The organism is Rhizobium sp. rho-13.1, assembly GCF_007000305.1.
In the GTDB taxonomy this organism is placed as follows: Bacteria; Pseudomonadota; Alphaproteobacteria; order Rhizobiales; family Rhizobiaceae; genus Rhizobium; species Rhizobium rhododendri.
Map to the genome: position 1 here is coordinate 1 of NZ_SCFL01000018.1, position 56104 is coordinate 56104.

Below are 56104 nucleotides of genomic sequence, written 5' to 3' on the forward strand. Positions count from 1 at the left end.
CCTTTCGCTCGACCCGTTCAAGCATTCACTCAACTCCCGACAGATCAGCACGACTAAGGTCGCAACATCCAAAGAAGACGTATAAGTCATAGTGCATAGTGACCCCGATTGCGAGTCCTGGCGTCGTCTCATAGTCGACGCCCCAACGAAAGCTGCCCCGACAGCGTGGGGCGACCGGAGTTGTCACCGCAGGGCACCGCAAAGCGGACCCCGCCGTCGAAAGCCTAATCCATAGCCGGCTGTCATCTGCGAACACCACTTAGGTTTGACGAAAGAACAGATTCGATCTGTCGGCTAACAGCCGACGTCGTCAAGCAGTCATCCGCATCCCCCTGCGTGTAAAGATGCCGGATGCAGCTTTGACAGGAAGCTATTTCCCAACTCATCTTGAATTTTAGTATATTTGAACTGTGAAAGCTCAAAGCCCCTGCTTAGCCTATAGTCGCCGGCGTCACGAAAGGCGACGGCTCAAGAAACGGCGACGTGCGCCACATGGGTAGGGACGGGACAATGAAACTCCACAAGGGACTGCTTGCCAGCTTGTTCGGCGCAATGACACTGGTTGCTGCCTTCGGAGCCAGTGCGGCCGACAAAAAAGTCGTCGTTGGCTATCAGACGGATGCCTTGCCGTCGTCGGTCGGCATCGCTAACGGCGCCTTTGCCAAGGCGACCGGCTATGACATCGATTTCCGTAAATTCAATTCTGGCGCCGATATCTTTGCCGCCATCGCCTCCGGTGACGTGCAGGTCGGCTATGTCGGTTCCAGCCCCTTTGCAGCGGCGACTTCGCGCGGCCTGGCCGTCAAGGCCTTCTACCTCTCGTCGATTTCGGGCATCGACGAAGCGCTTGTCGTGCGCAATGGCTCTGGGATCAATACGCTAGCGGATCTGAAAGGCAAGAAGCTGGCGGCCGCTCCGGTCTCGACTGACCACTACCAGCTTCTCGCTCTCATCAAGAGCCTCGGCCTGACCGAAAAGGACGTTCAGGTCTTCGCCATTCCCCAGCCGCAGATCGTTGCGGGTTTCGCGCGCGGTGATATCGATGGCGGCTTCGTTTGGGATCCAGCGCTGACTGAACTGAAAAAGAACGGCAAGGTGCTTATCACCTCCAAGGAGGTTGCCGACAAAGGAGCGCCGACCTTCTCCGCCTGGGTCGCCGCTACCGACTTCGCCGACAAGAACCCCGGTTTCCTGAAAAACTTTGCCGGCGTTATCAACGCCTCCTATGCTTCCTTCGCCAACGACAAGCCCGCTTGGGGGCCGGACAGCGACAACGCCAAGCTGCTGGCCAAGCAGCTCGGCGGCACGGCGGAACAGCAATCTGCCGCACTGAAGAACCTGACATTACTGACACCTGAAGTTCAGGCTTCCGATGCCTGGCTCGGCGGTGGTGAGAAGTCCGGTGCGGCCAAAATCCTCAAGGATACAGCAACGTTCCTTAAGGACCAGGGCAAGGTCTCGGACGTCCTGCCAAGCTACGCCGCCTTCGTCACGCCGGACGCCGTCGTCGCGCCGAGTAACTGATAGCAGCTGTCCCGCGCTGTCGTTATTCGCAGCGCGGGAAACGAATTGGATTTCACATATGCTGAAAGTCGAACGCGCCTCCGTCTATTTCAAAGCGCGGGATGGCCGCACTGTGCATGCTCTGGACCGGGTGTCTCTCGACATCCCCGACCAGGGTTTCGTCGTTGCACTGGGTGCTTCCGGCTGTGGCAAGTCGACCTTGCTGCATGCCATCGCCGGATTTCTGCCGCTGTCGGAAGGCAAGATAACGCTGGACGGCCGGCCGATCGAAAAGCCCGGTGCCGACCGTGGCGTCGTGTTTCAGAAAGATACGCTCCTGCCCTGGAAGTCGGTCCTCGACAATGTTGGCCTGGGGCTGAAATTTGCGGGCGCCGGAAAATTCGAGCGCCGCGAGAAATCGCAGGAGCTGCTGCAGCTGGTTGGTCTCGGCGAGTTCGGCAACGCCCTGCCTCATGAGCTCTCCGGTGGAATGCGCCAGCGCGTCGGCATCGCCCGGGCACTGGCGACGGAGCCGGATATCCTGCTCATGGACGAGCCGTTCGGCGCGCTCGACAGTCTGACGCGCGAGCAAATGCAGGAGCTTCTGGTGTCGATCTGGCACCGGACGCGAAAGCGCATCTTCTTCATCACCCATTCGATCGAGGAGGCGCTGTTCCTTGGCACAGAACTGATCGTCATGTCGCCGCGCCCAGGCCGGGTCGTCGCTAGATTCAGCCTCGATTTCGTCAAGGATCTTGCCAAAAGTGGCGATGCGCGGGCGATCAAGACATCGTCCAAATTTGCCGATCTGCGCGAAGAGATCCGCACCATCATCCACAGCACCGACGACGTCAGGAGCGCTGCCGAATGACCGAACTGACAGAAGCAGCGAGCATTCTCCATCCCGAGGCGGAGGCGACCCATCGCCTCGTCAAGATGCGCACCTTCGGCATAGGCGAGCGATCGACTGCACCGATCAGCATCATCACCGGTATTTTGCTCTTGGCCGCCTGGTGGGGCGTGGCGAAATCTGGGCTCGTCGCCCATCTCTTTCTGCCGACGCCGGAAGAAGTCGTGAAGCAGGCAGTCGCCGTCTACAATGACGGCTATGCTGGCGCATCACTCTGGGAGCATGTCTCGGCCAGCCTGTTTCGAATTCTCTCTGCCGCGTTCGTTGCCTGTCTTTTCGGCGTGCCCGTCGGGCTGGCCATGGGATTGAACCGCTGGGCCAAGGGCGTACTCGACACGCCCATCGAATTCTACTGGCCGCTGCCGCCACTCGCCTACCTGCCGCTGATGATCATCTGGCTCGGCATTGGCGAGACGTCTAAGATCACCCTGCTGGTTCTGGCGATGTTCGCGCCAATCTGCCTGTCTGCCCAGGCCGGTGTGCGGTCCCTACCGATCGAGCGGGTCAACGCTGCGCTGTCGCTGGGCGCCAGCCGCTGGAACCTGTTTTTCGACATCGTTTTGCCCTCGGCATTGCCGGAAATCCTGACGGGCATCCGCATCGCGCTCGGCGTCGGCTGGGGAACGCTTGTGGCGGCCGAATTGATCGCGGCAACCCGCGGAATTGGGTTCATGATCATGTCGGCCTCGCAATTTCTGGCAACGGATGTGGTATTCGTCGGCATCGGCATCATCGCCGCTTGCGCGTTTGCCTTTACGCTGGTGATGCGTGCCTTGGAGGCATGGCTCGTGCCCTGGAAAGGCAAGAGCTGACGCTCCTGTCAGTCGAAACCTCCGCGGAACAAAAGAGAGTAGGTCACCATCAGGAAGCTGGCTCAAGATGCGCGAGTTTCGCCCACTTGACGATCTCGTGCGGCTTTGCAATTCATTGGCAGAGGTCGCCGAAGAGGGCTATTTTTCCTGCATTGGGTGCCAGGATCGAAGTAGCGAGATACTGTTGCAATGAGGTCATTGCTGCTGCTCGATGAGCCGACCTCGGCGCTGAATGCGTCCGTCCAGGCCGGCATTCTCGACCTGCTCAACGATCTCGCGGTATCGCATGACATGACGCTGGTCAGCCATGATCCCGGCGTCATCGGACATATGACCAGGCCATAACGATGGAGAAGGGGCGCATCATCGGCGACGCCGACCACGCTGCGCTCGTCGCGCAGGCATCGGCCGTGCGTTAACGACGCCGCCGATAGCGCAGAGAAGACAAGCTGCCGTCCAGTTCGGAAATCTGCGCTAGCAGCTCGTCGGTGGTGCCGTCCTCGCAATCGTCACTTCCAAAGCAGCGGCGCGCCTCGTGCAGATTCAGCCTGTCTTCCAGACTGTCGCGGCAAGACCGAAGGCGACCGAAATAGCGCAGGACGCTCATAGCGTTCTCCATGTCAGACGTGGATGTCTCCGCGGAAACGGTTCTGTCAAATTAGTCTATCCAGCGAGTAGACTAAAGAAATGCAGCCCCGCTCCTGTCGCAATTCTTGAAAAAGATGACCACCGGGTGCCAACCCTCGGCTCTAGATCATCCGGCAACGACCCGCCGCTAAGGACGGATGCGCAGGACGGCGCGATGTGAGCGGCCGATGTCGAGATCCGCGGCGACGCCCCCATGCAGATCGATTGAGGAGACGCCCTCGCCACGCGTTTGCAGACGGCCCTGCTCCGCGCCATGGTCTGGCCCGACGAGTTCGATAATCGACGTGCCGATGGCGATGCGGATATCCTCGCCGGATCGCGTGACGGCATCGTCGCCCAACAGCGCGCGATAACGGCCGGCGCTCGCCGCAATGTCAGCGACATCGACACGAACGACGGCGATGCCCTCAGCGCGGTTGGCGTGCTTGCGGTGCTCGCCTAGAGGCACGCGCAAATCCCGCGCGGTGACATCGCCGCACCAGAAGGGCAGGTCGCGCGTTTCCGGCCGAACGATCTGCCAATCTAGCCTTACGCCATCCGGCCGCACGCGTCCGCCGGAGGCGGGCTCTGTTAAGCTGAGGCCCCGCGCCCGGGCGGCGGCGATACCCGCCTGCGTGTCGTCGGGAGCAAGGGCGAAGTCGACAAAGCCCTCGCCGGCCTCAGCAAGCAGCGTCCACCACGGATTGCCGGGATCGGGCCGATGATAGGCGATGACCTCGAAATAGGCGCCATCGGCAAACACCACCAGCGCATTATGCGATACGCCGCCATGATGCACGCCGCCGGGATAAACCGTGAAGCCGAGTAGCCGGTAATCCGCAACGGCCCGCGCCAGATCGTTGACGGCGATGACGATATGGTCGAGGGCAAAAGCCATGGCTTGGTTTCCTTTGCGGCAGGATCGTGGGAGAGGTCGGACGCGCAAGCCCCTTCAGGCCGCAGGCGTTGGCTCTCCGAGCGACAGCATCAAGCGGTTGGCCCAGTTGAAGAATGCTGCGCCATGGATGACGTCGGAAATTTCCAGATTGTCCAGCCCCTCGGTCCGCAAGCGCTCAATTTCGGCAGCTCCAAAAACGGAGGGCGTGGCCGTCAGCGCCACGGAGGCGGCGACGATGGCATTCCAGCGGCTGCCGAGATCGGCATCGGTGCCCTCATCGAGAAGCCGCTGCACATCCTCCGTTCGCCTGGAAAAATGCGAGGCAAAACGGGCATGCACCGAGGCGCAGAAGATGCAGCCATTGGAGCGCGATGCGGCGGCGGCGGATAGTTCGCGCTCGGCGCGCGGCAAGCCGGACCTGGTGTTGTAGAAAATGTCTTTGTCCGCCTTGGTGCGGGCGCCCAAGATGTCGGGATCACGGGCAAGCAGCATGAAATAACTTGATTTCGCGCGGGCCGCATCGACGAGGCCGGCCCAATGCCGTTCGGTCAGGTCGGCCTCTTCCAATGGCTGAAGCCAGGGTGTCCAGCCGATCTCGGCCTGGGTAAAGGCGTTCGGGCGATTGTCGATATCGGTGTGGATGATCGTCTCGGTCAAAGTTGTCTCCTACGTGTTCACGGTTGCCGTCGTGTTTGGAGCAGCCAGTCGCTTGGTGCCGGCAGCGGCCAAGGCGGTCAGACCGCCAACCACGCGGATCTGGAAGGCCAGGAAGGCGACGATCTGCGACAGTGTGACGATGGCCGTCGTGCTCCAGCCGGCATCCAGCAGCCTCTGCAACGCCGCGGGGCCGGCCTCGCGCGGCCGGAACACCAGCAGATGGCTGTGCTGCAGCGCTGCCGTCAGCGTCTTGCCAAGCGTCACGGCGTTGAATTCTGAGATGGCGAAGGCCGGCCCCGGCTTGTCCTCCGCCGAAAGCGGCCCGCTCGGGAAGCGTCCGTAAGGCCCTTGCGTCCGTCCCTTTTCAACCTCGGCCTTGATGGCGCCGAGAAGCGACGCGCCGCCAGGAATCTCGGCCAGGCCCGAGGCATAGAAGTCCGCCACCGCATCGGCTCGATGCAGCCCCGCGACGAAGGCGGCCACCGTCAGGCGCTCAGTCCGACTGACATCGCCCGGCTCGGTTGGCTCGAACAGCTCTAGATAGCTCTTCTGGGCATTGGCGCGTGTTTCAGGTCGCTCGCTGCGAATGCGATCAATCTTGGACCCGGAGCTTATTCTGGTCAGGAGGTCGATGACGTCAGGTGTTGACGATGTCATGGGAATACCTTTCTGTTGAAAACGCGATCACATGGTTGCCACACTGAGGCGCCCAAGCGGTCGAATCGACTGCCCGCTCCAGCCTAGCGCCGGCGCGACTTCGCTGGCGATCAGCTCGAGCGAGCGCAGGATATAGGCGTGTGGTGGATCGACGGAGTGCACCTGGAAGACAAGATCGGTGACGCGCGACAGCGCCGTGTCGGCCTTTAACGAGGCAATGACATCATCCGGCGTCCCGACATGCACGTCGAAGGCCTTGATCAGGCCGGCGGTCGTCCGGTCGGCGATGACATGGCCGCTAGCGACAAAGCGCTCGACGCTGCGCTGAAGGCCGATTTCCGCCAGATGCAACGCCTCTTGCCGGTCGTCGGCGACAAACAGGCTGCGAGAGCCGAGAATGCGGGGTGCACGCCCGGTCGGCAACGCCGCAAGATAGGCGTCGATGATCGGGTTCTGCAGGTCCCAGAGGGTTGCAGACGGTGCCTCCTCCGGTCGCGGTTGGGTGCGCGACAGCATCAGGCCGTCGCCATCGCGGCCGGCCCTCTCGCCGCCGCCGACAGAGAAGGTCGCCTGCCAGACGCGATCCCCGAGGGTCGGCGCCCCCGGATAGAGCCTGTTGCCCCCCGGCAACTCGCCGCCGCTCCAGGCATTGCGGATGGTGGCGAGGTGGCTTGCATAGACGGGTCCGCGTTCGGCGCTTTCAAGGCCAAAGGGCAAGAAAGCTTGCGGCGTGCCACCGGTGCCAAAGCCGACCTCCAGCCGACCACCTGACAAGAGATCGAGCACGGCGGTGTCTTCGGCCACCCGCACGGGATTTTCCATCGGCAGGGTGATGACGCCGGTGCCGAGCCGGATGCGCGAGGTCCGGGCGGCAATATCGGCGAGCAGAATGAGCGGCGCCGGCAGGCCGCCTTCCTCCCCGTTAAAGTGGTGTTGCGCCAACCAGGCGCTGTCGAAGCCGAATTTCTCGGCATGGATGATCTGTTCGCCGACAAGGCGATAGCGGGTTTGTGCGTCCGTCTGGTCGAGTACGCGGCTGAAGAAGCCAAGGCGCTTTGGCTGAGAGCAAGCGGTCATGGGATTATCCTGCACTGGTAAGGGCGGCGCGCGTCAACAGCTGGTAGCGCTTGCCCGGAATGGCTTCGAGCAGCTCGCGGGTGTAGGCGTTTTGCGGATTGCCGAAAACGTCTTCCACCGCGCCATCCTCGACCAGCCTGCCGTTGTTGAGCACGGAGACGGTGTCGGCGATTTGTCGGACGACAGAAAGATCGTGTGAGACGAACAGATAGGTGAGGCCGAGATTTTGCTGCAACTTTTCCAGCAGCGTCAGGATCTGTGCCTGGACGGTAACATCGAGGGCGGACACAGCTTCGTCGAGCACAAGAATCTGCGGATCGAGGACCAGCGCCCGGGCAATGGCAACGCGCTGCCGCTGGCCGCCGGACAAAGCCCGCGGCTGGCGCTGCAGCACATCGGCCGGCAGGCCGACCTCTTCCACCATCGCCGCAACTCTGTCGAGCCGCTCTGCCGGCGCGATCCGCTCGAAATTCAAAAGTGGCTCCTCGACGATCCGGCGGATCGTCTGGTGCGGATCGAGCGAGCCGAACGGGTTTTGATAGACGAGCTGGATTTTCTTGCGAAAAAGCCGCAGCGTCTCGCCCTTCAGCGAAGCGAGCTCCAACCCATCGATGACGATCCTACCCGTCGTCGGGCGCTGGAAGCCGGCGACGGCGCGGATGGTCGTGGTCTTGCCGGAGCCGGATTCGCCGACAATGGCATGGGTGGTGCCGCGCCGGACGCGGAACGAAATGTCGTTGACAGCCCGAAAACCCGCACCCCTGCCCTGTCCAAACTCCTGGACGAGGTTTTCGACGACGATGATGTCCTTCGAGAGATCGTTCGCCGGCTGCGTATCGTCTGTCTGCTGCGCGGCAATGGCCGCAAAGAGCCTTCGTCTGATGTTAAGAGACGGCGCATCCGCCAAGAGCTGACGGGTATAGCTGCTTTTCGGCTGCCGCAGAATTTGGGCGGTGCGGCCCTGCTCCTGGATGACGCCGTGCTGCAGGACGACCAGCCGGTCGGCGCGGTCGACGGCGACCCCGAGGTCATGGGTGACAAGCAGCACCGCCGTCCCCGATTCCTGCCGCAGCCTGTCGATCAGCTCGAGGATGTGCCGCTGCACTGTGACATCCAGCGCGCTGGTCGGCTCATCGGCAATGATCAGCGATGGCTTGAGAGCGATGGCGATGGCGATCAGCACCCGCTGCTTCATGCCGCCGGACAGTTCGTGGGGATATTGCCCGGCGCGAAGTTCGGGCTGATTGAGGCCGACCCGATGCAGCAGTTCGATGGCGAGCTTATAGGCCTGCGCACCCGAGGCCTTGCCGTGGATGGTGAGGATTTCTGCCACCTGTCGGCCTATTGTCTTGACCGGGTTGAGCGCATTGCCCGGGTCCTGAGGGATAAGGCTGACGACCGAACCGCGAATACCGTTCAATCGCTTCTGCGGCCATCGTGCAATGTCCTGGCCATTAAGGCGGACGCTGCCGCCTTCAAGCCGGCCGTTAGAGGGCAGCAGCCCGATGATAGCCTGCGCCGTGGAACTCTTGCCGGAACCGGACCCACCGACCAGCGCCACAACCTCGCCGGCGGCGACGGTAAAATCGATGCCATGAACAGCGGTGCGCCATCCGTTCCGGTCCTCGTAGCCGACCGTTAGGCCGGAGACGTCGAGGGCATGCAAGGCGGCGTTGTTAACTGTCTGAACGATGGTCATATCCGCGCCCTCCCAATGGCTTGGCTGACACGATTGACAGAGAGTACGACCAATACGACGACGATGCCGGGTGCGGCCGTCAGCCACCAGGCGGTCGCGATATAATTTCGCCCCTCGGCGATCAATAGCCCCCATTCGGGTGTCGGCGGCGGTGCGCCGAAACCGAGGAAGCCAAGCGTTGCCAGCTGCAGGATGGCCCAGCCGATCTGCAATGCCGTAAACCCGATGACGGATGTCAGGGAGTTCGGCAGGATATGGCGCCAGAGCACCTGTAGGAAAGTGCCGCCACTGCCGAAGGCGGCCTCGACATAGTCGCTGCGGCGGACGGTGACGACCTCCGAGCGCACCAGCCGGGCAAAGCTGGCGATTGAGGTGACGCCGACGGCGATGGCGGCGTTGGTCGTACCGAAGCCAAGTAGCGCGATGACGCTCAGCGAAAGCAGCAGCGCCGGGATCGACAGCAGCACATCGACGAAGCGCATGATGGTGGCATCAACCCAGCCGCTGAGCGAGCCGGCGAAAATACCCATCGTCGTGCCGACGACAAGCCCAATGGAGACGGCCGCAAGCGCGCCTGACAGCGAATTGATCGACCCATAGACGATGCGACCGTAGACGTCGCGGCCGAGCGAATCTGTGCCGAGCAGATGCAGCGCGCTCGGTGCCTTGAGCTGCTGGCCCGGCTGGCCGGCAAAGGGGTCGTAGATCGTGAACAGACCCGGCACAATGGCCCACAAAGTGACGACGGCAAGAACGATGATGCCAAGGATCAGGCCCGGTTGGAGACGACGGATCAACCCGCGAGAGCGTCGATGTTCGGGCAGCAGGACTGGTGCTGGCGCAGCTGCGCCAACGCCGGTTTCCGCTGTTTCGACGGTATGTCCGGCTACATCGAGAAGGCTCATCGGATCCCTCCAAAAGCAACTCTCAGCCTCGGGTCGAAGACTGGATACAAGAGGTCAACGACGAGGTTGATGACCACGAAGGCGGTGGCGGAGATAACGACGATCGCCTGCAGCACAGCGACATCCTGACTATTGACCGCCTGTTCCGTCAGGCTGCCGATGCCATTCAGCCCGAAGACGGTCTCGGTAACGACGGCGCCGGCCAAAAGTTCGCCGAACAGTACGCCAGCGACGGTCATGACGGGAAGCGCCGCGTTTTTGGCGACATGCCGCCAAAGCACCCAGGCATGCGACGCACCCTTGGCACGGGCCACCGAGACAAAGGGCCGCGTCAAGACCTCATCGATGTTTCGCAACAGGATTTGCGCCATCGGCGCCGAGATCGGCACGGCAAGTGTCAGCACCGGCAGGATCAGACCCTGCCAGGGGCCGGGGTTGATTACCGGGACGAGGTGGAAGCGAAACGAAAACAGGTGAATGAGCATGATCCCAAGCCAGAAGGCCGGTACAGAGATGAAAAGCGCCGGGATCGACTGGATGAGGGTGCGCAATCGTCCGAAGCCGGCGATGTTGGCGAGCACGGCGATGACCATGGCAAACAGCGTTGCGGTCGCAAAGCCGAGGCCGGCAAGCCACAGGGTGGCCGGTAGATTGGTGGCAAGCTCGGAGCTGACCGGAACGCCGGCCTTGAACGAATAGCCGAAATCGCCCGTCAGAAACTTGCTTATGGCGCGAAAATATTGCTGCAATATCGAGCCATCAGCAGCGTAGGCGGTACGGAGCTCCGCCAGCTGGTCGGGGCTGAGGCCATAGTCCGGATTCTGAAATTTGATCAGCACCGCATCTCCAGGCATCGCCTGCAGCAGCAAGAAGGAAACCGTGAAGCTTACCCAGAGTACCAGCACCGCCTGCCCTACTCTCAACATGATATATCTTGGCATGACAGACCTCATCAACTGCATTGGCCCGGACGTCTGGCCGGGCCAGATATGTTTCAGTGTTCGGCAAGCCAGGTGTCGTAGAAGCTTGGACGGCCGACGGATTCAAAGGCAATGCCGCGGACATAAGGCGCGCTGGCAAAGACTTGCGGCTCTTCGAAGATCGGGATGACATAGGCCTGGTCGAGCAGATATGCCTGCGCCGCCTTGGAGGCGGCAAAGCGTTGGGCGCTGTCGGTTCCCGACGCAACGCTTTCCAGGAGTCCGTTCAGCTTGGCATCGACGAAGGTCGCCTTGGCGTTGAGACCGCCCTTCTGCAGCAATGCATCGCGGTTGAGCAGGTAGAACTGGCTTTTGATCACATCGGGATCGGCGCGGCCGACTTCGGCAACCACCAGCGGCGTTTTATCGGGATTGACGGTGTCGACGACGACATTGCCCGAGGTGCCGGCCAGCACTTGCAGCTTGACACCGACCTTTGCCCACTGCTGCGCCACGAGCTGCAGCACAGCCTTGTTCTGCGGCTGCGGCAGGGATTCGTAGACGGCCAGCGTTAGTGGCTTGCTGTCCTTCTGGCGAACGCCGTCTCCCCCCTTCGCCCAACCAGCCTCATCGAGAAGTTTTTCCGACAGCGCCGGGTCGTAGGATAGCTTATCGGACAGATCCTCATAGGCCGCGGCGGATGACGAAATCACGGATTTGGCAGCCGGGTAGTTGGCAGAAAACAGGGTCTCGACGATCTCCTTGTTGTTGGTCGCATGCAGAAGCGCCTGGCGCACCCGCACGTCGGCCACCAGCGGGTTCTCCGGTCGCAAGGCAATGCTGTCGTTGACGCCGCGGGTCGGCGCGGCATAGATCGGGAAGCTCTGGTCGCTGACCTTCTTTTCGTCATAGGCTTGCAATTGGCGGATGAAATCCGCTTGCCCTGACAGCAGCGCGCCGATGCGAACGCTGTCTTCGCCGGTAATTATGTATTTGAGGCTATCGAGATAGGCGCGCCCCTGATGCACGAGCTTCTGAGGACCCCAGTTGTAATCGCCGCGTGCCGTCAGCGTCAGATCCTTGCCGATGGTCTCGGCTGCGACCGTGAAGGGGCCGGAACCGATGATTTTCGTGGCGTCGCCGAGTTGCTCGAAGGGCAGGCCTAGCGTCTTCAACGACACCAACCCGGAGCCGATCACAGAGGTCCCCTGCAGGAAGCCGGGCGCCGGTTTCTTGAAGACAAATTTTACCGTTTGCGGATCGATAACTTCGCTGTGGTCATAATTGTTGATGACTTCGGAAACCGGCTGCTTCAGTGCCTTGTTGCCATGTCCAAAAGTATCGAAGTTCCTGGCCACCGCGTCGGCATCGAGCGGCGTGCCGTCGGAGAAGGTCACGCCCTTGCGCAGCTTGAAGACATATTCGGTGGCATCGGTGTTTACAGTCCAGGAATCGGCTATCCACGGCTCGATCTCCAGCGTCTTTGGGTTCTGGTAGGTCAGCTTGTCAGTGATCTGGTTGAGGATGCCGCCGTTCGGGTAGAAGCCGCCGGCCGGCGGATAGAGATTGGTGTGGGCCTGCTGCTCGAGATAGACCAGCGTGCCACCTGGTACCGGTTTCGCGACATCCGCCGTAAAGGCAGTCGATGACAGCAGCGATGCGATGCCGGCGAATGTTGCGGCCATGAAGGTAGTCTTGTTGCGCATGGGAGAGCCCTTGATGTGAATTCCTCTCAAGGGTACGGCATGCGGCTGCAGGCGCAATATTCTCTATTAAATTAGTGTGCTATTTTTGTCGGTATATGCAAAACAACCGACGCGTAAGATCATCTTTCCTTGCAACTTGTCTCCGATCCCATCCGCAGACCCTGTCTCGCGGCTCGTTCGGTATACAACTGCGACATCGGCCAGCACTTGCCCGTGGCATTGTCGCCGTGAATGCGGCACGCGGCCTAGACATCAGTTGGCCTATCCCCACCGCTCGGGATGTCCACTGCCGTCGGCACAGCTATTCTCGAAAAATTATTCCTGTTGAGGCAGCCGAATGAGAGAAATCTGCGTCCCGCATCGGGGTGCCTTCTCTTACGATTGCGATAAGACAATTTTTTCGTCAAATCAAAAACAAGAGGCAGCCCCAGATGATGTCGACGATCAGAGCTACATTCTTGGGAGTTGCAGTCGCCGTCGGCATGGTCGCCGGGTCTGCAGGGGCGGCCCAGCTTTCAGAGATCCGCATCGACTGGGCTACCTACAATCCGGTAAGCCTGCTTCTCAAGAAGGAGGGCTTGCTGGAAAAGGAGTTCAAGAATGACGGCATCAAGATCACCTGGGTGCAGTCGGCCGGATCCAACAAGGCGTTGGAATTCCTTAATGCGAGCTCGATCGATTTCGGCTCGACAGCCGGCGCCGCGGCGCTGATTGCCCGTGTCAACGGCAATCCGGTCAAATCGATATATGTTTTTTCGCGGCCTGAGTGGACGGCTCTAGTCACCCGTGCAGACAGCCCGATCAAGTCTGTAGCCGACCTCAGGGGCAAATCCATCGCAGTCACGCGTGGCACCGATCCACACATATTCCTCGTGCGCGCGCTGGCAGATGCCGGGTTGACAGAAAAGGATGTCAAGCTTGTGCTGCTGCAACATGCCGACGGTAAGCTCGCCCTATTGCGTGGCGATGTTGACGCCTGGGCGGGCCTCGACCCCCTGATGGCATCGGCCGAGGTCGAAGAGGGCGCGAAGCTCTTTTTCCGCAAGCCCGAGAACAATACCTGGGGCGTGCTGAACACCACGGAGACGTTCGCTGCAGAGCATCCAGACATCGTGAAGCGCGTGATTGCGGTATACGAGCGGGCACGCCAAGATGCCCTAAAGCACCCTGAAGCGCTCAAGGCGGCGCTGGTCGAGGCAGCGAAGCTACCGGAAAACGTGATCGACAAGCAACTCGAGCGCACCGACCTCACCAAGCCGACCATCGGTACAGCCCAGAGGGAAACCGTTGTCGCGGCTGGAAAGGCATTACAGAAGGCCGGAGTCATACAGGCAGGGGCGGATGTCGAGAAGGTGGCAGGTGAACTAATCGATACGGACTTTGCCGTCACAGATACTCGGTAGGGTTACGGTTCACTCCATGACGGATGCAGCCGAAGTCAGGCAGACTATCGATAAGCAAGCCGCGAGCGCCCGCAAACGACGGGCGCTCGCGGCTTTTTCCGTGCGCATTGCCAAGGCAATTATCATTCCCGCTGGTCTACTCATTTTCTGGGAAGTGGCTGTCGATCTCGGCTGGATGGGTGGACGGTTGATGCCGCCGCCGTCGATGGTGATGAAGACAATCTGGGCACTGTTGCAGAGTGGCGAGTTGCTGACACATGTGTGGATCACGACGCTTCGCGTCCTGCTGGGATTCTGTATCGGAACCGTGGCTGGCACCATTGCCGGCGCGCTGACGGGCTATTTTCCGCTGGCTCGCCAGTTGCTCGATCCGACCCTGCAGGCGTTAAGGGCCATCCCCTCAGTCGCCTGGGTGCCCTTGTTCATCCTTTGGCTCGGTATCTTCGAGACATCAAAAATCGCGCTGATTGCCGTCGGCGTGTTCTTTCCTGTCTATCTTGGCTTTTCCGGCGCGCTGCAGTCGGTCGATCGCAAGATCGTTGAGGTCGGTCGCATCTTTCGGCTGTCAGGTTTTGCGATGGTCGGGCGCATTTTGCTGCCAGCGGTGTTTCCTGCCTACGTGATTGCATTGCGGGCTGGTCTTGGACTTGGCTGGATGTTCGTTGTCGCCGCAGAGTTCATGGGCGCTTCCGAAGGACTTGGCTACCTGCTCGTCGACGGCCAGCAATTGGGGAAACCGGCGCAGATCATGGCGGCTATTGTCTGTTTTGCAATTATCGGCAAGGCAACCGACAGCTTGCTGGTCTTGGCCACCGCCCCTTTGCTTCGCTGGCAGGACACTTTCAACCGGGGGCAGAGCTGATGTTGTCGTTGCAGGGTCTTTCAAAAACATTCGCCGGCGGCATGCACGCTCTTGAGGGAGTTTCACTGCGGGTGAGACCCGGCGAGATCGTCGCCGTGATCGGCGGCTCCGGCTGCGGCAAGAGCACGCTGCTGCGTCTAGTTAGCGGCCTTGATCACCCAAGCCGTGGCCGTGTGATGCTGGGCGCAGAAACGATTTTGGAACCGCACCCTCGCATCAATCTGATTTTCCAGGAGCCGAGGCTGCTGCCGTGGTTGACGGTGGCGGGCAATGTGGGCTTTGGATTGCCGAAACAAACCGCTATCAACCGGGTTGGCCTTGTAAATGAGGCGCTGGAGAAGGTCGGCCTCTCATCCTATGCGGCGCGGTGGTCGAAGGAGCTTTCGGGTGGTCAAGCGCAACGTGTGGCGATTGCGCGTGCCTTGGTGACCCGCCCAAAAGTCCTGCTTCTCGATGAGCCGTTTTCGGCCTTGGACGCATTTACCCGAATAGATCTGCAAGACCATCTTCTCGATATCTGGGATGATACGCGGCCGACGCTGATCCTCGTTACTCACGACATCGAGGAGGCAGTAGCGTTGGCAGACCGGGTCGTTGTCATGCGCCCACGTCCTGGTCAGATACTCGATGAGGTTGCGATCCAGCTGCCAAGAAAGCGAGACAGGACAGCCCCCGCCTTTGAAGCTAAAAGACGCGAAATCCTGGCGCTTCTGAATATGTCGTTACAATCTGCAGCGTGTCAGATGACCGCAAGTCGATCGTGATCAGTGTGTTACCAGTCGGACATCGCCGACGTCACCGAACCGGGCACGTCGGCAGTTCGGCCACTGACCTGCGACGGCGGGTGCGTGACTTCATACCTTCAAGCAGCTGATAACCGCCGCTCCATCGACCAAAGCCACTGGCCGTGTTGATGTGTCCGGCGTTACCGATATTCTTTATCTCTGCGCCCCAGCAACGGCCGACCAGCGTCAGGCGGTCGAGCGACATGTAGCGGTCGTTGAGGCTGCCAACGACTTTAGTGGGAAAAGGCAATTGCCCCATCGGCATGTCGCCGAAGAGGACTTTCCCGGGGTGAAGAGTGTGGGTCGGCTCTAGATCACAGGGCGCGACGAGCAGCGCGGCCTTGACCTGTCTGGCGGCGCCTCTCCCGGCGAGGTGTGCGGCGAGCAGGCAGCCAAGGCTGTGGGCAACGATATAAGCCTCGCCGACAGCATCGAGCGCCTCTTCCAGACGCAGCATCCAATCACTGAGCCTCGGATTGTTGAAATCATCCTGAACGACGCATAGGCTGTCAGGCTGGTCCCGCAACCAATGCTGCTGCCAGTGTGCCTCATCCGATCCGAATAGCCCCGGCAAGATTAGGACTGCGGTCATGACCTGATTTTCTCCCTCAAGAGGATTCTGGGACGCGAACAATCCCTGGTCCTGCTCGTTGAGCTCCCCTCAGACCAGTCCCGCGACAAATGCGAACAGGAACAGGAATGCGAAGACGACCGCCCCCGTCAGCGCAGCGCGCTAAGCTGCGCCTCAGATCGACCGGCTGAATAAGCTGCAAATGCCAAGTGTATCCAATGACATAGCTCATATATGGGCCTCAATACCACGGTGCAGGGCTGAATCCCCAATAGTACATCTCGTATTCACTGGTCGGGCGCTCGCGCTCGTGCTCTGGAAACACCTCAGGGGTGCGCAATTTCTGCCGCTGTCCACGCTCGAAAAGAGTGGCGAGACGCAGTGTCAAATGTCCAAAAAATTTTGGCTTCATGCTGATCCCCTTCTGTCTATTGAGCATTTGAATGATCCTATCGTCGACGTGGTATCTGCGGCTTGCGGGTGCCAGATACAGCCCGGTCGGCCGCCACATACCAATATTGTCGATAGAGTTAGTAGATTGAAGAAATGAACGCCTAACCTTGAACCTGAGCCCGAAAAATTCGCCTGCGCGCACTGTCTTCGGCGCAACGCTTCCGTATCCGCATCAATTCAAAGAAGCCGCCATTCGACAATTCGGCGCTGCGTCAGCGCCGGTCTATGCCATCGACAAGGACGGCATAACACAAGGTATTCTCGACGGCCTCAACAAGCCGCTTGCGCAGATGGTGACTCCGGCGCATTTCGACTGGAGCGACAGTGTTTCGGGCCTTGAATACGATCTCGACAGAGCCACGGCGCTGATCGCCGCAGCCGGCAAACCCCTAAAATTACACCTGACGACTGGCGCGTTCTTCGACCAACGCGTTGCTGAAGCTATCCTGCAGGAATTGCAGGACCTAGGTTTCGATGCCGATATGGTTCAGGTCGACACCCCGCCTTTCTGCAGCTTATCCAGAAGGGGACGGCAGATGGCCCCACCCTCGCCATCAGCGCGTTCTCCTGCGCATGCCGACGACGCCCTCTCCTCATTGTTCCACCCCGGCAGCAGCTGGACAGTCGCGAAAAGGCCGGAAATCGGCAGCCTGGTCAACAAGGCTGGCTCGTCCTCAGACGACAAGCGCCGCCTCGCCGACTCGCAAAAAAGTCTCGAACTGGATCGCCAAGGGCATCCCCACTGGGCCGCTTTACCAGATGGTGGCAATCTACAGCGCAGCGAGGCCCTTAAATTTCAAACCGACGCCGAACGAAAGCTTCTCGATCAACCGCATGAGTGGCGATGGTTGATTGGATTATAGCGGGCTTGAAGCGCTCGCTAGCCAATGTGTGGAAGGATTATAGTCAATGGAAAATAATTCGAGCTCACGGCTGACCAAGTGTCAGAGATGACCTCCGGCAGCGCAAAAGGAGAAAAAAATTCTACGAAGTACTCTATTAAAAATATATACTAACTATGCATTTGGAAAGCGGCCGATTAGATTCTCGTTCAGTAAAACGAGCAGCCGGAGCCGCCATGTCGCGTTCAATTCGCTTCAATGCCTTTGATATGAACTGCGTCGGACATCAGTCTCCCGGCCTATGGAAACACCCGCGTGATAGGTCCTGGAAATACAAAGACTTAGATTACTGGCAGGACTTGGCTAGAACACTTGAGCGGGGAATCTTCGATGGCATCTTCATTGCCGACGTGATCGGTTATTATGACGTTTATAAGGGTTCGAACTATCACGCCATTGAGCAGGCGGCACAGATTCCAGTCAACGATCCTCTGCAGTTGGCGGCACCCATCGCGCTTGCGACCGAACACCTGGGCATCGGCATCACCGCATCGACATCGTTCGAACATCCCTACACCTTCGCGCGCCGCCTCGCGACGGCCGATCACCACACTAAGGGGCGCATTGGCTGGAACATCGTGACCTCGTATCTTGAAAGCGGTGCGAAGAATATTGGCCAGCTTGGTCTGAAGGGGCATGACAACCGCTATGAAATCGCTGCCGAATATGTTGAGGTCCTATACAAGCTGTTCGAGGGCAGCTGGGAGGAAGGCGCAGTTCAGCGCGATGCGGTTCGCGGCATCTTCACCGACCCCAGCAAAGTGCACGAGATTGGCCACAAAGGCAAATACTTCGATGTCCCGGGCTATCATCTGAGCGAGCCCTCGCCGCAGCGTACGCCCGTCCTGTACCAGGCTGGCGCCTCAGGGCCGGGCAAGGCTTTCGCCGCAGCACACGCGGAATGCGTCTTCGTTGGCGCGCCGACCAAATCATTGCTCAAAGCCTATGTCGCCGAGATCCGCCAGCGGGCTGCCGATGCCGGTCGCGATCCACGCAAGGTACTGATCTACAATCTCTCAACGCTGATCATCGACGAGACGGACGAGAAGGCACGAAAGCGCTTCGAGGAATACCAGGCCCATAGCTCTTATGACGGTTCGCTGGTGTTCATGTCAGGCTGGAGCGGCATCGATTTTGGCCAGTACGCGCCGACCGATGCTTTGAAGAAGGTCGAAACCAATGCGATCGTTTCGATGGTCGAGCATTTCGCTGGCAAGGACAAGGCGTGGACCGTGGAGGAACTCGCCCGCTGGGGCGGCATCGGCGGTGTTGGGCCAGTCTTCGTGGGTTCGCCGTCGACTATCGCCGACATCCTGCAGGAGTGGTCGGAAGAGACCGATGTCGATGGCTACAATCTTGCCTACGCGGTAACGCCCGAAAGCTTCGAGCAGGCCGTCGATCTGCTCGTACCGGAATTGCAGAAGCGCGGGGTCTATCCAACCGCGTACCGGCCGGGAACGTTGCGGGAAAAACTGTTCGGCGAAGGTCCATATCTTGCCAAATCTCATCCCGCAGACGCATATCGCGACATCGAGGCTTTCAAGCGCCGCCAGACTGAACGGGCGGCAACGCAACAGCTTAGAACTGCGGGCTTGTAATGTCGGCGCTTCTGGAACTGCATCACGTCTCACTTTCCTTCAAGGGCGTTACTGCGATCAGCGCCCTTAGCTTCTCGGTGCAGCCGGGGGAAATCTGCGCCCTGATCGGGCCGAACGGCGCAGGTAAAAGTTCGCTGCTAAACGTGATCAACGGAGTCTATCATGCCGATTCAGGCGACGTCGTCTTTGACGGCCTGCGCTTCGAGGCAATCCGGCCGCAAAAGGCCGCGCGTCTCGGCATCGGGCGAACCTTTCAGCATAATGCTCTCTTTCGTAGGCTTTCGGTCCGCGAGAACGTGTTGGCCGGTCTTTCACGGCATGGCAAGGCAAGTTTTGTCGAGAACATCCTACGCATCGGGCGCGATTGGGAGGAGCGGCGGACATTCCTTGCCCGCGCCGAAAGTATACTAGCCTTCCTCGGCCTCGAGCGGCATGCCGAGACCATCGTCTCGACCCTGCCCTACGGCTTGCAGAAGCGGGTCGACCTTGGTCGTGCCCTCGTTGCTGATCCCAAACTTCTTCTCCTCGACGAGCCGATGGCCGGCATGAACCAAGAGGAAAAGCATGAGATGAGCAGGATCATTGCGGAGGTCAACCGGACCTTCGGGACGACCGTCGTGCTGATCGAGCACGATGTCGGCATCGTGCTCGACCTTGCTCATCATGTCGTCGTTCTAGACTACGGCCGCAAGATCGCCGACGGCCTTCCTGCTGAAGTGCGCGCCGATCCAGACGTCATCGCGGCCTATCTCGGCACGGTTCATTGAGGAGAGCGCATGTCCTTTTTCTTTGAAACCTTGGTCACCGGACTGTTTGCGGGGCTAATGTACGCGCTCGTCGCCATCGGTTTCGTGCTGATTTACAAGGCCTCCGGCGTGTTCAATTATGCCCAGGGATCGATGGTGTTCCTCGCCGCCCTTGCCTTTGTCACGCTTGTCGAACATGGGGTAAATTTCTGGATCGCATTCGTGCTGACGGTCGCGCTGATGATAGCTGCGGCTGTCCTGATTGAGGCGACGGTTCTGCGACCCTTGCGCAACCGTGATCCGTTGACGTTGTTCATGGCGACGCTTGGTCTGAGCTTCGTGGTTGACGGCGCCTCGCAGTTCTTTATGGGCACCGACGTCCATATGCTCGACATCGGTGTCGAGGATATCGCCGAGAGTTACGGCGGCATCCTCATCAGCCAGTTTGACATCGTCGCGTCGTTCATCGTCGTTGCATTGGTGGCAGTGCTGGCCTTGGTGTTCAATAAGACCCTCATGGGGATCTCGCTGCGGGCTGTCGCCGACGATACGCTGGCAGCGCAATCGATCGGCATCCGCTTGCCCGCTATTTGGCGGATCGTCTGGAGCGTTGCAGGAATCGTCGCCCTTGTCGCCGGCTTACTTTGGGGCGCACGCCAAGGGGTTCAGTATTCGCTGTCCCTCATTACGCTAAAGGCGCTACCGGTACTTATTATCGGCGGCTTTTCGTCAATCCCGGGAGCTATTGCGGGCGGTCTGATCGTCGGCGCCAGCGAGGCGCTGGCCGACATCTACATAGGCCCGCTAGTCAACGGCAGTGTCTCCTCCTGGTTCGCCTACATTCTCGCCATCGCCTTCCTCCTCGTTCGGCCCTCAGGCTTGTTCGGCGAGCGCGAAATCGAAAGGGTGTGATGATGACCGCATTTCAATATACAAGCCTTCCCACCAGTGGGCGTATTGCGCCCAATGCGCGATACCTCCTGATCGCCGCCGGCCTAGCCGTCGTTTTCGGACTCATACCGGCAATCGCCAATGACTATTGGTTGAGTTCCATCATCATCCCGACGGTCGTCATGGGACTTGCCGGCATCGGCCTCAATCTTCTGCAGGGCTATACAGGGCTGGTGTCGCTTGGCTCTGCCGCCTTCATGGCCATCGGCGCCTTTTCCGCGTACAATTTCATCCTGAGAGTTCCTGGCATGCCGCTGCCAGTCGTCCTCTTGGCCTCGGGGCTCGTTGCTGCACTTGCCGGCGTTGTCTTCGGCCTGCCTGCGTTGCGCATCAAGGGTTTCTATCTTAGCGCTTCAACGCTGGGTGCGCAGTTCCTTTTCGAATGGCTGTTCAGCAACTTCAGCTGGTTCTCCAACGACAGTCAGTCGCTGACTATTTCGGCGCCGCGTCTGACCCTGTTTAACTACGACCTGCAAACGCCGCTGGGCCGTTATTTGCTGGCCACCGGCGTCACGACCCTTTTGGTCGGTCTCGCCCTGCTCATCGTCCGGAGCCGCCTGGGGCGCGAATGGATGGCTATCCGCGACATGGAGACGGCGGCATCGGTGCTCGGGATCAAGGTCGCGCGGCGCAAGCTGCAAGCCTATGCTATCAGTTCCTTCTTTCTTGGCATCACCGGCATTCTCTGGGCATTCGCTTATCTCGGTACGTCGGACGCCCACACCTTCAGTCTCGACAAGTCCTTCCAGATCCTGTTCATCGTCCTGATCGGAGGCGTTGCGACCATCTTCGGCAACTTCCTCGGCGCCGCCTTCATTGTCCTGACGCCGATCCTGCTCGATCGCGTCGTCCTGGCAGCCCACCTGTCCTTCATCGGTGACCAAGGCGCCCTGACAAACCTGCAGCGCATCGTCTTTGGCGTCATCATCATCGTCCTGCTGATCAAGGAGCCGGACGGCCTGACGGCGCTCATTCGCCGCGCGGTCGGCATGTTTAGGGCAAAAAGGTCCGAATGAAGCCTGTTGGCGACAAGCGCAAATGGCGGTCGCCCCGATCAATCATTCTCATCGCTATCCTTCAACCACCGCATCAAGGGGTTACCATGTCTCTTTTTTCTAAGACAATCACGCTCAGCGCCACAGCATTGATCGCTTTATCAACTCTCGGCGCAGCCGCACACGCGGAAGAGGGAAGTGGCCAGCAGCTCTTCCCCCTGTTTTCCTACCGCACCGGGCCCTACGCGCCATCCGGCATTCCGCAGTGGGCCGGCTATCGGGATTATTTCAACTATATTAATGCGAACGGAGGGGTAAACGGCGTCAAGATCTTCGTTCAGGAATGTGAAACGGCGTATACGCTCGAACGCGCATTCGAATGCTACGAGCGCTATAAAAATGGATATGCCGGCGCTCCGGTTGCTGTGCTCTTCACCACATCGAGCGGCTTCGACGCCGCCGTCTCCGACAAGGCCCGCCAAGACAAGCTGCCGATCGTGTCGGTCGCCGGCGGTCGGGGCGATGCCGTCGATGGAAGCGTCTTTCCCTATCAGTTTCCGCTGCTATTCGACTACTGGACCGAGGCTTCAATCGTCGTCGAGCACATCGCCAATACGGTGGGCGGCTATGACAAGCTGAAGGGACTGAAGATTGCCACCCTTTACCACGACTCGGGTTATGGGCGTGAAACCATCCAGCCCATGGCGATCCTCTCCAAGAAATACGGCTTCGAAAATATCCAGATCCCCGTTCCGGACCCAGGCCAACAGCAGCAGGCGCAGTGGCAGCAGATCAAGCGCGCCGGCGTCGATTGGGTTTTCTTCCGAGCCTGGGGCGTGATGTCGCCGGTTGGCCTGAAGACTGCGGCCCGCGTCGGCTTCCCGGCCGACCACATCATAGGCGATATATGGACCGGATCGGAAGAAGACGCGCGTCCCGCCGGACCAGCCGCCAAAAATTATCTGGCGGTCTCCGTGTTCCCGTCTGGGACAGATTTCAAGGTCAGCCAGGAGATTAAGAAGAACATCATCGATGCCGGCAAGGGAGATCTGAGCGACGGCTCGAAGTTCGGTTCGGTCTATTACAATGCCGGCCTGCTGCAGGCGATCCTCTACACCGAGATCCTGCGGACGGGACAAGCCAAGTACGGAAACCGGCCTTTGACTTCAGCCGAAGGGCAGTGGGCCGTTGAACATCTCAACCTGACCGCCGAGCGTATCGAGGAACTCGGTGCCACGGGCCTCATAAGCCCAATCAAGGTGACGCCACAGGATCACGAGGGCAGTCCCGCTGCCAAGATCGTCCAGTGGGACGGCACGAGATGGACGGCAAAAACCGATTGGCTGAAAGGAGATCGACCGCTGTTCAAGGATGCCATCTACGCCAGGGCCGCAGCCTACGCGAAAGAAAAAAGCATCACGCCCCGTCCGTCCGACGCGGTCAACTAACACTAAAAGGATATGTAACATGGCCACACAGGCGGAAGGGTTTCTCGAAGTCAAGGAGATAGAGGCCGTCTACGGGCAGGCCGTTCTCGCCGTGCGGGATGTGTCGCTTTCGGTCGGGGAAGGCAAGATAGTTGCCCTCCTCGGCGCGAACGGCGCCGGTAAGACGACAACCCTGAAGGCAATCTCCAATCTCTTGGGCTCCGAGCGCGGTAAGGTAAGTCGTGGCAGCATCAGTTGGCGCGGCCAATCCGTTAGTACGTCGTCAGCTTCAAGGCTGGTGGGCAAAGGACTCGTTCAGGTTCTGGAGGGTCGCCATTGCTTCCCGCAACTGACAGTCGAAGAGAACATTCTCGCTGGCGGATTCGTCCGAAAACCGTCGCGCCGGGCGTTACTCGACGATCTCGAGCAGATCTATGCTTGGTTCCCGCGTCTTCGCGACAAGCGTCGAACAAAAGCTGGCCTGACCTCGGGCGGCGAGCAGCAGATGGTGGCAATCGGTCGAGCATTGATGACAAAGCCCAGCCTCGTACTGCTGGACGAGCCGTCAATGGGCCTGGCACCGATTATCGTCCAGGAGATATTCGAGATCATCCGGGCGCTGAACAGACAGTCTGGCGTCAGCTTCCTGCTGGCTGAGCAGAATGCCAATCTCGCGCTCAAATACGCCGACTACGGCTACATCTTGGAAAATGGGCGCATCGCCGTTTCGGGGACTGCAGCTGACTTGCGCGCTCGCGAGGATGTTCAGGATTTTTATCTTGGCGGCGCGGCAGCAGTCACAATTAACTGACGGTTCCTTTAGATCCAAAACTGACAAGGACTTCATGATGACCACCCAGATAGATCTTGCATGGGGTGCAGGCCCAACCGAACGCTATGAGGAACTGGCTTCGAGCTTCCGCCCTCTGTTCAACGATATTGCCAAAGGCGCGCTCGACCGCGAGTTGATGCGTACCTTGCCACAGGCCGAGATCGACCGGTTGAAGCAAGCGGGACTGGGCGCACTGCGCATACCGGTCGCCGAAGGCGGAATGGGTGCGAGCTTGCCGGAACTGGCCAACATACTGATCGAGCTTTCCAACGCCGATTCAAACATTACCCAAGCGCTGCGCGGGCATTTCGGATTTGTCGAGGATGTCGTTAACAAGGCGCCCGGCGGGTCTCGCCAGCGCTGGGTCGAACGCATTGTCCGAGGCGAGATAGCTGGCAATGCGTGGACGGAGGTCGGGGCCGCCAAGCAGGATGCCTTCTCGACGCGGGTCTCGCGCAAGGACGGCGGGCTCGTCGTTAACGGCACCAAATACTACACCACCGGATCCATCTTCGCCGACTGGATCGACGTCGGCGCGACAGGGCTGGAGGGAGAGGGCGTCTCGCTACAGGTTCGGCGTAACGATCCCGGCGTCAACGTTGTCGACGACTGGGACGGTTTTGGCCAGAAGCTGACGGCGAGCGGCACGACCGTCTTTACGGACGCGGTTGTCGATCCCGGTGACATTGTCGTCGACGACGACAAGTTCCGCTACGGCGCCGCCTTCTACCAGCTAGTCCATCTTGCCACTCTCGCAGGTATCGGCCGTTCGCTCGCTAACGAGGTGGCGCAGGCTGTAGCGGCGCGCACTCGCCATTATTCGAACAGCGCCGCGCCGCGCTCAAGCCAGGACCCACAGGTCCTGCAGGTAGTCGGTCGCTTGCGGTCCAACGCTTATGCCGCAAGTGCGATTGTGCTGCAGGTTGCCGCCGCCGTGGAGCGGGCCCATAAGGCCCATTTTGCCGGCGATCCAGAGGCCGAGGAGAGGGCCAATGCCATCGCCGAGCTGGAAACCTCGCAGGCCGTCACCGTCACAAGCAATCTCGTTCTCGAAGCCGCAACGATTGCCTTCGACGCGCTTGGGGCGTCCGCCACCCGGATTTCAGCCGGCCTCGACCGCCATTGGCGCAATGCCCGGACGCTGGCATCACATAATCCACGCATTTACAAAGATAGAATCGTTGGCGATTTCGCCGTGAACGGCACGCCGCCGCCTTATCAGTGGCGGATCGGATTGGCCCCGACCTGACCTGGCCAGAAGAAGCTTGAACTATGCAGTGTTCACGCTGACTGACGGATACATACTTGCCAGCCGCCATCGACATTGCACCCGCCACCATGCCGGCAATGGCGGCCACGAGTATATCCGAAGAAGCAGTGGAGGTGGACGCTACACCAACGATCAGGCTCGCCGTCGCGACGATACCGTCATTTGCGCCGAGAACCGCGGCGCGAAGCCAGCCGATGCGAGAGACAAGATGGTTTTCTACGTGCAATCGCTGAATGAGAACAGCCAATTCCGGATTGAGACAATTCAAGATTCAAAAAGACCGCATCCAGAGAGCTTATGAGGTCATAATACAGGAACAGGACGGAAAGAACGAGCTCGTTGCGCAGAATGTCCAGGACCTAGGCGTCTGTGTCCCCGAATAAGCGGCCAAGACCAAGGTCAGCCGAGCGTTAGTCCTCCAATCGGAAATCTCCTCGGCCCATAGCGCGTCATTTAGAGGGTGACGGGTGCCGAATTGAAGGTTAATCGGCTGCAGCGAGTCGTCGGCGCGCGCAAAGCCGCCAGCGGGCCGATGCCCGTTCCGACCCGATGAGAATGACCGGCTTGCGGTTGCATAGGGGCGAAAGGCCGGCTTTGGACGCACGAAATCGGCGAGGGGCTTTTACCGTCGAGCCGAAGTCCTCCCGTGACTGGGATGATCCAGATCATTTTGTTGCCGTTGCCGTCGTCGTTTGCAGGCCCTCTGCCGACTGCTCCGCCTTGCTTGCGAACAGTCGTTTTAGCAGGCCGACGAGGTCGTCCACGAAGGTGTAGACGGTCGGGATGATGAGCAAGCTGAGGAACGTAGATGTAATCAGGCCTCCTAGGACCACGATCGCCATCGGCTGGCGAAAGCTCGAATCGCCGCCACTCAGGCTCATGGCGGCCGGCATCATGCCTGCTCCCATGGCGATGGTTGTCATGATGATGGGCCGGGCTCGCTTGTGGCAGGCGTCGACCAGTGCCTCGAAGCGCGCCATGCCGTTTCGGCGGGACATGATCGCGTACTCGACGAGGAGAATCGAGTTCTTGGACACCACGCCCATCAGCAGGATCAGCCCGATAATGGCTGGCATGGAGAAGCTCGTTCCCGTGATGAGGAGCGGTGCCAATGCACCGCCGAGTGCGAGCGGAAGCGCCATCAGGATGGTGACGGGCTGGAAAAAGTCATGAAAGAGCAAAACAAGGACCGCATAGATGCAAAAGATCCCGATGCCCATTGAGGTCCCGAAGCTGGTGAAAAGCTCGGAACTGCGCTGCAACTCCCCCTGCTCCACCTGGTGAACACCCTGCGGAAGCTGGCGAAGTGCGGAGAGCGCCTGGGCCTCCTTGTTCACGTCCCCCAGGATGCGCCCGTTCAACTCGATGGACAGCGTGATGTTTCGGGCCCGATCGATCCGATCGAGTTCGGATGGACTGCCGCCGATCGAAATCGCGGCGATGCTTCCGAGCGCGACCTTGCCGTTCGCGCCGGCCACCTGCAGCTGCGATATGGCATCGATATCCTCGCGGGAGTTGGCATTGAAACGCACGCGGATTGGAATTTGGCGTTGCGGCAGATTGAGTTTGGCCAGTGCGCTGGAGTAATCGCCATTGGTGGACACCCGGACCGCCTCGGCGATCGTTTCCGATGTAATCCCCAGCGCCGCAGCCTTTGCGAAATCAGGCCTTATCTGGATTTCTGGGGCTTGCAGCGCTGCACTCGATGTGACCGCACCGATGCCCTTGAGTGTCCGGAGCTGTTCCTCGAGCGCACTTCCCGCCTGCTCCAGGCTGGTGGGATCATCACTGGCCAGCGTCAACTCGAGCTTGGTGCCATTACCGCCGGTCCCGACCTCGACGCGCACGCCGGCAAGAGAGGAGAGCGCGTTACGGATGTCGCTCTCGATCGCAGCCTGCTTTCTGCTGCGCTTCTTGATGTCGGTCAGGTTCACGACGAGGGTCGCCTTCGTCACATCCGCCGTTGTCGTGGAATCTATCCCGCTGCTGCTTGAGGAACTGCCGACGACGCTGAAGACCTGCGTGACATCGGTGAGTTTGGAGACGATGTCGCTCGCACGTCTCGATACGGCATCCGTCTGGTCCAGTGTGCTGCCGGGTTGAAGCGTCAGGGTGACCTGCGTTTGGGCGTCGTCCGAGGCGGGGAAAAAGCCGGTTTGCAGGAACGGGATGCTCGACAAGGACAGGACAAGGAAGATGCCGGTCACAAGCATCGTCATCTTGCGATGGTTGAGGCAGGTTTTGACCAGCGCAATATAGGCCCCCATGATCCGGCCGTCTGCCGCTTCAGCCTGACCCGGCTTCAACAGATAAGCGGCCATCATCGGCGTCAGAAAGCGGGCCACCAGAAGTGAGGATAGCACGGCGACGGAGGCAACGATCCCGAATTGCCGGAAAATCAGACCGGGAATGCCGCTCATGAAGGCCGTTGGTAGAAAAACCGCAACAAGGGTAAATGTGGTTGCGATGACCGCCAGACCGATTTCGTCGGCAGCTTCGATCGCCGCGTTCATCGGCGTCTTGCCCGCCTGGAGATGGCGGGAAATGTTCTCCACCTCGACGATAGCGTCATCGACCAGAATGCCGACCACCAGTGACAATGCTAAGAGTGTAACGGTATTGAGGCTGTAGTCGAAGAAATGCATCACCAAGAAGGTGGGGATGATGGAAAGCGGCAGGGCTATTGCGGACAGGCATGTTGCGCGGAAGTCCCGCAGGAATAGCCATACCACAATGACAGCGAGAATGGCGCCTTCGTAAAGCATCTCCATCGAGCCGTCATAATTTTCGATGACGGGATTGACTGTCGTATACGCATCGACGATCTCCACTTCGGGATGCTGCGACGCGAACGCCTTCATCTCCTTTTGAATATCTTCGACAACGGCCGTGTCCGAAAACCCATTGGATCGCTTGATCTGAACGGCAATCACCCGGTCTCCATTCAGATAGGCAAGGGACGAGCGCTCCGCAAAGCTGTCCGTCACTTTCCCAAGCTCGTCGAGCCGGACACTCTGTCCCGTCGAGAGGGGGATCGCCAACGTCGCTATATCCTCGACGGACGGAACGGCACCGAGCGTGCGAATGGTCTGACGCGAAGAGCCGATGTCGCCGCGACCGCCGGACTTGTCCGACTGCACAGATTTAACCCGTGCAGACACATCTGATGCGGTCACCCCGAGCGAGGTCATGGTGTTGGCATCGAGGTCGATATGGACCTCGCGATCAACCCCGCCCAGCCGATCGACCTCCCCTACCCCGCCGACCGACAGGAGCGCCTTGGTCATGTCGTTGTCGACGAACCAGGAGAGCTCGGTCTCGTTCAGTTGCTTCGAGCGCACGGCGTAGGCGACGAGGACGGATGATTGGACCGTAACCTTCGAGACCGTTGGCGAATCCATTTCCGACGGAAGATCGCTCTTGGCGCTGTCGACCGCGTTGCGCACTTCGTTCAGTGCGCTTTCGCTGTTTTTTTCGAGCTTGAACGAGACGCTGATGGCGACAGACCCGTCGGTGATCGTCGTCGTTATGTGATCGAGAAGGCTCAGGGTCGCGAGCTTGTCTTCGATCTTCCGTGCCACCTCCGTCTCGAGCTGGGTCGGCGCCGCGCCTTCCAGCGATGCGGCAATCTTGATGGTGGGAAGATCCATGTCCGGAAAATTCTGGACCTGCAGCTTGGAGAACGCCAGCAGCCCACAAACGGTCAACAATGCGAAAAGCAGGATTGGCGGGACAGGGTTGCGGATGGACCATGCGGAAATATTCATTGTGCCGCCCCGTCAACCTTCACGAGCGCGCCTTCCGACAGGAAAGCACCGCCAGACTGAACAATTGCCTCATCGCCCTTCAAGCCAGAAGAAATTTCGACCCGGTTGTCCCTGCGGCGACCGACATCGACGCGTGTCCGGTGAACCTTGTGCGCCTGATCGATTGTGAAAACGTAATTGATGCCGTCTTTGAAGACCAAGCTGGATTCCGCCACAGTCAGGGCGTCCTTGTTGCCGATATCGATTGTGCCCGACACATAGAGGCCCGACCTGGGCTGCGGCTCCTTGGGCAAGGCCACGTACACGATCGAGCGACCCGTATCGGTGCTGACTGTCGGCGCGATGAGCCTGACGGTACCCTTGAAAGTTGCGCCGTCGGGACGTCTGATCTCCGAGGTTTGCCCCTCTTTGATTTTCATAAGATATTGGGTCGGAATCTCAGCCTGCCACTCGATGCGTTGCTGACGCGTGAGACGAAACAACTCCGTTCCTGTGGATACCACGGCACCCAAGGACGCGGATCGCGACGTGATGATGCCGTCATCGACGGCGGCAATCGTGGTTTGCGCAAGTTTGATGCGCTGGCTTGTAAGCGTAGCCTGTTCGGAATCGAGGTCCGCCTGCGCACTTTGTTCTGTCGTGAGATATTCAACTTGCTTCTGATCGGAAAGTGCTCCCGAACCGCTCATTTGGCGGGCCCGGTCAGCATCCGCTTTCGCCTTTGTCAGGGATGCCTGCTTGGATACGACAGCGGCTTCCTCCTTGCGCAGATCCGCAATTACTGTCTCCTGGTTGAGCCGAACCAGAATGTCGCCCTTTTTTACAACGCTGCCGACGTCCGCCAGGACCTCGGTGATACGCAGCCCACTCGTTTCGGATTCAATGACGGCTTCATGCCACGGCTTGAGCCAGCCGGTCGCCGGCACGGTTTCGGGCCAGTCCTTGGTTTCCGGCTTGACCGCGACCACCGTCAATGCAGCTGCTCCCTCGGTCTTTGCCTGTTCTTCCGCCGAGACCTGTGCCACGCCTACCCAACAGGTGACGATGGCAGTCGCCAGCACCCGATGAACGAGACGGTTAGAGCGATGTCGGGAATTTTCAGTCGGTTCGATTTGGCGCGAATTTGTCATTGGGCGATTGGCTTTGCTCGTAGGTGCGGCGCTTCGACCAGGTCGCGCGCGGCAGGCTGTGAAATGTCAATTGGGCCGGTCCAACCGCCCCCGAGGGCTTTGTTCAGCGAGACGTAGTAAGTGGCGATATCGGTCCTGGTCTCGATGAGGTTCTGTTGAGCGGAGTACAGCGAGCGCTCGGCGTCCAGCACATCGAACAGATCGCCTTCACCGGATGTCTTGAGCTTTTTGGAGAGATTGGCGGCCGTGCGATAGCCTTCGACAGCCTTGCCGAGGTCCACCGACCGGGCACGCGATCGATTGAGGGAAACGATGGCGTTTTGAACGTCCTCCAAAGCGGAGAGGACGGCTGACTGATAAGCGAACACGTATTGGTCGCGCTGCGCCTTGGCGACATCGACCGCTGCCTTCAACTGGCCACCCTTGAAGATTGGGATTGTAAGCGACGGCCCGAACGACCAGCCGATCGTGGATTTCTTTCCGAGCTCCGAGACGCTCGCGGCAGATGAATTGATGGATCCGGTCAGGCTCACCGAGGGATACCGGTTGGCCTCAGCCTCACCGATCTTTGCGGTCGCCTGGGCCAGTTGCCGTTCAGCCTGGCGGACGTCGGGTCGGGTGTTCAAGATGTCAGCGGGTATTCCGACCGATAGCCTCGGAGGAGGCGCTGGAAGCCTCGATTTCTTGCCAAGAAGGCCGTCAAGCAGGAGCGGGGACTTGCCGAGCAGCACACCCAACCTGTTGACGGACTTGGCATAGGAGATTTCATAGGTCGGGATATCGGCATGGGTGGAGGCAGCCTGCGCCTCGGCCTTGGAGACATCCACCATCGATGAGCCGCCCGCCCCATATTCCGTCCGTGTGAGCGATGCAGTCTGGCTCTGGGATTTGGAAGAATCGCGAGCCAGTTCGGTGAGCTGCTGGTATTCCCGTGCCTGAATGTAATAGGTGGCAACGTCCCCGATCAGGGTCACGAGCGTATCGCGCAATTCCTCGTCTGCCGCATCGACCCCGTATTTCGCGGCTTCCGCCGCGCGCTTGTTGCCTCCGAACAGATCGAGTTCCCAGCTTGCATCGAAGCCCGGCTGGTAATTGTTGTAGATCGTCGCCGGCGCGCCGGCGGCAGCGGCGGTGCGATTGCGCGTCGCAGATGCCGTACCCTCGAGCGATGGAAGCAGTGTGCCCACCTGCTCTCGATAGCTGGCACGCGCTTCGCGCACCTTGGCCTTTGCGGTGGCAACATCTAGGTTCGCGGCAACGGCCTGCGCGATGAGATCGTCCAGAATTGGGTCCTTTATTTGCTTCCACCACTCAGCCAACTGAGGCGGCTTATCGGCATGGACGGCCGCCTTCCCGCTCCAGCTTGCAGCCATAGGGAAGCTTGGCTTCTGGTAGTCCGGACCCACGACGCAGCCACTGAGCCCGCCGGCGACCAGAAGCAGCGCGCACAACTGGCGGGGCGCTCCGTTAAGGCCTGCCCAGAGACGATGATGTCGGGCAACATGGAAATGGCGGTTGGCCGGTAATGCGCCGTTGGACCTGGGAGGAGCATTTTCACGGACGCTCGGCCAGAGAAACCGGGCTTGGGCTATGGTCATCTTGGTCAAACTGGCTCCGAGGCAATTGCCGACGGATCTTCTGATAGCGACTGCGATGTTAAGCGCCGTTAAGGAAGTGTAAAGTTGTGTAAAACTTCTACCGGTTCGCCATCTTCTGTATATTCGTTTATCTCTGACAACGTGGAAGCCAAGATGCCGAAAGTTCTTCTCATCGACGATGATATCGAGCTGACGACGCTTCTCAGCGAATATCTCGTGGAAGAGGGATTCGACGTCGAAACATCGACTGACGCCCGGGTCGGCATCTCCGGTGCCGCCGACCAATCGGTCGACATCATCGTTCTCGACGTCATGATGCCGAGAATGAACGGCATCGATGCGTTGCAGCGTATCCGCCGCCTTGGCAATGTTCCCGTCCTGATGCTCACGGCGAAAGGGGACAACATCGACCGGATTTCCGGCCTTAACCTCGGCGCCGACGATTATGTCGCCAAGCCCTGCTCTCCGGGTGAGCTTGTCGCGCGCATCCGCGCCATCCTCCGGCGAGCCGGAGGCCGACTTGATGAACAGGATATTCTTCGTGTCGGCGACCTGATCCTGAATTCTGCGGGCCGAGCAGCGCAATGGCAGGGAAAGCCGCTAGAATTAACGGGTGCCGAATACAATATTCTCGACGTGTTGGCGCGCAACGCCGGACAGCTTGTACCGAAACAGGAAATCTCCCGGCGTGCATTCGGTCGACCGCTGACGCCGTTTGACCGGCGCATAGATGTGCACATCAGCAGCGTCCGTCAAAAGCTCGGTGTTCGTGCTGACGGCACCTCGTGGATCCGCGCGATCCGTGGGCAAGGATACCAGCTGGTGCAGGCACTCTGATGCGGAGGCTCTTCTGGAGAATTTTCGCGATTGTCTGGCTGACGATGGCGGCGTCGCTTGCGCTATTGTTCGTCATCAATTCCGTTTTCGGCGTAGTACCCCTCCCCGAGGAACTTCGCGATCAAAGAACAGGCCTGGCACTTGATACAGCCGCAGTGCTCTTGGCGAAAAACGGTGTTGGGATAACACAACAATACCTGACGGCAGTCGCCACGACACCCTCACCCGTTCATCTGAGCCTGGCGGTCATTGGAGATTCCATGGCATGTGCAACAAAGGTTACGGGTCAATTCGAGCGACGTATCCTCTATGGTGGCCAGTGCTATCAAGTGATCGCAGTCACAACAGAAATCGATTTTTTGGCGCGCAATCTGCCAAAGCTCGTCCCCTGGTCGTCGGCAATGCTCGCTGCTGCGGTTACGGCCTATTGGCTAGCCCAGTATCTGACACGACCGGTAGAGCAGTTGCGAGGCGGTCTTCGCGCACTTGCGCAGGGTCACTTCGATGTCAGGATTGGCGGCGACACCAATCTGAAAAGAGACGAGATTCAAGCGCTCGCCCATGACTTCGACGTGACAGCCGCCCGTCTTCAGGATTTCCAGGATATCCAGCGACGTCTTTTCCACGACGTGTCTCACGAGCTTCGGTCGCCCCTATCTCGACTTCAGGCGGCCGTGGGGCTGCTGAAGCAGAATCCCAGCCGGTTGCAGGCTATGGCCGAGCGCCTTGAGCGAGAGATCGCGCGGATGGACGACCTCGTCGGTGAAGTTTTGACGCTCGCGAGACTGACGGCGAGCGACAAACAGCCAATGGAGCGGCAGACTGTCGATCTGGTCGATTTTCTTCAGGAGATTGTCGATGACTGCGCTTTTGAAGGCGCCTCCCGCAACATCCACGTCACCTACGAAGGCGCGAAATCTTTCGTCACATCGGTAAATGGCGAGCTTATTTACAGGGCTATCGAAAACGTCGTGCGCAATGCAGTAAAATACGCGCCGCCGGATTCAAGGGTTGTCATTTGCGCAGAAAGAGCCGGCCAAAACTTCGTCATCACAGTCCTCGATGAAGGACCCGGCATAGCGAAAGACATCCTCGCCGCCATATTCCAGCCGTTCCGCCGTGGAAACGATGTGCCTGAAGGTACCCCCGGCTTCGGACTCGGATTGGCAATCACCAAACATGCTTTCGCCAGCCACAGCGGCCATGTGGAAGCGGAGCTTCCTGCCAAAGGCGGTCTGCTCATGCGGATGACACTTCCCGTTTGACCTGTCTTCTTGGAATGACAGCAGGCAACTGAGCACCGCGGTTATGCCGGAGTGCTCTGGTTGCGTCAATTCAGACGACGGGCCGCAGATCGCGAACCGTACTGACCGATTCCAGCAGTGCAGCAAGGTGCAGGATCGTCGTTTCTGCCTGCCACCTTGAAACCAACTGGATGCCGATCGGCATGCCGTCGTGGCTGGTACCAAACCGCATTGTCAAACCCGGCAGGCCAGTGACGTTCAGGGGCACGGTCGAGCCCTGGAGATAGGTCGCATCTACAGTCTGGCCGTTGATCAGGAACTCCGTAGTGCCATGTTTCTGGGCCGGGATTGGCTGCACAGGGGTGATCAGCGCATCGTAGCGCTGGAAATAGTCGGCAAAACCATCCCTCAGGCGCTCGGCCGCCTGCTCGGCTTCAATATAGTCCTTCATAATGGTGTCGGTCGCAGCAAGCATGGCTTTTGCCATCATGTACAATTCGTCCTGGCCGCGACCGGCCGTCGCCTCCGCGAAATCGGGCTTCATCTCCATCACGTGAAGGCGGTTGAACACATCGAGCGCAAAATCCTTCTCAAGCGCCGGAATACGAACCTGCTCAATGATCGCGCCCTGGCCTTCGAGCGCTTCGGCGGCGGCCTTAACGGTGGCGGCCACCTCCAAGTCGATCGGACCAAATCCAGGTTCGACCAGCCAGCCAACACGGATCGGACGATCTGGCGACGTCCCGACGCCCGTATCGAACTGGGCCGTGCTCGATGCAAAGCCATCCGCCCCGTCCGGCCCGACCATCAACGAATAGGCCAATGCGACGTCGCGAACGCTACGGGCCATCGGACCGACATGCCAGAAGCGGCGAGGTGCCCGCGGCCAGATCCCCGTCATGGGGATGCGGCCATGGGTTGCTTTCATCGATGTGATGCCGGTCTGCGCCGCCGGTCCACGGATGGAGATCGCCAGATCGGTGCCCAGACCCAGCGGCGACATGCCGGCGGCAATTGCAGCGGACTCGCCGCCACTCGACCCCCCAGGTGTGCGGTCGAGGTTCCAGGGGTTGTTCGAGCGGCCCGTAAGCAGGTTGTCGCTTTCGATCCAGTAGGAGAATTCCGGAAGATTGGTCTTTGCCAGGAGGATGCCGCCAGCCGCCTTCATTCGGGCAACACTTGTGGCGTCGGCATCTGGAGTGCGGCCCCTGAAGATGGGCGAACCGCGCTGCGTGAGGACACCTGCTGTGTCGATTGAATCCTTGACTGTGAATGGGACGCCATGGAGTGGGCCGAGCTTTTCGCCGGCGAGGACGGATGCCTCTGCTGACCTGGCAGCGTCGAGTGCGCCTTCTGCCAGCGAGACGATCGCATTGACCTTTGGGTTGACTGAAGCGATCCGATCCAGGTGCGCCTGGACGACTTCAACGGGCGAGATATCCCTGGTGCGGATAAGTTCGGCCAGTTTGGTGGCATCGAGATTGGTGAGAGTTGTGCTCATGTGAGGCTCCTTTGAGATTCGCTTGTATATCTACCTAACGTTTGGTAGTCAAAAGCTAGAGCGTAAAAATTGGTTGGTCAAGCCCCTTCCTGCCGCTAGAACGAAACCGGAAGCGAGGTAGACAATGAGTTCGGATTCTCGAGAGAAGATTTTGCTGGCAGCCAGAACAATGGCGCAGGCGCATGGTTACGGAGGACTGAGCGTCCGCGATCTGGCGGCGGATGTTGGCATCAAGGCCGCAAGCCTCTACTACCACTTCCCGAGCAAGGCGGATCTCGCGACCGCCGTGGCGAAGCGATACTGGGAAGACTCGGCCGAATACCTTGAGGGTCTGCTGGCAGAGACGCCGCACGATCCGGGCCGCTCCCTGCATCGATATCCTGAGACATTTCGTTGGGCGTTGCAGAACGACAACCGCATGTGCCTCTGCAGCTTCATGGGTGCCGAGTACGACGACTTGCCTGAGGCGCTAAAAAAAGAAGTGCAGACTTTCGCCGATGTCAACGTGGCGTGGCTGAGCAAAACCCTTTTTGCTGCAGGGATTGTCGGCCATGAAGAGAGCGAAGCACGAGCTCATGCCATCTTCGCCGCCGTGGCCGGCGCCCAGCTAATGGCAAGGAGTCGATCAGACATAACACTCTATGATGCCTTGATCGACGCCTATCGCATTGCCGGGCTCCTTCCGGCATAGTGACAACAGAGTGCCCGGCAGTGGGGTCCCCAAATGTCTTGCTAACGTCGTATCGCCCCCTGAAACCCGTGAGGTGCCGATGCGACGGTCAGCGGTCGCTCGAACAGGCGATCAAGCAGTTAGCCTGAACACGCAACCCATCAGATCCCATACCGCCGATCGAGCTCTTCGAGGCCAGATTGCACTTCATCGATCGCGATTGGCTCTGGCGTTCCTGGCAGTTGACGAAGGCCGGGCTTTGAGTCGATCGCATAGAAATCCGACGCCCACGCCGCGAGGATAGCGCGCTTGTCATCGACGGAAAGAGTCGGCGCTCTCACCACGTCGATCGGCCTCCGAAGCTTCATGCCCTGAATAAGAACCGACGGCCCCATCGCCATTGCATTGTTGGCGGCCTGCTGCAACATTGTGTGCATCATCGGTCTACCTCATCGTACCTGAGGATCCCGGTCACGCCGCTGGCGTGACGGGGCGATCACGTTTGTTTCGGGCGCCAGCAGATCGTGTTTCTCGGCAAAGGCGGCAAACAGTCCCCGCACGGTCTCTGCTTCGATCTCACCCCGCAACGCGGCATTGCATGCCTTGAGCACAACCGAATGGGCTGGGTCTCTAAGTGAGGCAGGCCATTCGATGAGATGCCGGTAGGCGTCCATCACGCCGCATACTTCCGTCGGAAAGCCAAGACCGACAAGAATGGAAACGGGCTGTCTGAACATATCGGATTTCATAGCTCTCTCCTTTCCAACCCCGAATGTTGATGGGCGCCGCTACAACTGCGCCCGGTTTAGCCAAGACGACAGAGTCAAGCAGCCTTGCGAGCTTCGATCTGCGCGTGAGCGGCAGAGGTCAAAGCGGCCTCGTTTTGGATTGAGATTGTGCGCGGCTTTAGGGCCTCTGGGATGTCGTGAATGAGATCGATCGACAGGACACCGTTGCTCAGATCTGCTCCGTTCACCCGGACATGATCGGCAAGCTCGAACCGGTGCTCGAACGGACGGGCGGAGATACCGCGATGCAGGCAGCAATCGGTGGATGCTTCCTGCTTCCTGCCAGTGACAGTCAGCAGCTTGGACTGTAAGCTGATGTCGAGGTCGTCCCGGGCAAAGCCAGCCACCGCGATCGATATCCGGTAGGTGTCGTCATCATTCTTGACTATGTCGAAGCGCGGCCAGTCGTTGGTCAAGCGGGCGCGCTCAGCGTTTTCCCGAAGGTTGAGCACCCGATCGAAGCCGACGCTCGAGCGGAACAGCGGTGCATAGTCGTAAGATGTTGCCATAGCCATATCCTCCTCTAAGCAGCATGGTTACGGAAGCGCCAAAAGGCAGCGTCGGACCGATGTCGGACCTGTCATCAGCGGCTGACCTCATTCGAATTGGTTTTTGCAATTTTTAGGTTCAAGGGCCATTGTGAAAAAATTCGCTCGCCTTGTCCCGGACAAGAACTTCTCGAATGACACGCAGCCTGAAACACGCGGCAACGACCGCGCCGATCGTCCTTGTGAAACGGTCGGTTGGTCCGATTGTCTGCCTCGCGGCTTAATGTACAGAGCGGCTGATAACACGATGCGGATAAGCTGCCTTGAATTGCGATATCATCGCAAAGGCCTGCTGCAAGACCCGCTCGGCAACCTCGGGCCTGTCACGAGCAAGTTCATCGGCATTGATGCGGATTGCTTCTGCCATATTGGCCGACAGTATCGCAAAACGTCCCTCGCCATACACCACAGCCTCCTGTGAGGCGGTCTCAAGCCAACGGGCAAAATCGACGATGATCTCCTCCCGCTCGGGGATGCTTGCGCTTTTGATGATATTGATGTTTTCTTCCATGCGGCCTCACTCCATACAAACGTGGACAAGTCGGCAGAGCTCATCAAGCCTCGGCCGCCCGATGAGCTAGGAAGTGAGGAAATCAGCTTCAAGCCTCAGTGGAGTTGGAATTCCCCGTCGACGCGCCGCCACTCATTGGGGCCGATCAGGCGCTGGTGGCTATAACGCACCGAATGCAGCGGCCCATCGAGGGAAGCCTGCCAGAAATCCAAGAACCTGCGCATTTCGGGAAAGTCAGGGGCGAGATCGTAATCCTGCCAGACGTAGGTCTGCAGGACGGATTCGAAATCCGGGATGCGATAGAGAATATGGGCGGTTGTCAGCCCATAGCCTTTCAGCTGGCGCTCCAGATCAGATGAAAAATTCATGCTTTCATCTCCGTTTTGTGACATCAGGAGGATGCCTCAACTGTCTGCGGTCATCAACCTTTCCAAACGAAAAAATGATATTATCATGCCTTTCCAGAGTGTTAGCAGCCGTCAAAACCGAGTGCTAATTTTTCTCCGATACCCTCTTGAAATCAAAAAAATAGGAAAATAGATTTTTTGCACGAAACGCTCAAAGAGGTTTCGTTCCCGCCCGACTGTGGCAATCCGGCCGGGCAACAACGTCAACATTGTTTGTCCATGGAGGAAAACATGTCGTTTAGACCGCTTCATGATCGCATTCTCGTCCGTCGCGTCGAATTTGAAGAGAAGACCAAGGGCGGCATCATCATCCCCGATACCGCCAAGGAAAAGCCGCAGGAAGGCGAAGTCATCGCCGTCGGGCCCGGCGCGCGGAATGAAGCCGGTCAGATCCAGGCGCTCGACGTCAAGGCCGGGGACCACATCCTGTTCGGCAAGTGGTCCGGCACCGAAATCAAGATCAACGGCGAAGACCTGCTGATCATGAAGGAAAGCGACGTCATGGGCGTTATCGAGGCCCAAGTCGAGCAGAAGAAGGCCGCCTGAGCCTGACCTGTCTAACCATCAGTCAAATAGCTGCCTATTGAGGAGTTAAAAAAATGGCTGCGAAAGAAGTCAAATTCAACACCGATGCCCGTGAACGCATGCTGCGTGGGGTCGACGTTCTGGCGAATGCCGTGAAAGTCACGCTCGGCCCGAAAGGTCGCAACGTTGTTATCGACAAGTCGTTCGGCGCACCGCGCATTACCAAAGACGGCGTATCTGTCGCCAAGGAAATTGAGCTTGAAGACAAGTTCGAAAACATGGGCGCACAGATGCTACGCGAAGTGGCGTCAAAGACCAACGATCTCGCCGGCGACGGCACCACCACCGCGACTGTTCTGGCCCAGGCGATCGTCAAGGAAGGTGCCAAGGCGGTGGCATCCGGCATGAACCCGATGGACCTAAAGCGGGGCATCGACATCGCCGTCGATGCGGTCGTCAATGAACTGAAAGCCAACGCTCGCAAGATCACCAGCAATTCCGAAATCGCCCAGGTCGGCACCATCTCCGCCAACGGCGACGAGGAGATCGGCCGGTATCTTGCTGAAGCAATGGAAAAAGTCGGTAATGAGGGCGTTATCACGGTCGAGGAAGCCAAAACGGCTGAAACCGAGCTGGAAGTCGTCGAAGGCATGCAGTTCGACCGCGGATATCTCAGCCCCTATTTCGTCACCAATCAGGACAAGATGCGGGTTGAGCTTGAGGATCCCTACATCCTCATCCACGAGAAAAAGCTTTCCAACCTGCAGGTGATGCTGCCGGTTCTGGAATCGGTGGTGAAATCCGGTAAGCCGCTGCTGATCATTGCAGAAGACGTCGAAGGCGAAGCGCTTGCAACCCTCGTCGTCAATAAGCTGCGTGGCGGCCTCAAGATTGCCGCGGTCAAGGCTCCGGGATTTGGTGATCGCCGCAAGGCGATGCTTGAAGATATCGCCGTCCTGACGGGCGGAACAGTCATCTCGGAAGATGTCGGTATCAAGCTTGAAAACGTCACGCTGAATATGCTCGGCCGCGCCAAGAAGGTGGCAATCGAGAAGGAAAATACCACCATCATCGATGGCGTTGGCTCAAAGGTCGAGATCGACGGTCGCGTTGCGCAGATCCGCGCTCAGATCGAGGAAACCACCTCGGACTACGACCGCGAAAAGCTTCAGGAACGTCTTGCCAAGCTCGCTGGCGGTGTGGCCGTGATCCGTGTCGGCGGATCGACCGAAGTCGAAGTAAAAGAGAAGAAGGACCGCGTCGACGATGCGCTGCATGCGAGCCGCGCCGCCGTCGAAGAAGGTATACTACCCGGTGGAGGTGTGGCACTCCTGCGCGCGGTCAGGGCCCTGGATGGCCTGCCTACAGCCAATGACGATCAGCGCGTGGGGATTGACATCGTTCGTCGGGCGATCGAGGCACCAGTGCGCCAGATCGCGGAAAACGCCGGCGCCGAGGGTTCGATCATCGTCGGCAAGCTGCGCGAAAAGACCGATCTATCCTTTGGCTGGAACGCCCAGACCGGCGAATACGGCGATCTTTATGCCCAGGGCGTCATTGATCCCGCCAAAGTGGTGCGCACCGCGCTGCAGGATGCAGCCTCCGTCGCCGGCCTGCTGGTCACGACAGAAGCAATGATTGCTGACAAGCCCAAGAAGGACGCCGCACCGGCGCTGCCTGCCGGCGCTGGTATGGACTTCTAGCGCATCACGGAGGCCCGCCCGTGTACGCGGGCGGGCCTCCAGGGACGATCCCGAGCGGATTGACCTTCGGTGTTGAACTTGGAAACACGCCAAGCAAACCGAGATGGTGGATCGATGCCGGGCCGTTACCGATCTAGGACGCCAGCCAAAGCCTTCTCTCTTTGAAAACCAAGGTGCGTCGCGGGCGAAGGGGCACAGCTCAACGCGAAGCAATGATCGCGAGCCATGCAAGAGGTAATGACGATAATTGATCGCCATTCGATATTCAGCATGGACTTCGGTTACAACGACGCACGCTTGTTGACTTCAACAAGCTCGACCAGGGGTCACGCTTGTGGACAAGAGATAAGCGTCTGACGGCAGCAGCACAAAAAGTTGGTGCGACGCTTCATCCGCATGCGCAAGCCTCTCGTTAGAACCGAAACGCAGGACCGGTCGGCAATATTTAGCTCTTGATGAGAGCCAAAACTCGACCCTGCTCTTTCGCTTCACGGAATAGCGCCAATTTTCGGAACCTCACCAGACCATGCCGCGGGCGGCGATGTCTTCGGTGCGGGTGACGATGCCGTGGCGATGGAAGATCATGGTGTCGAACATGTTTGTCACGACGCAGGTGTGGTTCGGGATGATGCGGATCTTTTCACCGATGGCGGGAAAGGTGTCGCTGCAGGCGGAGATGTCGATGACGCCGTGCTCCTCGGAGAGCGCCTTGATGACGGCATCCGGAAAGTCGACAATGAGGCCGTAGTCGGAAAAGCCGAGCAGATCGCTGGTGAGAACCTTCACTCCAGCATCGATCACGGCGCGGCCGGGTGCCGGGCGTGAAACGACGGTGGCAAGAATGGTCATGGCGCAATCGGCCTCGGTGCAGTGCCCGGCGCGGATCAACGAGCGGTCGTTATAGACGTAGGTGCCTGCCCTGTATTCGTTTGCCGCCTTCACATCGTGACCATCGAACAGGCTCGGCGTGCCGCCATGGCTGATGACAGGGCATGGGATATCGGCATCTGCCAGCAGCATCGCAGCACGGGCGAAATAGGCCTGGACCGCCTGCGCCGAATCCGGCTTTGGATAGGTCAGCAGCCCGCCGAAGACGAGCCCCGGGCTCTCATGGATATATCGCGCCAGATCAAAGGCTTGATCAGGATCGGCGACACCGCAGCGACCGGCACCGGTGTCGCATTCAACCAGGACATTCAGCGTCTTCGAACCGTTGAAACGGCCCGATAGTCCGTCGACCGTTATCCGGCTGTCGGCCACGACCTTGAGGCTCGATATGCGCTCGTTGAGGGCGGCCAGGCGATCGAGTTTCTCGGCGCCGAGGATGTTGAAAGTAATCAGGATATCGTCGAAACCCGCATCGGCGAAGACTTCCGCCTCGGTGACCTTCTGGCAGTTTATCCCCTTGGCACCGGCTGCAACCTGCTGTGCTGCGACGCTAATCAGCTTATGTGTCTTGATGTGTGGGCGAAAATCCAGTCCGTGGCTATCCGCATAGGCCTGCACCCGCTCGATGTTCGCCGTCATCCTGTCCTCGTCGATGACCGGTCGCGGCGTTGAAAGGTCGGCAATCGCATCGCCCGGCTTGGGCATCATTTCGAAGGGGCGGGCATGCAGCATCATCTGTACTCCTGGCGCTATCGGCAACTGGGTGGCGACTCGTCGCCTCGCACGCGAGCGTCCCCAAGGCTGGACGGGCTGTCAACCGAAGATCACACAAGAGCGATGTTCCGAGCATCTCTGACCGTCCGCCAGACAATGGATGGCGCCGAACTGATCGCTCACGGGGCCTGGGGCCTGCTCGACCATTTCCCCTCCAATCCATCGGCGCGCCATGCGGCGAGCCTGGGATCATGATGGTTCGGTGCGTTAATATTCGATTTTTTGCCTAGGAAACCGGCAGAAGCAACAGTCATCATTATTTATGAAAACCATTTGACTAAATAGAATTGTGCTGCCATCCTGAGCTTGCATGGAGTTTTGGGATGGCATTGCGGGGCACCAATCAGGAGTCGGGAAGGCCCTACAATAGGCGGATCGTGCTTGAATCGATCCGGCTTCTGGGTCCGACCACCCGTGGCGATATCGCCACTCGAGTAGGACTGACGGTGCAGACCGTTTCCACCATCGTCCGCGAGCTTGAGGAACAGGGTCTCATCCTGTCCGTAAAAGAGGAGCCCCGGGGACGCGGCATTCCGCCCTCGACGCTGACCATCAATCCCGACGGCGGGCTTTCCATCGGGATCCACATCACACCGCTTTTCATCGAAGCGGCGCTGGTCAACCTGCTCGGTGACGTTGTCGACAGCCGCCATCGCGTCGCCTTGAATCCAATTCCGGACGACGCTTTCGCGCTGATCGAAGAGATGATCTCCGAGCTGAAGGCAGGCCTTCGCGGCGGCCGTTTGCTGGGTGCCGGCCTGGCGCTGCCGGGACCCTTCGACGTCGAATCCATGAGCTTCGTCGGCTCCACGACGATGATCGGCTGGAAGAACGTCGACATCCGCCAGCGCCTCGCCGATGCCACGGGCCTGCCTGCGTTCTTCGAGAACGACATGGCAGCCGCAGCGCTCGGCGAGCAGCTTTACGGCCTCGGGCAGCAGCTTTCGGATTATTACTACCTGTTCTTCAGCGTCGGCCTCGGCGGCGCCATGATGCATGACGGCCTCGTTATGCGCGGGGCCTGGGGGAATGCCGGGGAAATCGGCCACATGCCGGCCGTCCCCGACGGCGAGCCTTGCCCGTGCGGCAACCGCGGCTGCCTGGAGCGCTATCTGTCCCTCGATGCCTTCAACAGGCGCGGGCTGTCGGAGGCCGACTGGGTGCGCGAGATCGCGCCGATCTTCCGCAACACGATCCGCACCATCGAGAACCTTTTCGATCCCGAAACCGTCGTCATCGGCGGGCTAGCACCACAGCCGCTGATAGACGAGCTGGCGTCGCTGGTCGACGGGCTCAACAGCTCGGTTTCCGACCGCTCAGACCGCGCCCATCCACGCGTGATGGTGGCGAGCGATTGCCAGCATTCAGCGCTCCGCGGTGCGGCGGCGCTTGCGGTCTTCGGGGCGCTCTCGCCACGCTTCGGCCAGATGTTTGAAACTTCAGAAAAAGGGATTGCCGTATGACTGAGAAACTGCTCGTCCTCGATGGTGTTCGCAAGAACTTCGGCGCGATCGAAGCCCTGAAGGGTATCAGTTTCTCGATCGGCAAGGGCGAGGTCGTCGCCCTTCTCGGTGATAACGGCGCCGGCAAGTCGACACTGGTGAAAATCATCTCCGGTGGCCTGCAGCCAACTGCCGGACACATGCTTTTCGAGGGCAAGGAGTTCCAGGCCAAAACCCCCGCGGAGGCAAAGGCAGCCGGTATCGAGACCGTCTACCAGGACCTGTCCCTTTGCACCAATGTCGATGTGGTCGGCAATTTCTTCATGGGTCGCGAGATCACCCGCAAGTTCGCCGGCATACCGTTTCTTGACGAGAAAGCGATGGAGAAAATCACCAGCGAGGCGCTGTCCAGCGCCGGAACGCGCATTCCTTCCATGCGCACCAAGGTCGAGCACCTGTCCGGCGGCCAGCGCCAGGCGATCGAGCTCAACCGCTTCGTCCACTGGGGCGGAAAGCTGGTGCTGCTGGACGAGCCGTTCGCAGCGCTTGGCGTAGAACAGACGCGGCGCGGGCTCGACATGATCCGCCACGTTGCCAACCAGGGCATCGGGGTCGTCATCATCACCCACATCATGCAGCAGGCCTTCCAGGTCGCAGATCGCATTGTCGTCATCCGCCACGGCGTCGTCGCCGGCGATGTCGAATGCAGCAAGACAAGCCCGGATGCAGTGATCGAGATGATCACAGGGCAAACTCTCGCCGGAGCCGGACCGGTGGGCAGACAATGAAAGGGGTCCGGCTCAAACTGGAGAGAACGATCATGAAGCGAATAATGCTAACCTTGCTGAGCGTGATGGTGCTCGGCTTGTCCATGCTCACGACAGCCGCCGCCGAAAGCAAGGGCACCGTTTATTACCTCGTGCCCACCCTGCTCGACGAATTCCAGACCGGCTCGGTCAACGCCCTGCAGCTGTTCCTGAAGCAGGCCGGCTATGACATGAAGACACTGAATGCCGACAACAAGACTGACGCCCAGCAGTCGCAGATGAACGACGTCATGGCGCTGAAGCCTGCGGCGATCATTCTCGCTGCCGTCGATTTCAACGCGCTGAAGCCCTCGATTGAATCAGCCCGTGCTGCCGGCATTCCTGTCGTCGAATTCGACCGCCAGATCACCTCGACGCCGTCTGATTTCACCTCCGTGGCCGGCACGGTCGAGATCGGCCATATCGCCGGAGATCAGGCCGAGGCGATGCTGAAGGCCAGGAAAGGTGACGTGAAGGGCAAGATTCTGCAGGTCCTCGGCGACCCTGGCGACCCCTACACGCTCGATATCCAGAAGGGCTTCGAGGAAAAGATGAAAGCCTTTCCCGGCGTCAAAATCATTTCGGTTCCCGCCATGCAGTGGGAAGCGAGCAATGCCGGTACCATCGTCTCCGACCAGATGCTCGCCAATCCCGATATCGACCTGATCTTCCTGCATGCCGCCCATCTCTCGGTGGCAGCGGTGGCTTCGCTCGAGGCAGCCGGCAAGAAGCCGGGCGATGTCATGATTATGAGCTCGAACGGCGCTCCCGTCGGTCTCGACCTGATCCGCAAGGGCTGGCTCAATACCGAAGTCGAGCAGCCGCTCTACGCCCAGGCCGCCGCCGTTGCCATGTTCATGGACAAGGTGGTCGCCAAGCAGGAGATCAAGGCCGGCACTTATGACGTGCTGGGTCTGAAGAGCGAGGTAACGATCGAGCCATGGGGGCCGAACATCAAGGTCCCGGGCTCCGCAATCACCAAGGCCAATGTCGACAACCCCGCATTCTGGGGCAACCTCAAGCCACCTGCTGGAACGATTGAATCCGTAAAGTAGTCGGACTTTCCGTCCGGGGTCACAGTACCCCGGACCCCTCCCCTCCAATTCGGATTTGCCTGATGACGCCTCGTACACGCAAAACCCTCGAATACGTTCTCGATAATCTCGTCTGGTTCATGCTTATCCTCGTGCTTGCCGTATTTTCGGCGGTGATCCCGAACTTCTTCCAGATCGGCATCTTTACCAACATCATCGAAGCGTCGAGCGTGCTCGGCGTCATGTCGATCGGCCTGGCGCTGGTGATCATCACCGGTCACATGGACCTCTCGGTTGAATCAGTGGCCGCACTCTCGGCGATGGCCGTTGGTATCCTCTTCTGCTCTGCCGGCATAGGTCTCGGCATCAAGCTGTCGCCCGAATGGCTCATGGTCCCCGTTTCCCTGCTGATCGCCTGTTCCATCGGCGGGCTGATCGGGCTCCTCAACGGAGTGCTGGTCGTCAAGCTGAAGATGAGTGCCTTCATCATCACGCTGGCGTCGTTCATCTGGGTGCGCGGCATCGTGCTTGCGATCTCGGGCGGACGATCGGCCCAGGACCTTGCGCCGGCCATCCGCTGGTTCGCCATCGAGCGTTTCCTCGGCATTCCGCTTTCGGCCTGGATCGCCATCTGCTGCTTCCTGATCTTCTCGGTTATGATGTCGAAAACGAAATTCGGTCGGCATCTGGTCATGATCGGCGGCAACGAAACCGCGACATACCGGGCCGGCATTCGCGTTACCCGCAACCTGATCCTCGCCTTCGTCATGGCAGGTGCCATTGCCGGGCTCGCAGGCTGGTTGCTGGCCATCCGGACATCGGGTGCCACTGCCAACCTCGGCGTCGGGCTCTTGTTCAATGCCTTTGCAGCGGTGGTGATCGGCGGCGTCAGCCTCAAGGGCGGCGTCGGCGGCCTGCCGGGCGTCTATGCCGGCGTGCTGCTGCTTTCCTCCATCAATACCGCCATCAACCTCATGGGACTGCCGGCAAACTACACCCAGGTCATCCACGGCTTCCTGGTACTCGCCGCAGTTCTTCTCGATACATTCAAACAAAGACTTCGCCAGAGGCTCGCATGACAGACAGACTGAAAGACAAGGTGGCATTGGTCATCGGCGCATCGCGTGGCATCGGCAAGGCCGTCGCCCTGCGGTTCAAGGAAGAGGGTGCGAAGCTCGTGCTCGCCGATTTCGAAGAAAACGAGGGCGAGGCAACCGCCAGCGAACTCGGAGCAGATTTCATTCGCACCGATGTCTCATCGATGGAGGAGACTGTCGCTGCCGTCTCGCTCGCCATCGAGCGTCATGGCCGCCTCGACATCATCGTCCAGAACGCGGGCATCTATCCCTGGCAGTTGATCGAACACACCACGCCCGACGACTGGGACCGGGTGCTGGCCGTCAACCTGCGCGGTTGCTTCAACGCCGCGCGCGCAGCCCTTACGCCAATGAAGGCGCAAGGGTCAGGCACCATCCTTTTCACCTCGTCGATAACGGGGCCGCATGTCACCAGCCCGGGCCATGGCCACTATTCGGCCAGCAAGGCCGGCATCAACGGCTTTATCCGCTCGGCCGCGCTGGAATTCTCGTCCTACGGCATCACCGTCAACGGCGTCGAGCCGGGCAATATCCTGACCGAGGCCGTACAGATGCACCGCAGCGCTGCCTTCATCAAGAACATGGAGGATTCGATCCCGCTCGGCCGTCTCGGAACACCCCGGGATGTCGCCAACGCCTTCCTGTTCCTCGCATCGGACGACGCGAAATACGTGACGGGCACGACGATCGTTGTCGATGGCGGACAGCTGTTACCGGAAGGCGCCGACTTCAAGATCCTGCCGACCTGACCGGATTTGCGGACCGCGGGCTGACAGCTAACTGTAATAGGAAAGCAGGTCCTGGCCCGGTTTGCTTAGCCAGTCTGCTGTCCCTGCGATGTAACCGGCTATGTGCTGATCAGGGGTTACCAGATAGGTAATCGGCATTCCGTAAAGCGGAAACTGCTGGCCTGAGGCAGCATCCGTTCCCGCTACTGTACCGTTCGGATCCAGGTAGATCGGCAAGCCCGCGACGGAGAGATCGGAGAGGAAGAGCTTGACGTCTCCGCGATCGCCCTTGTCGATTGAAACTGCGGCGACGTCGATCCGCTTTCCCATGGAAGCCTTCAGTTTCGCCAGGGCAGGAATATCCGTCTTGCAGAAGACACACCACGTCGCCCAGAAGCTTACCAATGTTACTTTGCCACTGGCTGGCTTCAGGATTTTTGGCTTGCCGTCGAGGCCAGACAGCGTCGTCGGCGCCATGACAAGCGATGGCTCCAGAATGGTGAACTGGTGATGGTCAGAATAAAACACCGGCGGATTGTCAAAAGAGCGGGCCGGCGCAACGTGCGGATATGCAAGGGTCGCTGCCGCGCCAAGGCCGCCTGCAACTACGCTCCGCCGCGTTACCGGATTGCGCAGCCCGCGCGTCGTCAAATCATGCATGAATATAGCTCCATCCGGCTTCCTGGAGATCGACCAGTCTCCCTACACCATAAGGGACGACCTTCACGCCCTCCAGTAGAGTTATTTCCTGTCCCTCCTTTTTCTCGGCAATCGCCTTCGAGGAACCACAGACACTGAGCGTCAGCCCGGGGATGAGTTCCCGCAGCACGCGGATGGGATCGGCAAGGGGAGATTTGTCGGCGCGAAACATCGCGATGCCCGCGGCGTTTGCGACGATCTCGATCAGCGGTGGCTCGCCCTTGTCGCCATAGTATCGGCTCAGATTCATGGAGCCGCCGATCGCGTGACCCATGATTGCCTCATCGCTGCTATCGACGTGGAATATCACGCGGTGAGGCTTCTTCCATTTTGCGGCGGGCGTTATGGTGTGGCTTGGCTGGGACGCCAAGGCAGGCCTTGCGGTGGCAAAGCCGACGAGCCCAAACGACATCATCGTCATCACGCTACGCCGCAGGAGCCGAAAACGATCCTCCTCGAACTTCATAAGATTTGCTTTCTCACACTATAGGCGACCGCTTCGGTTTCAACGTAGGTTCGAAGGGTGTCGTTTTGCACATCATGGGTAATATCGAGGAAGGACTGCACAGCAAGCAATCCTCGCTCCGTCAGACCTGGTCTGTCCGAGACACAATCGGAAAGCGCTGTGTGCGACCCCAGAGAATGAACAGGCAGAGTGCCAGCAGAACGACATTCAGCGGCAACACCGCGAATTCGCCACGGGAAATGTGGAACGCTGAGGCACAGATCTGCAGCGCTGTGCAGCCAAATGCTGCAGCCACGGTGAGACGGGGCCGGATTCGGGTCAGCGCTGGGATGAAGATGCCGATGCCGCCGGCGATATCGATGAGCCCCATCAGGCGCACGAAGCTGGAGGGAACGGCACCTGTCCACGGCATCATGCCGGCCAACTGGGAGATCGGTGTGGTCAGCTTGGTCAAGCCGAAGAAACAGAAGCTCGCGAAAATCAGCCCCTGAGCCACCCAAAGCGCGCCCTTGAGCAGCTTGTGACTATTTCTGGTCTCGATGCCGATTGCGGAGGGGATCATGTCGTGCCTCTTCACATCTCTGGTGAATTCGTCTGCTCCGCGAGAACTTGCCCTCGCCGTGCGTGAAATGAAATAGGGATAGTTTCGAAGGAGACGTTCGGATAATCTGAACGGTATGAACGCTGCATCCTTCGACCAATTCGCTGTTTTCGTAGCCATCGTTGACGAGGGCAGCTTCGCGGCGGCAGCCAAAAGCATGAACCGGGCGCACTCGGCGATAACCTATGCCATCCAGAAACTGGAGGACCAGACGGGCGCGCTGCTCTTCGACCGCTCCGCTTACCGTCCGGTGCTCACCGAAGCGGGCATTGCGCTTTTGCCGCGCGCGCGAAGGATCCTCGATGTCGTCGCGGAATATCATCTCGTTGCCACGGGATTGGCAAAAGGTGTGGAGACGGAGGTCCGGCTCGTGATCGATCCGTTCATTCCGATGGACCTCGTGACGACGATCCTAAAGGCTTTTCACGAGACCTTCCCGACCCTGCAGGTGCGTCTGATGGTCGAGCCGGTCGAGACGTCTGTCCGGGCGCTGATGGATGGTTGGGCAGATGTCGCGATAACCGTCGATTATTTCCCCTTGACCAACCAGCTGGAACGCAGTGCGTGCGGATTGATCGAACTCGTTGCAGTCGCGGCACCTGCACATCCTCTTGCCAGGATCGCCGGCCCCATCGAGCCTGAAGTTCTGCGAGATCACCTGCAGCTCATTCTTGCAGCACGTCCCTCCGTTTCGACAAAGCAGGATCACGGGATCATCGCCGTCAATCGCTGGTATACGACCGAACTCGAGACCAAGCACGCTATGCTGCTTGCCGGCCTCGGGTGGGGTAGCATGCCACGGTCGCGAGTGGCAGCAGATATCGCAGCGGGCAAGCTCGTCGAGCTCCATCCGACAGAATGGGATGGACTGGACAGGATGCCGCAATTTCCCTTCGTTGTTGCACGGAGAAGGGGCACGGCCCTGGGCACAGCGGGTCGCTGGCTCGTGGAGAGGCTGTCGGAGAAATGACACCGGGTGCAGCGCGGCGAGACCACATTCAGTCCGTCGGAAGCCCTCACTTTTTTTTGCAAAACAACTCTTGAAACCGAATTTTTGGAAAACCAGATAATTGTTGCTGGATGCCAGAAAGGGCCAGCGATCACCGAGGCGCCGGTTGCTTCGGCGTCTTCGTACCCATGTTGCTTCAAGGAGGATATGGCTATGGCAACATCTTATGACTATGCACCGCTTTTCCGTTCGAGCGTCGGTTTCGACCGCGTCTTCAATCTTCTCGAAAATGCTCAGCGCGCGCGTTCGATCAGCGACTGGCCGCCTTATGACATCGTCAAGACGGGCGACGATACCTACCGCATATCGGTCGCAGTCGCCGGTTTCTCGCAGGACGAGCTGAGCCTGACGTTCCAGTCGAACCTGCTGACGGTTACCGGAAACAAGGCGGAAACGCAGGGGGAAGGTTATCTGCACCGCGGAATTGCCGGTCGCCCGTTCGAGCACCGCTTCGAATTGGCAGATCATGTCCGCGTCTCCGGCGCTGGTCTGTCGAATGGCCTGCTGTCCATCGATCTGGTCCGCGAAATTCCGGAAGCGATGAAGCCGCGCAAGATCGAGATCCAGACAGGCCCGACTTTGGCCGCGAGCACGACCGCTCCACAACTTGAAGCCAAGAAAGCTGCCTGAGGATGTCAGTGAACATATGAGCATTGGGGGGCGCTGGCTTCCAGCGCCCTTTCCGGCGCAATCAGCCGGTCGCCGGTTCTGACCTGCGAATGAGAGAGCGGATTGCGATGAGCGTGACGCAGGCGACCGACACCAGGAATATGGCGCCGGACATCGCGTAGATGACTGGCGACGCACCGGAATTCATCTTGCCGAACAGCACCACCGGAAGCGTGTTCTGGCGGCCTGCCAGATAGAAGGCCCGGGTGAATTCGTTCAGTGAAAGCAGGAAAGAAAATATGAAAGCGCTTATCAGGCCCGGCCGGATAAGCGGCAAGGTGATATCGATGAACTGGCGCCAGCGGGTGGCGCCGAGATCGGCGGCCGCGACGAGATAGGACCGGCGCACGGCAGCAAAGCTCGTCAGGATAACGACGAAGGCGAACGGCATCGCCCACAGCACATGGCCTGCGATGACCGTCATGCTCGACGCCTTGATACCGGCGCGCGTGAAAACGGCCGACAGAGCCAGCCCCTGGATCACGCCCGGCACGAACATCGGCAGGATGACGGTCAGGAACCATGCCCGCCGCCGGGCTCGCAATTCGAAATAGGCAAGGCCTGCGAGCAGCGACATCCCTGTCGCCAGAACCGCCGTGACCGTCGCAATGATCAGGGACTGCTCCAACGCCGATATCAGCGCTGTTTCCTTAGGCAGCGCGAGGTACCACTGAAGACTGAGGTTGGAGAGGCTCGGAAGACCCGGCTGCAGCGCCGGATTGAACGACACGGCAAGCAGATAGAGTGGCGGCGCGTAGATGACGAGTAGTCCCGCAATGGTGACGACCCAGAGCAGGATGCGGTTGGAAAGTCCTTCACGGATCATCATGGCGACTGATCCTCGAAGAGCGAGGCAAGGTCGAAAAGCCGGTTGCCGACCAGCACCAGACCGAAGATGACAGCAAGCACCACCGTCGAAATTGCAAATGCCAACGGATAGTTGGCGACACGCATGACGTCGTTGATCATCACAGAAACGATGGAAGCGCCCGCGCCGCCGAGCATCTGGACCTCTGTCGAAGACCCGACCACCATGACGAAGACGAACAGGAAGCCGGCAAAGATGCCCGATAAGGTCAGGGGAATGAGGACGGTCGCAAGGCTTCTCCAGAAGCCGGCGCCGAGATCCTGAGCAGCCGCCAGCAATGTCGGATCAACGCGCCGCATCGACAGCAGCAACGGAAAGATCGCGAAAGGCAGATAGGACGCAACAAGCCCCACCACGACCGCGAAATTGCTGAAAAGCAACCAGTCGAGGGGTGCGTGGGTGATGCCGAAATCCTGCAGCAACGTGTTGATCACACCCGTGCGCCCGAGCACCAGCCGCCAGGAAAAGGAGCGGATGAGGTATGACGTGAAAAAGGGAGTGGTGATCAGCGCCAGAAGCAGGATGCTCAACCGCCGGCCGGCGAGGAAATGGATCGCATAGGCGGTGGGATAGGCAATCAGCAGACAGAGGAATGCCGTGGCAAAAGCCTTCACCAGCGTCGAAACGATGACAGTCCATCGGCCCGCGTCCAGAATGGCCTCGTATCCGGCGGGGTTCAGATCCGGTTTAATCCAATAGGTCTGCGGATCCCAGCTCCAGAAACTCCAGACGATAACGACGGTCAGCGGCACCAGCCCAAGCGTCAGGATCGCCAGGAGCGGCGGCGTCATCAGCATCGACGATAGGGGCAGGCGCAATCTGACCATCGGCATCTCCGGGGTTCGGTGGCAGCGGCGGTGAAAACGAACGCTGCCGATTGTGGGGCTCAGGCGTTGCGCAGCTTTTGCCACCACTCTTCGTAGAGTTGGAAATTATCCGGCCGGGCGTTCTGCCAGTAGATCTTGCCGGCGAACTTGGCTTTCACGTGTTCCGCCAGCTTCTCCACCTCTTCCGGCTTGTACTCCTCCGGATGCGCCTTGGCATAGGCGACATTGTTGTCGGTCGGCACGAGATAGCCGCGCGCCTGGCCGAGCTCGCAGCCGTAGAGGCCGCCTAGCAGGCCATTGACGAAGCCATGCGCAGCGTCGGCTACACCGCGATCTGCAGCCCCCTTGAGGAGAACGGTGTTGTTGCCCCAGCCCTCGTATCCTTCGACGGGGGCGGCATATTCCACCTGGAGCCCGCGCTTGCGACCTTCATAGACAATCGGCTCCCATCCGGTCATCGCGTCGACCTCTTGGTCGGCAACGAGTTGCACACCCTGCTCCCAGCCATTCCAGAACGTGCGGAACTGGCCGTCGGTCTTGTGCTTGATCAGGAACTCCATGACCATTCCGAGTTCGGACTCGGTCAGGTTGCCGGGATCAACGATCGGCTTGCTTTCGCTTTCCTTCAGGTACATGGCAGTGAAAATGGCGCTGTTGATCCACGCATCCTCCATCGCAACGCGACCTTTCAGCTTCGGATCGAAGATCGCACCGTAGCTGTCGATCTTGCCCAATTTGTCGGGCCGGTAGATGATCGAGTCGGCGTTGACCACGGTCGGAATGCCGTACTGCTTTCCGTCCTGCTTCAAGTAGGGGATGTTCTTTGCCCACTGCCACAGGCTCTCATAGTTCGGGATCTTTGCAAGGTCCCAGGGAACGATGACGCCCTGGCGTGCAAGTTCCTTTTCGGCGCCGCCCTGGAAGCCGCCGACATCGAAGAGATCGTTGGCATTGCCGGCCGCGAGGCGGGCCATCACCGGGCCGAGGTCGTTGCCGTTGTCGGTAAACTCAGGCGTCACGCCGCTTTGCGTGGCAAACGCCTGCCATTTGTCGCCGATGTCCAGCGTTGCCGTAGCCCAGAAGGCAACCGTGCGAGCCTCTTGTGCGGCAAGACGCGAGGCGAAACCCAGGCCGCCGGCAGACAGTGCAGCACCTGCGCCCATCATCTTGAGGAAATCGCGGCGCTGCACATTGCTGTGCCGATTGGATGAAAGTGGTCTGTCATGGATCGTCATTGTCATTCCCCTTTTTTTGTTGGCATGCATTGCTCGAGCAGCCTGCGAAACCGTCAGGCGGCAGTCTCTAACTTGCAATCAGAACGGCAGCATCGGGCTTCAGGCCGACCGAAACCTCCTGCCCGATCGCGAGATCCGCACGATCAGCATCAATCGCAATCATCAGCGTCTGCCCATCGGCAAAGGCGAGTTTCAGATCGCGGTGCAGTCCCCTGAATGTCGTGCCGACCACGGTGAGCCGCAGCGACGGGGACGCGCCCGACGGCGCCACAAACAACCGGTCCGGCCGGATGGCAACGACGCTTGCAGTTGTGTCCAAAGGTCCGGCCATGCGCACGGGCATCATCTGACCGGCGATAGACGCCTGCGCATGATCGCCCGCCGACATCACCGCCTCCGGCCGCAGGACCGTGTCGATGCCGACAAAGCGGGCGACGAAGGCATTGGCGGGCGCCTCGAAAAACCGCGCCGGCACGTCGACCTGCTCTATGCGGCCGCGATGCATGACCGCCATGCGATCAGAGAGGCTGAGGGCCTCATCCTGATTATGTGTGACCAGAATGAAGGTTGCGCCGGTGCGCTTGTGCAAGCGTCCGAATTCGTCGCGCATCTGCTGGCGCAAGCGTTCGTCCAGCCCAGTCAGGGGTTCGTCCAGAAGCAGGATCCCCGGCTCCATGACCAGGGCGCGGGCGAGCGCCACCCGTTGCCGCTGGCCGCCGGAGAGCAGATTGACGTCGCGTGGGCCGAAGCCGGAGAGTTCGACAAGATCCAGCGCATCGTCTACTTTTGCCTGAAGTGCGGCATTGGACATCCCCTTCAGACGAAGCCCGTAACCGATATTCTGGGCAACGCTCATATGCGGAAACAATGCCAGGTTCTGGAAGACCGTATTGACCGGCCGGCGATTGGCCGGAACATCGCCGACATCCTTGCCGTCGAACGCAATACGACCCGAGGTCTGGCGGTCAAAGCCGCCGATCAGCTTCAAGAGCGAGCTTTTCCCGCATCCGGAGGATCCAAGCAGCGTGAAGAATTCACCCGCCTTGATCTCGAGCGTCACGTCGTCTAGTGCCCTGACAGGTCCATACTCCCTGCTGACATGATCGATCTGGATGGATATCGCCATCTTTACCCTGCCTTGGCGCTGGTTTCGCGAACAATCAGAATACCATTATCCGTGACGTTCAATGTCTGATTTTCCTGGATCAAGGTCGTTGCCGTCGCCTCCTCCACGATAGCCGGCCCTTCGATCTGCTGGCCGCCGCAGAGCTTGTCACGCGCATAGACGGGGCAACGGATCCATCCCTTCGGACCGCCAAAATAGACATTTCTCTGTCCGCCGGGCGCGACGCGCTCGACGGCCGACTTTATCTTCGGCAAGGCGATGACCGTTCCGTTCAGGACCGCTTCGAGGTGCAGTGTCGTAATCTCGATAGCCGCATCCGCGAGCCTGAATGAATAAGATCGTTCATGCGCCGCATGGAAGCGTTCCGCAAGGCTGTCGACGTTGTCTTCGCGCTGGAATTGCACATAGACGCCATGCTCCTGTCCGCGATACCGCGCTTCGAGCTGATAGGTGAACCTGATATTGGCCTCCTGGCCCTTGGCGAAGTAGGCAATGGCCTCCCTCTCCAGGCTCTCGAACCGTGGCGCCAGCTCTGCCAGAGCGCCTGCCGACAACTGCGCGAACCAAGTGCCGCGAAAATCCGCCCGAGGTTCTGCCGCCAGCATGCCCCATGCGGAAAAGATCCCGGGATGCGGCGGGATGATCGTCGCCTTGACGCTGAGATCGCGGCCGAGACGGGTCGCGAGCGCAGGTCCGGCACCGCCGCTGACAACAAAGACGGCGTCGCGCGGATCGTGACCGCGCTGGACGGTCACCAGCTTGAGGGCATTGATCATGCTCGCATGGGCAATATCGATGATCGCCAGTGCTGCATCCTCGATGCTCAGCCCCAGCGGCCCAGCCACAGTCGCGATCGCTTCGTCCGCCTTCCGTTTGTCCAGATGCATGCTGCCGCCGGCAAATGTTGCGGGATCGAAGATGCCTATGGCGAGGATGGCATCGGACAATGTCGGTTGAGTGCCGCCGCGCCCGTAGCAGGCTGGACCCGGTGTCGAGCCGGCACTTTGCGGACCCACGATTAGCGCGCCGCGATCGTCGATGCGCGCAATTGAGCCACCGCCGGAGCCGATTTCGACGATATCGACGACCGGGACCTGGATGGCATGGCCGGGCGCGATCCGTGTATGTTCCAGTTTGTATTCGACATTCAGGGTCGGGCGGCCATCGTGGATCAGCGAGCATTTTGCCGTCGTGCCCCCGACGTCCAGCGACAGAACCTCACTTTCGCCGATGGCGGTACCAATACGTGCCGCACCGGCGACACCGCCCGCCGGTCCCGACTCCACCAAAGTCAGCGGGCTGTTGACGGCCTGGTCGAACGTCGAGATCCCGCCGTTCGATTGCATCGCGTAATAGGGGCAGGTCAGGTTACGACCCGTCAGAGAGCTTTCCAGCTGGGCAAAGTAGTTGCGAATGATTGGCTGCACATAGGCATTCAGC

General features: G+C 59.6%; 57 protein-coding genes and 2 pseudogenes (1 of these 59 cut by a window edge). 29 read left to right on the forward strand and 30 right to left on the reverse strand.

The window, feature by feature from the left end; translation table 11 throughout:
* The first annotated feature begins 510 nt into the window (after positions 1-510).
* From tauA to EQW76_RS24690, 4 genes are all read left to right on the forward strand, one after another.
* On the forward strand, positions 511-1524 hold the full coding sequence (tauA, locus tag EQW76_RS24675) for a taurine ABC transporter substrate-binding protein (protein ID WP_142831691.1): 1014 nt from the start codon (positions 511-513) through the stop codon (positions 1522-1524).
* A gap of 58 nt (positions 1525-1582) precedes the next feature.
* A complete protein-coding gene (locus EQW76_RS24680) occupies positions 1583-2374 on the forward strand; it encodes an ABC transporter ATP-binding protein (RefSeq protein WP_142831690.1) in 792 nt (263 codons plus the stop codon).
* Positions 2371-3225, forward strand: a complete 855-nt coding sequence (locus EQW76_RS24685) for an ABC transporter permease subunit (RefSeq protein ID WP_142831689.1) — start codon at positions 2371-2373, stop codon at positions 3223-3225. The genes EQW76_RS24680 and EQW76_RS24685 overlap by 4 nt, the downstream gene beginning before the upstream one ends.
* Positions 3226-3414: 189 nt before the next feature.
* Entirely contained in the window at positions 3415-3570 is a 156-nt protein-coding gene (locus tag EQW76_RS24690; RefSeq protein ID WP_219259082.1) for a hypothetical protein, read from the forward strand.
* A 70-nt stretch (positions 3571-3640) separates the two neighbouring features.
* Here EQW76_RS24690 and EQW76_RS24695 read toward each other — a convergent pair whose 3' ends face one another.
* From EQW76_RS24695 to EQW76_RS24735, 9 genes are all read right to left on the reverse strand, one after another.
* Positions 3641-3832, reverse strand: a complete 192-nt coding sequence (locus tag EQW76_RS24695) for a hypothetical protein (protein WP_142831688.1) — start codon at positions 3830-3832, stop codon at positions 3641-3643.
* 168 nt (positions 3833-4000) lie between these two features.
* Positions 4001-4750 carry a VOC family protein gene (locus tag EQW76_RS24700; protein WP_142831687.1) on the reverse strand — a complete coding sequence of 250 codons (750 nt, stop codon included), beginning with the start codon at positions 4748-4750 and terminating at the stop codon, positions 4001-4003.
* A gap of 54 nt (positions 4751-4804) precedes the next feature.
* Positions 4805-5407, reverse strand: a complete 603-nt coding sequence (locus EQW76_RS24705) for an alkylhydroperoxidase domain protein (RefSeq protein WP_142831686.1) — start codon at positions 5405-5407, stop codon at positions 4805-4807.
* 9 nt (positions 5408-5416) lie between these two features.
* Positions 5417-6064 (reverse strand): CMD domain protein, encoded by a 648-nt coding sequence (locus tag EQW76_RS24710; protein ID WP_142831685.1) that lies wholly within the window; start codon positions 6062-6064, stop codon positions 5417-5419.
* 27 nt (positions 6065-6091) lie between these two features.
* A complete protein-coding gene (locus EQW76_RS24715) occupies positions 6092-7141 on the reverse strand; it encodes a putative FMN-dependent luciferase-like monooxygenase (protein ID WP_142831684.1) in 1050 nt (349 codons plus the stop codon).
* 4 nt (positions 7142-7145) lie between these two features.
* Positions 7146-8840: an ABC transporter ATP-binding protein gene (locus tag EQW76_RS24720; RefSeq protein WP_142831683.1), complete on the reverse strand. Its 1695-nt coding sequence runs from the start codon at positions 8838-8840 to the stop codon at positions 7146-7148.
* Positions 8837-9745, reverse strand: coding sequence for an ABC transporter permease (locus EQW76_RS24725; protein WP_142831682.1), 909 nt, complete (start codon positions 9743-9745; stop codon positions 8837-8839). Before EQW76_RS24725 ends, EQW76_RS24720 begins: the two co-directional genes overlap by 4 nt.
* Positions 9742-10686 carry an ABC transporter permease gene (locus EQW76_RS24730; RefSeq protein WP_142831681.1) on the reverse strand — a complete coding sequence of 315 codons (945 nt, stop codon included), beginning with the start codon at positions 10684-10686 and terminating at the stop codon, positions 9742-9744. The genes EQW76_RS24725 and EQW76_RS24730 overlap by 4 nt, the downstream gene beginning before the upstream one ends.
* A gap of 53 nt (positions 10687-10739) precedes the next feature.
* Complete coding sequence (locus tag EQW76_RS24735) at positions 10740-12350, reverse strand: TIGR04028 family ABC transporter substrate-binding protein (RefSeq protein ID WP_162854787.1); 1611 nt, start codon at positions 12348-12350, stop codon at positions 10740-10742.
* A gap of 455 nt (positions 12351-12805) precedes the next feature.
* On the opposite strand from EQW76_RS24735, the gene EQW76_RS24740 reads away from it, so the two are divergent.
* The 3 genes from EQW76_RS24740 to EQW76_RS24750 are packed head-to-tail and all read left to right on the forward strand — an operon-like array spanning position 12806 to position 15400.
* On the forward strand, positions 12806-13774 hold the full coding sequence (locus EQW76_RS24740) for an aliphatic sulfonate ABC transporter substrate-binding protein (protein ID WP_142831679.1): 969 nt from the start codon (positions 12806-12808) through the stop codon (positions 13772-13774).
* A 16-nt stretch (positions 13775-13790) separates the two neighbouring features.
* Complete coding sequence (locus EQW76_RS24745) at positions 13791-14636, forward strand: ABC transporter permease (RefSeq protein ID WP_142831678.1); 846 nt, start codon at positions 13791-13793, stop codon at positions 14634-14636.
* Positions 14636-15400: an ABC transporter ATP-binding protein gene (locus EQW76_RS24750; protein WP_142831677.1), complete on the forward strand. Its 765-nt coding sequence runs from the start codon at positions 14636-14638 to the stop codon at positions 15398-15400. The genes EQW76_RS24745 and EQW76_RS24750 overlap by 1 nt, the downstream gene beginning before the upstream one ends.
* Positions 15401-15431: 31 nt before the next feature.
* On the opposite strand, the gene EQW76_RS24755 is transcribed toward EQW76_RS24750, so the two are convergent.
* On the reverse strand, positions 15432-16013 hold the full coding sequence (locus EQW76_RS24755) for an alpha/beta fold hydrolase (protein WP_142831697.1): 582 nt from the start codon (positions 16011-16013) through the stop codon (positions 15432-15434).
* Between the two features lie 220 nt (positions 16014-16233).
* Positions 16234-16404 carry a hypothetical protein gene (locus EQW76_RS29090; protein WP_153816604.1) on the reverse strand — a complete coding sequence of 57 codons (171 nt, stop codon included), beginning with the start codon at positions 16402-16404 and terminating at the stop codon, positions 16234-16236.
* Positions 16405-16552: 148 nt separating this feature from the next.
* Here EQW76_RS29090 and EQW76_RS24760 point away from each other — a divergent pair, with 148 nt between their 5' ends.
* The 8 genes from EQW76_RS24760 (at position 16553) to EQW76_RS24795 (ending at position 25145) form a co-directional block, all read left to right on the forward strand.
* Positions 16553-17308: an ABC transporter substrate-binding protein gene (locus EQW76_RS24760; protein WP_244615510.1), complete on the forward strand. Its 756-nt coding sequence runs from the start codon at positions 16553-16555 to the stop codon at positions 17306-17308.
* A 215-nt stretch (positions 17309-17523) separates the two neighbouring features.
* Positions 17524-18945 carry an LLM class flavin-dependent oxidoreductase gene (locus EQW76_RS24765; protein WP_143123331.1) on the forward strand — a complete coding sequence of 474 codons (1422 nt, stop codon included), beginning with the start codon at positions 17524-17526 and terminating at the stop codon, positions 18943-18945.
* Positions 18945-19712 (forward strand): ABC transporter ATP-binding protein, encoded by a 768-nt coding sequence (locus EQW76_RS24770; RefSeq protein ID WP_142831675.1) that lies wholly within the window; start codon positions 18945-18947, stop codon positions 19710-19712. The genes EQW76_RS24765 and EQW76_RS24770 overlap by 1 nt, the downstream gene beginning before the upstream one ends.
* A gap of 9 nt (positions 19713-19721) precedes the next feature.
* A complete protein-coding gene (locus EQW76_RS24775; protein WP_143123327.1) occupies positions 19722-20603 on the forward strand; it encodes a branched-chain amino acid ABC transporter permease in 882 nt (293 codons plus the stop codon).
* 2 nt (positions 20604-20605) lie between these two features.
* A complete protein-coding gene (locus EQW76_RS24780) occupies positions 20606-21658 on the forward strand; it encodes a branched-chain amino acid ABC transporter permease (protein ID WP_224128293.1) in 1053 nt (350 codons plus the stop codon).
* Between the two features lie 86 nt (positions 21659-21744).
* Positions 21745-23085, forward strand: coding sequence for an ABC transporter substrate-binding protein (locus EQW76_RS24785; protein ID WP_142831672.1), 1341 nt, complete (start codon positions 21745-21747; stop codon positions 23083-23085).
* 19 nt (positions 23086-23104) lie between these two features.
* Entirely contained in the window at positions 23105-23875 is a 771-nt protein-coding gene (locus tag EQW76_RS24790; protein ID WP_142831671.1) for an ABC transporter ATP-binding protein, read from the forward strand.
* A gap of 37 nt (positions 23876-23912) precedes the next feature.
* Positions 23913-25145: an acyl-CoA dehydrogenase family protein gene (locus tag EQW76_RS24795; RefSeq protein WP_142831670.1), complete on the forward strand. Its 1233-nt coding sequence runs from the start codon at positions 23913-23915 to the stop codon at positions 25143-25145.
* 40 nt (positions 25146-25185) lie between these two features.
* Here EQW76_RS24795 and EQW76_RS24800 read toward each other — a convergent pair.
* The 4 genes and pseudogenes from EQW76_RS24800 to EQW76_RS24815 all read right to left on the reverse strand — a co-directional run.
* Positions 25186-25401, reverse strand: a pseudogene (locus EQW76_RS24800) (VIT1/CCC1 transporter family protein); the annotation flags it as partial.
* 430 nt (positions 25402-25831) lie between these two features.
* Positions 25832-28933, reverse strand: a complete 3102-nt coding sequence (locus tag EQW76_RS24805) for an efflux RND transporter permease subunit (protein WP_142831669.1) — start codon at positions 28931-28933, stop codon at positions 25832-25834.
* On the reverse strand, positions 28930-30063 hold the full coding sequence (locus EQW76_RS24810) for an efflux RND transporter periplasmic adaptor subunit (RefSeq protein ID WP_142831668.1): 1134 nt from the start codon (positions 30061-30063) through the stop codon (positions 28930-28932). The genes EQW76_RS24805 and EQW76_RS24810 overlap by 4 nt, the downstream gene beginning before the upstream one ends.
* A complete protein-coding gene (locus EQW76_RS24815; protein WP_142831695.1) occupies positions 30060-31661 on the reverse strand; it encodes an efflux transporter outer membrane subunit in 1602 nt (533 codons plus the stop codon). The genes EQW76_RS24810 and EQW76_RS24815 overlap by 4 nt, the downstream gene beginning before the upstream one ends.
* Before the next feature lie 153 nt (positions 31662-31814).
* On the opposite strand from EQW76_RS24815, the gene EQW76_RS24820 reads away from it, so the two are divergent.
* Positions 31815-32498 (forward strand): response regulator transcription factor, encoded by a 684-nt coding sequence (locus EQW76_RS24820; protein ID WP_142831667.1) that lies wholly within the window; start codon positions 31815-31817, stop codon positions 32496-32498.
* Complete coding sequence (locus tag EQW76_RS24825) at positions 32498-33763, forward strand: HAMP domain-containing sensor histidine kinase (RefSeq protein ID WP_142831666.1); 1266 nt, start codon at positions 32498-32500, stop codon at positions 33761-33763. The genes EQW76_RS24820 and EQW76_RS24825 overlap by 1 nt, the downstream gene beginning before the upstream one ends.
* 70 nt (positions 33764-33833) lie before the next feature.
* Here the strand turns inward: EQW76_RS24825 and EQW76_RS24830 are convergent, their stop codons facing one another.
* Positions 33834-35243, reverse strand: coding sequence for an amidase (locus tag EQW76_RS24830; protein WP_143123328.1), 1410 nt, complete (start codon positions 35241-35243; stop codon positions 33834-33836).
* A 124-nt stretch (positions 35244-35367) separates the two neighbouring features.
* On the opposite strand from EQW76_RS24830, the gene EQW76_RS24835 reads away from it, so the two are divergent.
* Positions 35368-35934 carry a TetR/AcrR family transcriptional regulator gene (locus tag EQW76_RS24835; RefSeq protein WP_142831664.1) on the forward strand — a complete coding sequence of 189 codons (567 nt, stop codon included), beginning with the start codon at positions 35368-35370 and terminating at the stop codon, positions 35932-35934.
* Between the two features lie 140 nt (positions 35935-36074).
* Here the strand turns inward: EQW76_RS24835 and EQW76_RS24840 are convergent, their stop codons facing one another.
* The 5 genes from EQW76_RS24840 to EQW76_RS24860 all read right to left on the reverse strand — a co-directional run bounded on the left by EQW76_RS24840 (position 36075) and on the right by EQW76_RS24860 (position 38128).
* Positions 36075-36353, reverse strand: a complete 279-nt coding sequence (locus tag EQW76_RS24840; RefSeq protein ID WP_142831663.1) for a hypothetical protein — start codon at positions 36351-36353, stop codon at positions 36075-36077.
* Between the two features lie 9 nt (positions 36354-36362).
* Complete coding sequence (locus EQW76_RS24845; protein WP_142831662.1) at positions 36363-36662, reverse strand: DUF982 domain-containing protein; 300 nt, start codon at positions 36660-36662, stop codon at positions 36363-36365.
* Between the two features lie 74 nt (positions 36663-36736).
* Entirely contained in the window at positions 36737-37210 is a 474-nt protein-coding gene (locus EQW76_RS24850) for an Hsp20 family protein (RefSeq protein WP_142831661.1), read from the reverse strand.
* A gap of 259 nt (positions 37211-37469) precedes the next feature.
* Positions 37470-37760 carry a hypothetical protein gene (locus EQW76_RS24855; RefSeq protein WP_142831660.1) on the reverse strand — a complete coding sequence of 97 codons (291 nt, stop codon included), beginning with the start codon at positions 37758-37760 and terminating at the stop codon, positions 37470-37472.
* Positions 37761-37855: 95 nt separating this feature from the next.
* Positions 37856-38128, reverse strand: coding sequence for an usg protein (locus EQW76_RS24860; RefSeq protein ID WP_142831659.1), 273 nt, complete (start codon positions 38126-38128; stop codon positions 37856-37858).
* A 270-nt stretch (positions 38129-38398) separates the two neighbouring features.
* Between EQW76_RS24860 and EQW76_RS24865 the strand changes: the two genes are divergently transcribed.
* The 3 genes and pseudogenes from EQW76_RS24865 to EQW76_RS29940 all read left to right on the forward strand — a co-directional run.
* The gene (locus EQW76_RS24865) at positions 38399-38713 is read left to right on the forward strand and encodes a co-chaperone GroES (protein ID WP_142831658.1); all 315 of its coding nucleotides are present in this window, start codon (positions 38399-38401) and stop codon (positions 38711-38713) included.
* A gap of 53 nt (positions 38714-38766) precedes the next feature.
* Positions 38767-40395: a chaperonin GroEL gene (groL, locus tag EQW76_RS24870; protein WP_143123329.1), complete on the forward strand. Its 1629-nt coding sequence runs from the start codon at positions 38767-38769 to the stop codon at positions 40393-40395.
* Between the two features lie 197 nt (positions 40396-40592).
* Positions 40593-40811 (forward strand): annotated as a pseudogene (locus tag EQW76_RS29940) (type II toxin-antitoxin system VapC family toxin); the annotation flags it as partial.
* 100 nt (positions 40812-40911) lie between these two features.
* Here EQW76_RS29940 and EQW76_RS24880 read toward each other — a convergent pair.
* Positions 40912-42012, reverse strand: coding sequence for an alanine racemase (locus EQW76_RS24880; RefSeq protein ID WP_142831694.1), 1101 nt, complete (start codon positions 42010-42012; stop codon positions 40912-40914).
* Between the two features lie 108 nt (positions 42013-42120).
* On the opposite strand from EQW76_RS24880, the gene EQW76_RS30185 reads away from it, so the two are divergent.
* From EQW76_RS30185 to EQW76_RS24905, 6 genes are all read left to right on the forward strand, one after another.
* A complete protein-coding gene (locus tag EQW76_RS30185) occupies positions 42121-42252 on the forward strand; it encodes a hypothetical protein (protein ID WP_257625674.1) in 132 nt (43 codons plus the stop codon).
* Between the two features lie 128 nt (positions 42253-42380).
* A complete protein-coding gene (locus EQW76_RS24885) occupies positions 42381-43520 on the forward strand; it encodes an ROK family transcriptional regulator (protein WP_142831656.1) in 1140 nt (379 codons plus the stop codon).
* The gene (locus EQW76_RS24890; protein ID WP_111221690.1) at positions 43517-44287 is read left to right on the forward strand and encodes an ATP-binding cassette domain-containing protein; all 771 of its coding nucleotides are present in this window, start codon (positions 43517-43519) and stop codon (positions 44285-44287) included. Before EQW76_RS24885 ends, EQW76_RS24890 begins: the two co-directional genes overlap by 4 nt.
* A gap of 32 nt (positions 44288-44319) precedes the next feature.
* Entirely contained in the window at positions 44320-45360 is a 1041-nt protein-coding gene (locus tag EQW76_RS24895) for a sugar ABC transporter substrate-binding protein (protein ID WP_142831655.1), read from the forward strand.
* Positions 45361-45422: 62 nt separating this feature from the next.
* Positions 45423-46418, forward strand: coding sequence for an ABC transporter permease (locus EQW76_RS24900; RefSeq protein ID WP_142831654.1), 996 nt, complete (start codon positions 45423-45425; stop codon positions 46416-46418).
* On the forward strand, positions 46415-47185 hold the full coding sequence (locus EQW76_RS24905) for an SDR family oxidoreductase (protein ID WP_142831653.1): 771 nt from the start codon (positions 46415-46417) through the stop codon (positions 47183-47185). Before EQW76_RS24900 ends, EQW76_RS24905 begins: the two co-directional genes overlap by 4 nt.
* A gap of 27 nt (positions 47186-47212) precedes the next feature.
* Here the strand turns inward: EQW76_RS24905 and EQW76_RS24910 are convergent, their stop codons facing one another.
* From EQW76_RS24910 to EQW76_RS24920, 3 genes are all read right to left on the reverse strand, one after another.
* Entirely contained in the window at positions 47213-47824 is a 612-nt protein-coding gene (locus tag EQW76_RS24910) for a TlpA disulfide reductase family protein (RefSeq protein ID WP_142831652.1), read from the reverse strand.
* The gene (locus EQW76_RS24915) at positions 47817-48329 is read right to left on the reverse strand and encodes a hypothetical protein (protein WP_244617014.1); all 513 of its coding nucleotides are present in this window, start codon (positions 48327-48329) and stop codon (positions 47817-47819) included. Before EQW76_RS24915 ends, EQW76_RS24910 begins: the two co-directional genes overlap by 8 nt.
* Positions 48330-48450: 121 nt before the next feature.
* Positions 48451-48891, reverse strand: coding sequence for a DoxX family protein (locus tag EQW76_RS24920; protein WP_142831651.1), 441 nt, complete (start codon positions 48889-48891; stop codon positions 48451-48453).
* A 115-nt stretch (positions 48892-49006) separates the two neighbouring features.
* Here EQW76_RS24920 and EQW76_RS24925 point away from each other — a divergent pair, with 115 nt between their 5' ends.
* Together EQW76_RS24925 and EQW76_RS24930 are read left to right on the forward strand one after the other, a co-directional pair.
* Positions 49007-49900 (forward strand): LysR family transcriptional regulator, encoded by an 894-nt coding sequence (locus tag EQW76_RS24925; RefSeq protein ID WP_142831650.1) that lies wholly within the window; start codon positions 49007-49009, stop codon positions 49898-49900.
* Between the two features lie 192 nt (positions 49901-50092).
* Complete coding sequence (locus EQW76_RS24930) at positions 50093-50569, forward strand: Hsp20 family protein (RefSeq protein ID WP_142831692.1); 477 nt, start codon at positions 50093-50095, stop codon at positions 50567-50569.
* 61 nt (positions 50570-50630) lie between these two features.
* Here the strand turns inward: EQW76_RS24930 and EQW76_RS24935 are convergent, their stop codons facing one another.
* The 5 genes from EQW76_RS24935 to EQW76_RS24955 form a co-directional block, all read right to left on the reverse strand.
* Entirely contained in the window at positions 50631-51437 is an 807-nt protein-coding gene (locus EQW76_RS24935) for an ABC transporter permease (RefSeq protein ID WP_142831649.1), read from the reverse strand.
* On the reverse strand, positions 51434-52303 hold the full coding sequence (locus EQW76_RS24940) for an ABC transporter permease (RefSeq protein ID WP_142831648.1): 870 nt from the start codon (positions 52301-52303) through the stop codon (positions 51434-51436). The genes EQW76_RS24935 and EQW76_RS24940 overlap by 4 nt, the downstream gene beginning before the upstream one ends.
* A 59-nt stretch (positions 52304-52362) precedes the next feature.
* Positions 52363-53544 (reverse strand): extracellular solute-binding protein, encoded by a 1182-nt coding sequence (locus tag EQW76_RS24945; protein ID WP_162854786.1) that lies wholly within the window; start codon positions 53542-53544, stop codon positions 52363-52365.
* 61 nt (positions 53545-53605) lie between these two features.
* Positions 53606-54664, reverse strand: coding sequence for an ABC transporter ATP-binding protein (locus tag EQW76_RS24950; protein ID WP_142831646.1), 1059 nt, complete (start codon positions 54662-54664; stop codon positions 53606-53608).
* 2 nt (positions 54665-54666) lie between these two features.
* Positions 54667-56104 carry the 3' portion of a hydantoinase/oxoprolinase family protein gene (locus EQW76_RS24955; RefSeq protein WP_142831645.1) on the reverse strand. It continues 620 nt past the right edge of the window, so the window shows 1438 of its 2058 coding nt (coding positions 621-2058); its start codon lies beyond the right edge, outside the window; the stop codon is at positions 54667-54669.

Coding starts and splice junctions, on each gene's coding strand:
- tauA (WP_142831691.1), top strand. CDS start 511: ATGAAACTCCACAAGGGACTGCTTGCCAGCTTGTTCGGCGCAATGACA.
- EQW76_RS24680 (WP_142831690.1), top strand. CDS start 1,583: ATGCTGAAAGTCGAACGCGCCTCCGTCTATTTCAAAGCGCGGGATGGC.
- EQW76_RS24685 (WP_142831689.1), top strand. CDS start 2,371: ATGACCGAACTGACAGAAGCAGCGAGCATTCTCCATCCCGAGGCGGAG.
- EQW76_RS24690 (WP_219259082.1), top strand. CDS start 3,415: ATGAGGTCATTGCTGCTGCTCGATGAGCCGACCTCGGCGCTGAATGCG.
- EQW76_RS24695 (WP_142831688.1), bottom strand. CDS start 3,832: ATGAGCGTCCTGCGCTATTTCGGTCGCCTTCGGTCTTGCCGCGACAGT.
- EQW76_RS24700 (WP_142831687.1), bottom strand. CDS start 4,750: ATGGCTTTTGCCCTCGACCATATCGTCATCGCCGTCAACGATCTGGCG.
- EQW76_RS24710 (WP_142831685.1), bottom strand. CDS start 6,064: ATGACATCGTCAACACCTGACGTCATCGACCTCCTGACCAGAATAAGC.
- EQW76_RS24715 (WP_142831684.1), bottom strand. CDS start 7,141: ATGACCGCTTGCTCTCAGCCAAAGCGCCTTGGCTTCTTCAGCCGCGTA.
- EQW76_RS24720 (WP_142831683.1), bottom strand. CDS start 8,840: ATGACCATCGTTCAGACAGTTAACAACGCCGCCTTGCATGCCCTCGAC.
- EQW76_RS24725 (WP_142831682.1), bottom strand. CDS start 9,745: ATGAGCCTTCTCGATGTAGCCGGACATACCGTCGAAACAGCGGAAACC.
- EQW76_RS24730 (WP_142831681.1), bottom strand. CDS start 10,686: ATGCCAAGATATATCATGTTGAGAGTAGGGCAGGCGGTGCTGGTACTC.
- EQW76_RS24735 (WP_162854787.1), bottom strand. CDS start 12,350: ATGGCCGCAACATTCGCCGGCATCGCATCGCTGCTGTCATCGACTGCC.
- EQW76_RS24740 (WP_142831679.1), top strand. CDS start 12,806: ATGTCGACGATCAGAGCTACATTCTTGGGAGTTGCAGTCGCCGTCGGC.
- EQW76_RS24745 (WP_142831678.1), top strand. CDS start 13,791: ATGACGGATGCAGCCGAAGTCAGGCAGACTATCGATAAGCAAGCCGCG.
- EQW76_RS24750 (WP_142831677.1), top strand. CDS start 14,636: ATGTTGTCGTTGCAGGGTCTTTCAAAAACATTCGCCGGCGGCATGCAC.
- EQW76_RS24755 (WP_142831697.1), bottom strand. CDS start 16,013: ATGACCGCAGTCCTAATCTTGCCGGGGCTATTCGGATCGGATGAGGCA.
- EQW76_RS29090 (WP_153816604.1), bottom strand. CDS start 16,404: ATGAAGCCAAAATTTTTTGGACATTTGACACTGCGTCTCGCCACTCTT.
- EQW76_RS24765 (WP_143123331.1), top strand. CDS start 17,524: ATGTCGCGTTCAATTCGCTTCAATGCCTTTGATATGAACTGCGTCGGA.
- EQW76_RS24770 (WP_142831675.1), top strand. CDS start 18,945: ATGTCGGCGCTTCTGGAACTGCATCACGTCTCACTTTCCTTCAAGGGC.
- EQW76_RS24775 (WP_143123327.1), top strand. CDS start 19,722: ATGTCCTTTTTCTTTGAAACCTTGGTCACCGGACTGTTTGCGGGGCTA.
- EQW76_RS24780 (WP_224128293.1), top strand. CDS start 20,606: ATGACCGCATTTCAATATACAAGCCTTCCCACCAGTGGGCGTATTGCG.
- EQW76_RS24785 (WP_142831672.1), top strand. CDS start 21,745: ATGTCTCTTTTTTCTAAGACAATCACGCTCAGCGCCACAGCATTGATC.
- EQW76_RS24790 (WP_142831671.1), top strand. CDS start 23,105: ATGGCCACACAGGCGGAAGGGTTTCTCGAAGTCAAGGAGATAGAGGCC.
- EQW76_RS24795 (WP_142831670.1), top strand. CDS start 23,913: ATGACCACCCAGATAGATCTTGCATGGGGTGCAGGCCCAACCGAACGC.
- EQW76_RS24805 (WP_142831669.1), bottom strand. CDS start 28,933: ATGAATATTTCCGCATGGTCCATCCGCAACCCTGTCCCGCCAATCCTG.
- EQW76_RS24810 (WP_142831668.1), bottom strand. CDS start 30,063: ATGACAAATTCGCGCCAAATCGAACCGACTGAAAATTCCCGACATCGC.
- EQW76_RS24815 (WP_142831695.1), bottom strand. CDS start 31,661: ATGACCATAGCCCAAGCCCGGTTTCTCTGGCCGAGCGTCCGTGAAAAT.
- EQW76_RS24820 (WP_142831667.1), top strand. CDS start 31,815: ATGCCGAAAGTTCTTCTCATCGACGATGATATCGAGCTGACGACGCTT.
- EQW76_RS24825 (WP_142831666.1), top strand. CDS start 32,498: ATGCGGAGGCTCTTCTGGAGAATTTTCGCGATTGTCTGGCTGACGATG.
- EQW76_RS24830 (WP_143123328.1), bottom strand. CDS start 35,243: ATGAGCACAACTCTCACCAATCTCGATGCCACCAAACTGGCCGAACTT.
- EQW76_RS24835 (WP_142831664.1), top strand. CDS start 35,368: ATGAGTTCGGATTCTCGAGAGAAGATTTTGCTGGCAGCCAGAACAATG.
- EQW76_RS24840 (WP_142831663.1), bottom strand. CDS start 36,353: ATGATGCACACAATGTTGCAGCAGGCCGCCAACAATGCAATGGCGATG.
- EQW76_RS24845 (WP_142831662.1), bottom strand. CDS start 36,662: ATGAAATCCGATATGTTCAGACAGCCCGTTTCCATTCTTGTCGGTCTT.
- EQW76_RS24850 (WP_142831661.1), bottom strand. CDS start 37,210: ATGGCAACATCTTACGACTATGCACCGCTGTTCCGCTCGAGCGTCGGC.
- EQW76_RS24855 (WP_142831660.1), bottom strand. CDS start 37,760: ATGGAAGAAAACATCAATATCATCAAAAGCGCAAGCATCCCCGAGCGG.
- EQW76_RS24860 (WP_142831659.1), bottom strand. CDS start 38,128: ATGAATTTTTCATCTGATCTGGAGCGCCAGCTGAAAGGCTATGGGCTG.
- EQW76_RS24865 (WP_142831658.1), top strand. CDS start 38,399: ATGTCGTTTAGACCGCTTCATGATCGCATTCTCGTCCGTCGCGTCGAA.
- groL (WP_143123329.1), top strand. CDS start 38,767: ATGGCTGCGAAAGAAGTCAAATTCAACACCGATGCCCGTGAACGCATG.
- EQW76_RS30185 (WP_257625674.1), top strand. CDS start 42,121: ATGTTCCGAGCATCTCTGACCGTCCGCCAGACAATGGATGGCGCCGAA.
- EQW76_RS24885 (WP_142831656.1), top strand. CDS start 42,381: ATGGCATTGCGGGGCACCAATCAGGAGTCGGGAAGGCCCTACAATAGG.
- EQW76_RS24890 (WP_111221690.1), top strand. CDS start 43,517: ATGACTGAGAAACTGCTCGTCCTCGATGGTGTTCGCAAGAACTTCGGC.
- EQW76_RS24895 (WP_142831655.1), top strand. CDS start 44,320: ATGAAGCGAATAATGCTAACCTTGCTGAGCGTGATGGTGCTCGGCTTG.
- EQW76_RS24900 (WP_142831654.1), top strand. CDS start 45,423: ATGACGCCTCGTACACGCAAAACCCTCGAATACGTTCTCGATAATCTC.
- EQW76_RS24905 (WP_142831653.1), top strand. CDS start 46,415: ATGACAGACAGACTGAAAGACAAGGTGGCATTGGTCATCGGCGCATCG.
- EQW76_RS24910 (WP_142831652.1), bottom strand. CDS start 47,824: ATGCATGATTTGACGACGCGCGGGCTGCGCAATCCGGTAACGCGGCGG.
- EQW76_RS24915 (WP_244617014.1), bottom strand. CDS start 48,329: ATGAAGTTCGAGGAGGATCGTTTTCGGCTCCTGCGGCGTAGCGTGATG.
- EQW76_RS24920 (WP_142831651.1), bottom strand. CDS start 48,891: ATGATCCCCTCCGCAATCGGCATCGAGACCAGAAATAGTCACAAGCTG.
- EQW76_RS24925 (WP_142831650.1), top strand. CDS start 49,007: ATGAACGCTGCATCCTTCGACCAATTCGCTGTTTTCGTAGCCATCGTT.
- EQW76_RS24930 (WP_142831692.1), top strand. CDS start 50,093: ATGGCAACATCTTATGACTATGCACCGCTTTTCCGTTCGAGCGTCGGT.
- EQW76_RS24935 (WP_142831649.1), bottom strand. CDS start 51,437: ATGATGATCCGTGAAGGACTTTCCAACCGCATCCTGCTCTGGGTCGTC.
- EQW76_RS24940 (WP_142831648.1), bottom strand. CDS start 52,303: ATGGTCAGATTGCGCCTGCCCCTATCGTCGATGCTGATGACGCCGCCG.
- EQW76_RS24945 (WP_162854786.1), bottom strand. CDS start 53,544: ATGACAATGACGATCCATGACAGACCACTTTCATCCAATCGGCACAGC.
- EQW76_RS24950 (WP_142831646.1), bottom strand. CDS start 54,664: ATGGCGATATCCATCCAGATCGATCATGTCAGCAGGGAGTATGGACCT.